This is a genomic window from Streptomyces sp. NPDC020597 (assembly GCF_044335095.1).
Taxonomy (GTDB): domain Bacteria; phylum Actinomycetota; class Actinomycetes; order Streptomycetales; family Streptomycetaceae; genus Streptomyces.
The window spans coordinates 1-42,996 of record NZ_JBIRUL010000044.1 but is presented as its reverse complement, the minus strand read 5'-3'; the positions used below and the strand labels follow the sequence as shown (position 1 = coordinate 42,996).

General features: G+C 70.1%; 37 protein-coding genes. 26 read left to right on the top strand and 11 right to left on the bottom strand.

The genetic code is table 11. The features are described from left to right. Positions 1 to 172: 172 nt before the first annotated feature. The 3 genes from ACH4ZA_RS37885 to eccE form a co-directional block, all read right to left on the bottom strand. Complete coding sequence (locus ACH4ZA_RS37885) at positions 173 to 3,793, bottom strand: SCO5717 family growth-regulating ATPase (protein ID WP_398433596.1); 3,621 nt, start codon at positions 3,791 to 3,793, stop codon at positions 173 to 175. 388 nt (positions 3,794 to 4,181) lie between these two features. Beyond that, positions 4,182 to 4,961: a hypothetical protein gene (locus tag ACH4ZA_RS37880; RefSeq protein WP_319280816.1), complete on the bottom strand. Its 780-nt coding sequence runs from the start codon at positions 4,959 to 4,961 to the stop codon at positions 4,182 to 4,184. Continuing rightward, positions 4,958 to 6,280 carry a type VII secretion protein EccE gene (eccE, locus tag ACH4ZA_RS37875; protein ID WP_398433595.1) on the bottom strand — a complete coding sequence of 441 codons (1,323 nt, stop codon included), beginning with the start codon at positions 6,278 to 6,280 and terminating at the stop codon, positions 4,958 to 4,960. Before eccE ends, ACH4ZA_RS37880 begins: the two co-directional genes overlap by 4 nt. A 207-nt stretch (positions 6,281 to 6,487) precedes the next feature. On the opposite strand from eccE, the gene eccB reads away from it, so the two are divergent. The 17 genes from eccB to ACH4ZA_RS37790 all read left to right on the top strand — a co-directional run bounded on the left by eccB (position 6,488) and on the right by ACH4ZA_RS37790 (position 20,978). After that, entirely contained in the window at positions 6,488 to 8,014 is a 1,527-nt protein-coding gene (eccB, locus tag ACH4ZA_RS37870) for a type VII secretion protein EccB (RefSeq protein WP_398433594.1), read from the top strand. Positions 8,015 to 8,028: 14 nt separating this feature from the next. Next, a complete protein-coding gene (gene mycP / locus ACH4ZA_RS37865; protein WP_398433593.1) occupies positions 8,029 to 9,372 on the top strand; it encodes a type VII secretion-associated serine protease mycosin in 1,344 nt (447 codons plus the stop codon). A 126-nt stretch (positions 9,373 to 9,498) separates the two neighbouring features. Continuing rightward, positions 9,499 to 9,921, top strand: a complete 423-nt coding sequence (locus ACH4ZA_RS37860; protein WP_398433592.1) for a WXG100 family type VII secretion target — start codon at positions 9,499 to 9,501, stop codon at positions 9,919 to 9,921. A gap of 52 nt (positions 9,922 to 9,973) precedes the next feature. Further along, positions 9,974 to 10,291 carry a WXG100 family type VII secretion target gene (locus tag ACH4ZA_RS37855; protein ID WP_398433591.1) on the top strand — a complete coding sequence of 106 codons (318 nt, stop codon included), beginning with the start codon at positions 9,974 to 9,976 and terminating at the stop codon, positions 10,289 to 10,291. A gap of 125 nt (positions 10,292 to 10,416) precedes the next feature. Further along, positions 10,417 to 12,042: an RNase A-like domain-containing protein gene (locus ACH4ZA_RS37850; protein ID WP_398433590.1), complete on the top strand. Its 1,626-nt coding sequence runs from the start codon at positions 10,417 to 10,419 to the stop codon at positions 12,040 to 12,042. A gap of 17 nt (positions 12,043 to 12,059) precedes the next feature. Next, on the top strand, positions 12,060 to 12,623 hold the full coding sequence (locus ACH4ZA_RS37845) for a hypothetical protein (RefSeq protein WP_398433589.1): 564 nt from the start codon (positions 12,060 to 12,062) through the stop codon (positions 12,621 to 12,623). 73 nt (positions 12,624 to 12,696) lie between these two features. After that, the gene (locus tag ACH4ZA_RS37840; RefSeq protein ID WP_398433588.1) at positions 12,697 to 12,996 is read left to right on the top strand and encodes an RNase A-like domain-containing protein; all 300 of its coding nucleotides are present in this window, start codon (positions 12,697 to 12,699) and stop codon (positions 12,994 to 12,996) included. Positions 12,997 to 13,032: 36 nt separating this feature from the next. Next, positions 13,033 to 13,728, top strand: a complete 696-nt coding sequence (locus ACH4ZA_RS37835) for a contact-dependent growth inhibition system immunity protein (RefSeq protein ID WP_398433587.1) — start codon at positions 13,033 to 13,035, stop codon at positions 13,726 to 13,728. A 186-nt stretch (positions 13,729 to 13,914) separates the two neighbouring features. After that, positions 13,915 to 14,445, top strand: coding sequence for a hypothetical protein (locus ACH4ZA_RS37830; RefSeq protein WP_398433586.1), 531 nt, complete (start codon positions 13,915 to 13,917; stop codon positions 14,443 to 14,445). Next, positions 14,445 to 14,747, top strand: coding sequence for a DUF6317 family protein (locus ACH4ZA_RS37825; RefSeq protein WP_319280836.1), 303 nt, complete (start codon positions 14,445 to 14,447; stop codon positions 14,745 to 14,747). Before ACH4ZA_RS37830 ends, ACH4ZA_RS37825 begins: the two co-directional genes overlap by 1 nt. After that, complete coding sequence (locus ACH4ZA_RS37820; RefSeq protein WP_398433585.1) at positions 14,747 to 16,021, top strand: WXG100 family type VII secretion target; 1,275 nt, start codon at positions 14,747 to 14,749, stop codon at positions 16,019 to 16,021. The genes ACH4ZA_RS37825 and ACH4ZA_RS37820 overlap by 1 nt, the downstream gene beginning before the upstream one ends. Then, positions 15,999 to 16,526, top strand: a complete 528-nt coding sequence (locus ACH4ZA_RS37815; RefSeq protein WP_398433584.1) for a hypothetical protein — start codon at positions 15,999 to 16,001, stop codon at positions 16,524 to 16,526. Before ACH4ZA_RS37820 ends, ACH4ZA_RS37815 begins: the two co-directional genes overlap by 23 nt. Positions 16,527 to 16,699: 173 nt before the next feature. Beyond that, positions 16,700 to 17,131, top strand: a complete 432-nt coding sequence (locus tag ACH4ZA_RS37810) for a hypothetical protein (protein WP_398433583.1) — start codon at positions 16,700 to 16,702, stop codon at positions 17,129 to 17,131. Beyond that, positions 17,131 to 18,846 carry a WXG100 family type VII secretion target gene (locus ACH4ZA_RS37805; protein ID WP_398433582.1) on the top strand — a complete coding sequence of 572 codons (1,716 nt, stop codon included), beginning with the start codon at positions 17,131 to 17,133 and terminating at the stop codon, positions 18,844 to 18,846. Before ACH4ZA_RS37810 ends, ACH4ZA_RS37805 begins: the two co-directional genes overlap by 1 nt. Before the next feature lie 64 nt (positions 18,847 to 18,910). Beyond that, positions 18,911 to 20,164: a S8 family serine peptidase gene (locus tag ACH4ZA_RS37800; protein ID WP_398433598.1), complete on the top strand. Its 1,254-nt coding sequence runs from the start codon at positions 18,911 to 18,913 to the stop codon at positions 20,162 to 20,164. An 87-nt stretch (positions 20,165 to 20,251) separates the two neighbouring features. Then, positions 20,252 to 20,590 carry a WXG100 family type VII secretion target gene (locus tag ACH4ZA_RS37795; RefSeq protein ID WP_266725994.1) on the top strand — a complete coding sequence of 113 codons (339 nt, stop codon included), beginning with the start codon at positions 20,252 to 20,254 and terminating at the stop codon, positions 20,588 to 20,590. An 85-nt stretch (positions 20,591 to 20,675) separates the two neighbouring features. Beyond that, complete coding sequence (locus ACH4ZA_RS37790) at positions 20,676 to 20,978, top strand: WXG100 family type VII secretion target (RefSeq protein WP_319280850.1); 303 nt, start codon at positions 20,676 to 20,678, stop codon at positions 20,976 to 20,978. Between the two features lie 93 nt (positions 20,979 to 21,071). Here ACH4ZA_RS37790 and ACH4ZA_RS37785 read toward each other — a convergent pair whose 3' ends face one another. From ACH4ZA_RS37785 to eccCa, 5 genes are all read right to left on the bottom strand, one after another. Continuing rightward, positions 21,072 to 21,350, bottom strand: coding sequence for a GntR family transcriptional regulator (locus tag ACH4ZA_RS37785; protein ID WP_057579475.1), 279 nt, complete (start codon positions 21,348 to 21,350; stop codon positions 21,072 to 21,074). Positions 21,351 to 22,153: 803 nt separating this feature from the next. Then, positions 22,154 to 22,816 (bottom strand): hypothetical protein, encoded by a 663-nt coding sequence (locus ACH4ZA_RS37780; RefSeq protein ID WP_398433581.1) that lies wholly within the window; start codon positions 22,814 to 22,816, stop codon positions 22,154 to 22,156. Further along, positions 22,816 to 24,984 carry a hypothetical protein gene (locus ACH4ZA_RS37775; RefSeq protein WP_398433580.1) on the bottom strand — a complete coding sequence of 723 codons (2,169 nt, stop codon included), beginning with the start codon at positions 24,982 to 24,984 and terminating at the stop codon, positions 22,816 to 22,818. Before ACH4ZA_RS37775 ends, ACH4ZA_RS37780 begins: the two co-directional genes overlap by 1 nt. A 4-nt stretch (positions 24,985 to 24,988) precedes the next feature. Continuing rightward, the gene (locus ACH4ZA_RS37770; RefSeq protein WP_398433579.1) at positions 24,989 to 25,231 is read right to left on the bottom strand and encodes a hypothetical protein; all 243 of its coding nucleotides are present in this window, start codon (positions 25,229 to 25,231) and stop codon (positions 24,989 to 24,991) included. A gap of 564 nt (positions 25,232 to 25,795) precedes the next feature. Then, the gene (eccCa, locus tag ACH4ZA_RS37765) at positions 25,796 to 29,773 is read right to left on the bottom strand and encodes a type VII secretion protein EccCa (RefSeq protein ID WP_398433578.1); all 3,978 of its coding nucleotides are present in this window, start codon (positions 29,771 to 29,773) and stop codon (positions 25,796 to 25,798) included. Positions 29,774 to 29,993: 220 nt separating this feature from the next. On the opposite strand from eccCa, the gene eccD reads away from it, so the two are divergent. Continuing rightward, the gene (gene eccD, locus ACH4ZA_RS37760) at positions 29,994 to 31,505 is read left to right on the top strand and encodes a type VII secretion integral membrane protein EccD (protein WP_398433577.1); all 1,512 of its coding nucleotides are present in this window, start codon (positions 29,994 to 29,996) and stop codon (positions 31,503 to 31,505) included. A 123-nt stretch (positions 31,506 to 31,628) separates the two neighbouring features. On the opposite strand, the gene ACH4ZA_RS37755 is transcribed toward eccD, so the two are convergent. Continuing rightward, the gene (locus ACH4ZA_RS37755; RefSeq protein WP_398433576.1) at positions 31,629 to 31,949 is read right to left on the bottom strand and encodes a DUF397 domain-containing protein; all 321 of its coding nucleotides are present in this window, start codon (positions 31,947 to 31,949) and stop codon (positions 31,629 to 31,631) included. 370 nt (positions 31,950 to 32,319) lie between these two features. Here ACH4ZA_RS37755 and rpsO point away from each other — a divergent pair, with 370 nt between their 5' ends. From rpsO to ACH4ZA_RS37730, 5 genes are all read left to right on the top strand, one after another. After that, a complete protein-coding gene (gene rpsO, locus ACH4ZA_RS37750; RefSeq protein ID WP_319280859.1) occupies positions 32,320 to 32,607 on the top strand; it encodes a 30S ribosomal protein S15 in 288 nt (95 codons plus the stop codon). Positions 32,608 to 33,017: 410 nt separating this feature from the next. Continuing rightward, the gene (locus ACH4ZA_RS37745; RefSeq protein ID WP_319280861.1) at positions 33,018 to 35,237 is read left to right on the top strand and encodes a polyribonucleotide nucleotidyltransferase; all 2,220 of its coding nucleotides are present in this window, start codon (positions 33,018 to 33,020) and stop codon (positions 35,235 to 35,237) included. After that, entirely contained in the window at positions 35,234 to 36,613 is a 1,380-nt protein-coding gene (locus ACH4ZA_RS37740) for a pitrilysin family protein (RefSeq protein WP_319280863.1), read from the top strand. The genes ACH4ZA_RS37745 and ACH4ZA_RS37740 overlap by 4 nt, the downstream gene beginning before the upstream one ends. 53 nt (positions 36,614 to 36,666) lie before the next feature. After that, positions 36,667 to 37,419, top strand: coding sequence for a 4-hydroxy-tetrahydrodipicolinate reductase (gene dapB, locus ACH4ZA_RS37735; RefSeq protein WP_319280865.1), 753 nt, complete (start codon positions 36,667 to 36,669; stop codon positions 37,417 to 37,419). 12 nt (positions 37,420 to 37,431) lie between these two features. Further along, complete coding sequence (locus ACH4ZA_RS37730) at positions 37,432 to 37,887, top strand: hypothetical protein (protein ID WP_319280866.1); 456 nt, start codon at positions 37,432 to 37,434, stop codon at positions 37,885 to 37,887. A gap of 94 nt (positions 37,888 to 37,981) precedes the next feature. Here ACH4ZA_RS37730 and ACH4ZA_RS37725 read toward each other — a convergent pair whose 3' ends face one another. Together ACH4ZA_RS37725 and ACH4ZA_RS37720 are read right to left on the bottom strand one after the other, a co-directional pair. Then, complete coding sequence (locus tag ACH4ZA_RS37725) at positions 37,982 to 38,533, bottom strand: hypothetical protein (RefSeq protein ID WP_319280868.1); 552 nt, start codon at positions 38,531 to 38,533, stop codon at positions 37,982 to 37,984. A gap of 117 nt (positions 38,534 to 38,650) precedes the next feature. Then, complete coding sequence (locus tag ACH4ZA_RS37720; RefSeq protein WP_398433597.1) at positions 38,651 to 38,884, bottom strand: hypothetical protein; 234 nt, start codon at positions 38,882 to 38,884, stop codon at positions 38,651 to 38,653. Positions 38,885 to 39,070: 186 nt separating this feature from the next. Between ACH4ZA_RS37720 and thyX the strand changes: the two genes are divergently transcribed. From thyX to ACH4ZA_RS37705, 3 genes are all read left to right on the top strand, one after another. Further along, on the top strand, positions 39,071 to 39,811 hold the full coding sequence (gene thyX / locus ACH4ZA_RS37715) for an FAD-dependent thymidylate synthase (protein WP_398433575.1): 741 nt from the start codon (positions 39,071 to 39,073) through the stop codon (positions 39,809 to 39,811). A gap of 205 nt (positions 39,812 to 40,016) precedes the next feature. Beyond that, positions 40,017 to 40,916: a 4-hydroxy-tetrahydrodipicolinate synthase gene (gene dapA, locus ACH4ZA_RS37710; protein ID WP_398433574.1), complete on the top strand. Its 900-nt coding sequence runs from the start codon at positions 40,017 to 40,019 to the stop codon at positions 40,914 to 40,916. Between the two features lie 128 nt (positions 40,917 to 41,044). After that, entirely contained in the window at positions 41,045 to 42,730 is a 1,686-nt protein-coding gene (locus tag ACH4ZA_RS37705; RefSeq protein WP_107441612.1) for a ribonuclease J, read from the top strand. Positions 42,731 to 42,996 lie beyond the last annotated feature (266 nt).

Below are 42,996 nucleotides of genomic sequence, written 5' to 3'. Positions count from 1 at the left end.
GGGCCCCCCTCGTTCCTGCCGCTGCCCCCCCTTTCCCCGGGCCTGTCCCGGGGCGCGGGGGGGGGGGGGGCCCGGCGGGGCCGGGGGGGGGGGGGGGGGGGTCCCCCGCCCCCCCCCCCCCCCCCCCCGCCGTTTCGGGCGCTGAGTACTTCTCCTGCTCCCGCTCCTCCTGCTACTGCTGCGGCGGCTGGGGCGCTTGCGGCGCTTCGGGAGCCTGGGGGTACTGCGGCTGCTCGGTCTGCTCCGGCTGCTGCGGGTAGCCGTAGCCGGCCGGGGGATAGCCGGGCTGCGGTTGCTGAGGGTGCGGCTGCGGCTGCGGCTGCTGGGGCTGGGGCTGGCCGTAGAACGCCTGGCCCGGGTGCGGTTGCTGCTGCGGCGGATACGGCTGGCCGGGTTGACCGGGCTGCTGAGGGTACGGCTGGGCCGGCGGCTGCCCCTGGGGCGGGCCCTGCTGCGGGTACGGCTGACCGGGCTGGGGCGCCTGCGGCGGGTACGCATAGCCCGCCTGGGACGGATACGGCTGACCCGGCACGGGTTGTCCGGGCATCGGCTGACCCGGCATCGGCTGACCCGGCATCGGCTGTCCGGGCATGGGCTGTCCGGGCATGGGCGGGGCGGCCACCGGGGGCGGGTTGCCGTCGTTGGTCCACAGCCCCTGACGCTGCTGGTGGCGGATGAAGTCCTCCGCGACCAACGCCGTGAGGTTGAAGTAGGCCTCGCGCACCTTCGGTCGCATCATGTCGAGGTCCACCTCCGCGCCCGCGGCGAGGTGCTCGTCGAACGGCACGACGACGACACCGCGGCAACGGGTCTCGAAGTGCGACACGATGTCGTCCACCTTGATCATCTTGCCGGTCTCGCGGACCCCGGAGATCACCGTGAGGGACCGCGAGACGAGCTCGGCGTACCCGTGCGCGGACAGCCAGTCCAGCGTCGTGCTGGCGCTGCTCGCGCCGTCCACGGACGGTGTGGAGATGATGATGAGCTGGTCGGCCAGGTCGAGCACACCGCGCATCGCGCTGTAGAGCAGACCGGTGCCGGAGTCGGTGAGGATGATCGGGTACTGGTTGCCCAGCACCTCGATCGCGCGCCGGTAGTCCTCGTCGTTGAAGGCCGTGGACACCGCCGGGTCGACGTCGTTGGCGATGATCTCCAGGCCGGACGGCGCCTGGGAGGTGAACCGCCTGATGTCCATGTACGAGTTGAGGTACGGGATCGCCTGGACGAGGTCCCGGATCGTCGCCCCCGTCTCCCGGCGCACCCGTCGGCCGAGCGTACCGGCGTCCGGGTTGGCGTCGATCGCCAGAATCTTGTCCTGGCGTTCGGTGGCCAGCGTGGCGCCGAGCGCGGTGGTGGTCGTGGTCTTGCCCACGCCGCCCTTGAGACTGATGACGGCGATCCGGTAGCACGACAGCACCGGCGTGCGGATCAGCTCCAGCTTGCGCTGCCGCTCCGCCTCCTCCTTCTTGCCGCCGAGCTTGAAGCGGGAGGACGAGGCGGTCGGCCGGCCGCTCTTGGCCTTCTGCTTCTTGTTGTTGAGCAGCCGGTCGGACGACAGCTCCACGGCGGCCGTGTAACCCAGCGGCGCGGCACCAGGGTTGACCGGCTGCCGCTGGTCGTGCTGGATCGGCTGTGGCCAGGCGGCCCCGGCCCGGGGGTCGACCGGCTGCTGAGGAGCCTGCGGGGCCTGCGGCTGTTCGGCCTGCGAGGCATGTGGGGCCTGCGGAGCCTGTGGCGCGGGCTGCTGCGGGAAGCCGTAGGCGCCGGGGGCACCCGGAGCGGCAGGCGGCGTCGGCTGAGGCGTCGGGTGCGGCTGCGGTCCGGCGAAGCCGGGAGCGCCGGGGGCCTGTGGCGCGGGCGGCTGCGGGAAGCCGTGCGGTCCCGTCGGCGGGAAGTCCTGACCGCCGGCCGCCGGGGGCTGTCCATCGCCCGGCTGCGGAGTCCCGGGCTGCGGGAACCCGGGCGGCGCCTGGGGGGCCTGGGCAACCTGCGGCTGTGGGGCCTGCGGCGCGGGCGGCTGGGGGAAGCCGTAACCGCCGGGAGCGGCAGGCGGCGTCGGGTACGGCTGCGGTGCGGCTGGAGGCATCGCCGGGTCGGCATGCTGCTGTGGGAAGCCGTAACCGCCGGGTACTCCGGGCGGGTTCGGGGCGGGGGCGACGCCGGGCTGCGGAAAGCCGTACCCCGGCTGCGGGGGCTGGGGCTGCGGGGCCGGAGCGTGCGGCGCGGCCGGGGCCTGCGGCGCGGGCGGCTGCGGGAAGCCGTAACCGGGCTGCGGTGCGACCGGCGCCGGCTGCTGGGCCGCCGGGTTCCAGCCGGCCGGGGTCTGAGCCGCGGCCTCGGCGGGCTGCGGCTGTGCCGGCCACTGGGCCGCCGCGGCAGGCGCCGCGGGCTCGTACGACGGCGGCAGCGGCGGCAGTTCGCCGTGCGGGGGCGGCGGAGGAGTCCACGCCGCCGGGGCGGCGGGAGCGGGGTCCTGGGGAGCGGGAGCGTCGTTCCGAGCGACGCTGCCCTGCGGCTCGGCGGCATCTTCCGGGGTGGTGGCGGCGACGCCGGCGGCGGGGCTTTCGGGCGTCGGCTCCGTCACGCCGTCGGCGTCCGGGCCCTCGGGCTGGGCCTGGGGGCCGGTTCCGGGGGCGACTGCGGGCTGGGCTCCGGCCGTAGCGTCCGCCTGTGCCGGTGCCTGGGGCTGGGGCTGTGACTCCGGCTCCGGCTCCGCCTTCGTCTCGGCTTCGGCCGGGGTTTCCGCATCGGCGGCGGTGTCACCGTCCGCGTCCGCCGCATCCGTGGAGGCGGTCGCCTCGGCGCCCTCGGACACCGGGGAGAGCTCTGGGGAGGGATTCGTCGACGGCTCGGGGGAGTCGGCCTGCTCGTCGGACCCGAGGGGCTCGACGGGCGCCTGGACGGCACCGGCGGGAGCCGTGGCGTCGGCAGGTGATCCCGTGTCCTCGGCAAAGGCGCCGTCGTCCGTGGCCGCGGGGTTCTCGTGTTCCGGCTGCGCGGTGGCGGCCTGTTCCGCGATGTCACGCCGGAGAGCGGCCGAGGAGAAGCGCATGGTGGCGCCGCTCTCCAGGTCGCCGTTGCCTGCGTCGCCCTCCGCTGGGGCCACTGCGTCGGCGCCCGCGCCCGGAGCCCCCCAAGGCGCACCCGGCTGTCCCAGGGGCTGCGGCTGAAAATGGGCCTGGGGCTGGGGCTGGGGCTGGGGTTGGGGCAGTGGTCGCGGCTGGGCGTGGGGATGCGGTTCGAAACCACCGCCCGGCGGAACGCCCGGCACGGGGGCCGGTTCTGCGGCGAAGGGCACGGCGGGAGCCACCGGACCTGCGGCGGGCACCGGAGTCGCAGGGGTCACCGGACCGCCGGGCGCGACCGGACCGGCGGGATTCACCGGCTCCGCGGCACCGGTGGGACCGGCCGGCGCGGGAGGGGCCGTGGGCGCGCCGGGCGGCGGAGGCGGGGCGGCCGCGAACGGCGCCATCGGAGCAGGCGGAGCGGCCGGAGCACCCGCACCGCCCGGAGCACCCGCACTGCCCTGGCCGCCCGGACCGCCAGGGGCTCCGGGCGCCGGCGCCGCAGGGGGAGCGGCAGGCGTCCCGGGTGCGGGCGTCGCACCCGGTGCCGAACCGCCGCCCGCGTTCTGCGTGTACCAAGCCGGCGGCGCGTAGTCGATGGTGAACTCGCCCGTCGCCTCCACGGAGGATTCCGCGTCGGGCTGGTCATCGCCGGGTGTGGCCCAGCCCCCGCGGATGCCGTCCCGATCGCTGCTCACAGTTCCTCCTGATTGGTCGAGCACCCTCATGCCGTGCCCAAGCGACCATGTCTGTCGTCCGATGTGGGTTCGCGGCCGTCTGACGTCGTCGGATGTGCGGGCCCTCCCCCGGGGACGCCGACGTCCACCCCACGGTTTCCGGCCCCGCGCCCCGTACCAGCCTAATCACCGAACGGCCCGTCCCGGCAGGCCCGCCCACCCCTCGGCACCGGTCCGTCACGTCACGGACCGTCAGAGGGGGCGCGCGGGCACGTCAGGCAGCCGGGTAAATCAGCCGTGATGACCGAAGTACCCGAACTGTCCCAAGTGGTGCCCGGACTGGCCCGGGTAGAGCCTGAACCGCCATGCGGTGCCCGAACCGCCATGCGGTGCCCGAACCGCCTCGGGTGCCGCGCGGTGGGGCAGAGCGGCGGCGGCCTCAGTCGATCCGTCTCGGTGTGCCCAGCAGGCCGATCTCCGCGTCGGTGGGCTGGGTCATCACGTACTGCCGGTCCCGGTCGCCGCACCACAGCGTGAAGCCGTCGGCGAGGGCGGGCAGGGCTTCCACGTCACGTGGGGGCAGTGCGAGGGCACGGCCGAGTTCCGTCGCCTCGTCCGGCGAGATCCGCTGGACGCCCACGAGCCGGGCCTGCCGGATCAGCCGGGGTGCGACCGGGCTCAGGTACGGCAGAAGGGTCAGCACGGACTGCCAGGGCCCGGAGGCGACCCGTCCGCGCGGCGGGCGCATGCCGCAGTCCCGCACCACCAGCGCGGGCGTGCCCGCCGATGCGCCCTGAGGGGGCACCCGGCCGACCTCGTACACCGCCAGCCCGTTCTGTCCGCCGCCCATCGCGTGCACCATCTGCACCCAGGCCTGCGGTCGCCCCGTCTCCACGGCCACCCGCGCCCCGGTGGCCGCCGCCCTCAGCGCCAGCACCTGCGCCGTCCACAGGCCGCCGATGAGGACGACGTCGTACGGCGTGGGCCGGTTGATCCCCAGCACGGCCGGCCGCCCCTCGGCGTCCACACCGATCACGACACCGTCGTCACCGATGGGCAGGGCGAGCGCCGACAATTGCTCCAGGGACGCCGAGTGGCGGCCGTGCCGTGGCCCGAGGAGGCCGAAGCCACTGCGCGGCGACCGGCGTCCGGACCGGCCCGCGGGCGGCTCCGGGTCGCCGGAGGCGGTGGGTCCGTGCGCTGTCGTCGTCGCCGTCATCGAGCACCTCCGAGGGGCAGCGTCGCGAGCATGCCGGGCACCTGCTCCCGGTCGAGGCGGGCGAGGCCCGCGCCGGTGTGCCGGGCCGCGCCCTGCACCGCGCGCCGGGCCGCCACGAGTTCGTCGTCACTGCGCCCGGTCACCCGGATGTGTCCGGAGAGGGAAACCTCCTGCCGGTCACCGCGCGCGAGCGTGACACTGAAGGTGGTGGCGAGCGCGGGAACGGCCGTCACCAGGGCGACGAACTGCGGCAGCGACGGGCCGGCGCCGCCCAGCGCGGGCCAGCGGCGCAACCAGTACGTGGTGTGGCGGCGGTTGTCGCACCGCCAGCTGCGGCCGGTCTCCTCGGTCCGCCGCTCCAGCTGCCCCGTCCGGCCGGCCTCGGCCGTGACCAGCGGGTTGGCGCAGGCCGACGTGGCGACCGCGGCGGTCAGCTCCTCCTCGTCGAGGACGGTCGCCCGGAACCCGGCGCCGGTCAGCCGGCTCGCGAGATGGTCCGCCGCCCGCACGACGCACTTCTGAGCACCGGTCAGGCCGCCCCCGCGGACCGCGACGGCCTCCGGACACAGCTCGGGATCCAGTTTCAGCGCGATCCAGGTGATCCGCACCGCCGGCGCTCCCGTCTGCTCCTGCAGCGGCGCGTAGTTGGCCACCGCCACCGACTGCCGGGGCAGGTGCAGGGCGGGCGCGGGCTGGGTGTGCAGCACGATCTGCGCCGACTCCAGGACGATGCCGTCCACTTCGAGGGCGTCCGCCACCAGTGCGAGGGGCAGTGGCTGCCGGTCCCGCTCGGCCCGCAACGCGGTCGCGTCCGCCTGCACCTGCAGGACGGCGGTGACGAAGGTGCCGTCCCCGACGAGTCCGACCGGCCGCCGGTCGCGTCCGCCGTACGTGTAGGTGCGCAGGCCCGGATCGCACTCCACGGCAGGACCGAACCCCGGTTCCGTGCCGGGCGGTATCCCGAGCCGGTCGGCCCGACGCCGGCGCGCCTTCAACGCCCGCGCGGTGGCCAGCCATTCGGGCAGCGAGCGGCCGCGGCGACGGGCGAAGGCGAGGACCACCAGCGCGACGGCGACGACCGCCGCCGCGATCAGCGCCACGGGCCCGGCCACCCAGCCGACGACCACCGCCGCCGCCGCGATCTCCAGCAGGACGAGGCGTTGCAACCGGAATGCCCCGCCTTGCGCGGTGCGCGCCCTGAGGTGCGGCGTCCCGGACGCCGACGAGCCGCCGCCCCGCTCGGGCGGCTGCGGACCGGTGGGCGCGGAGCCCCGGTTCCGCGACCGGCCGGCGGAGCGCACGCCCGTTCCCGAAGCCATCACTCCATCTCCCCGTTCCGTTCACGAATCGCCCGTGTTCCAGCACCGCACACGGCACTCGACGGCCCAGGAACCCTACCCGCTCCCCGAGTCCCCAGGGCTACCGGGCATAGTAGGTGGCCGCTCTGACATCGGAGACGGGGAACCGGGCCCGCCCGCGCGGCAGATCGCGCGGATCGGCCGGAAAACGGGGAGTGACGAGCACAGATGGCATCTCGGCGGGACCAGCTCAACGCCTACACCTTCGCGAAGCGCAGGATGCTCGCGGCCTTCCTCCAGTCGTCGCCCGACGGCTCGGAGGAGGGGGCGCCGCGACCGCTGCGCGGCATCCTGCCCGGCATCGTGGTCGGGGTGATCGTGATGGCCGTCTTCGGCGCGTGGGGCATGTTCAAGCCGACCGCCCCCAAGGGCTGGGACGAGCCCAACGCCAAGGTGATCGTCGCCAGCAAGTCGACCACCCGCTACGTCGTCCTGCGGACCGGCAAGGAGGTCCAGCTGCACCCGGTCCTTAACATGGCCTCCGCGAAACTCCTCCTCGAGGAGGGACAGGGCGACGTGGTGACCGTCTCGGAGTCCGTCCTCGACAGCGGCAAGGTTCCGCACGGCGTGACCGTCGGCATCCCGTACGCGCCCGACCGGCTGCCCTCCGCGTCCGAGGCGGGCACCGCCAAGCGCTGGGCGGTCTGCGAGCGGCCGGGGGCCGGAGGCGGCGCCTCGGTCCAGAAGGCCGCGCTGGTGCTGGCCTCCCGTGAGAAGGGGGCCACCGAGGGCTCGGAGCGCCTGCACGGCGGCCAACTGCTCTATGTGGCGGGCCCGGACGGCAAGCGCTTCGTCGTGGACGCGGCCGGCACGGCGTATCCGGTGGGCGGCGGCGACGAGTTGCTGCTGCGCGCGGTGGTCGGCTCCGGCCGGCAGCCGCAACGGGTCTCCGCGGAATGGCTGGCGACCCTGCACCAGGGCGATCCGATCGCCTTCCCGGACGTCCCCGGACAGCCGGGCTCCGCGGCCGCCGCGCCCGGCCAGCTGGGCGAGGACGAGAACAAGATCGGCATGGTGCTGAAGGCGTCCGACAACCACAAGGACCAGTACTACGTGGTGTTGCAGGGCCGGGTCGCTCCCGTGTCCGCGTTCGTCGCCCAGCTGCTGCTGTTCAGCAAGGAACTGGCCCCGCTCGGCCAGGCAGGCCACGCCCGCGAGATGAGCCCCGGCGCGATCGTGCCGGGCGGCCCCTTCGGCACCGAGCACCGCTGGCCGACGGGGAGTCCCGTGCCGGTCAACGAGGCGTCCTCGGCAGCCGGGAGCCGCAGCACGATCTGCACGGTCCTGAGGGGCGTGAACGCGGGGTCGGGCGCCACGACCCTGAGCACCTGGGCCGGCGACGACTTCCCGGCCAAGCTGCCCACGGGCTCCTCCAGCGCCTACGTCACGCCCGGCTCCGGCCAGCTCTACCGCCAGTTCCAGGGCGAGGAGACCAAGGCCGGCCCGGTCTTCCTCGTCACCGACACGGGACTGCGCTACGTCCTGCAGTCCAACGGCGACAGCGCGACCGACGACGCGGGCATCGGCACCACCCCCGAGCAGCGCGAGAAGCAGCAACAGGAGGCCAAGCAGGCCCAGACCCTGCTGGGTTACAAGGACGTCGACCCGGCGCCCATCCCGGCCGCCTGGTCGGAGTTCCTGCCCACCGGCCCCCGCCTGTCGACGGCGGCGGCCCGCCAGCCCCAGGGCTCGTGAGAAGGGAGACGGCCATGGCGCCTCGTACGACGAAGGGCGGGCCGGGCCCCCGTCCCGCCCCGCGCACGACGACGGCCGCGCGCAGGACGCCGCTTCCGTCCGCGACATGGGCGCTGCGCACGACGCTCGCGACCGCCGCCGCCCTCCTCACGACCGCCACCGTCCTCGCGCCCCCCGCGGCGGCCGCGCCGGCGGCGGGCAAGCTGCCCTACTCCGACCAGTGCGCCTTCCCCAACGGCGACTACCCGGGCCGCCCCTGGTCCCTGCAGCGGGTCCTGCTGGACGAGCTGTGGAGCCGCTCCAGGGGCAAGGGCGTCCGCGTGGCCGTCATCGACACGGGCGTGGACGTCAAGAACCCGCAGCTCGCCCGCGCGGTGGACGTGAAGGCCGGCCGCAACCTCCTGCCGAAGAACCTCAAGGAAGAGGACGGCGACCCGATCGAGCGCGGCAACGAGAACGGCACGACGGACACCGTCGGCCACGGCACCAAGGTCGCCGGCATCATCGCGGCCCGCCCCCGCGAAGGAACCGGCTTCGTGGGCCTGGCCCCCGAAGCGACGATCATCCCGATCCAGCAGAACGACGCCGAGGGCCACGGAGACACCAAGTCCCTCGCCCGGGCGATCCGGTACGCCGCACAGGCCGGGGCCGGGGTCATCAACATCTCGCAGGACACCTCCAACGCGCTGAAGCCGTCCCCCGACCTGGAGAAGGCGATCGACGAGGCGCTGGCCCGCAAGATCGTCGTCGTGGCGTCGGCGGGCAACGATGGCCTCGGCGGCAACGTCAAGGAGACGTACCCCGCCTCCTACGAGGGCGTCCTCGCGGTGGCCGCCTCCGACCGCAACAACGAGCGCGCCTCCTTCTCCCAGTCCGGCGACTTCGTCGGCGTCGCCGCCCCCGGCGTCGACATGATCTCCACGGTGCCCCAGGGCGGCCACTGCTCCGACAACGGGACGAGCTTCTCCGCGCCGTACGTGGCGGGCGTGGCCGCGCTGCTCAAGGCGCGGCACCCGGACTGGACCGCGCGCGAGATCGTCGCCCAGATCGAGCAGACCGCGGAGCGCACCATCGCGGGCCACGACCGCCTGGTCGGCTGGGGCGTCGTCGACCCGGTCCGCGCCCTGACGGAGGACGACCGTCCCATCGAGTCGCCGAGCCCCGCGGGCGGCCTGGGCAGGGCCGAGGCGCCGTCCCCCGCCAGATTCCAGATCGGCGAGACCCCCGACGAACGCAACACGCGCCTCGCCACCTACGTCACCGTCGCCGCGGCCGTCCTCGTCGCCGGCCTCACCGGCACGGCGGTGGCCATCCGAGACGCCCGCAGACGCTCCCGCCGACCGGCGGGAGCGGAGTAGCGGCGCAGAACAGCGGACGCACGTGACCACGGGGCAAGTTGAGGCATGCAGGCGGCACGGACTTATAAGATCATCGCAACAGCAAGCGACTTGTGATGCCGATGTGCAGGGGGACGGAGGTCGGCCATGGGCGTGCCCGGACCCGGCTCGGGGCAGGGGAGCGGCCCGAATCTGCGGGTCTCCGCGACGGATCTCACCAAACTCGCCGGTGACCTCGACGACATGCAGGATCACCTGGACAAACAGGTGCAGCGCATGGACGCGATCGTCGACCGCATCGAGGCGGGCTGGCGAGGCCCGGCGGCATCGGCGTACCGCGACTTCCACCGCGCGGCGGCCGAGGACGCCGTACGCATCCGTGAAGTGATGAAACTCCTGGAGGAGGCGGTACGGCTGAGCCGCGACGGCTTCTCCCAGGACGACCTCGAAGTGCTCGCCCACATGCGGCAGATCCAGGTGGACGTCGACAGCGAGGTCGCCCGCCTGTCGACCCCGAACACCGAGCCGCCGCCGGCCCCGTCGCCGCGCAGCAGCCTCGACGCCTTGTAAGCCGCCCCGAGCCCTCCGGAAAAGCAGTTGCTGAGACGATCAAAGGGGGATCATGTCGACCGGCGCCGCATCCGACGACGAGCACATATCTGTTTCCTTCGCCACCCTCGAAGAGGTGGCCGCCGATCTGGAGGACGTCCTCAAGAAGCTCAACGCCAAGCTGGACGACCTCTACGACCGGGTCGTGCCCGTCGTGCTGTCGTGGCAGGGCGAGACCAGGGAGGTCTTCGTCGACAAGCTCGACGAGTGGGACCGCTCCGCCCAGGACCTGCAAGCCGCCCAGAAGTGGCTGCACGAGTATGTGACCACGGGCCACACGAATTACGCAGCGGCCCACCTGGCGGTGCTGCGGGGTTGGGGAGCGGCCTGATGGCCGAGCGGCGACCCACGGACGAGGAGCGCGCTCAGGAGAGGGCGCAAGCCCGGACCCGCTCACCCAAGTCGAGCGGAGGTGGATTCGACGTTCAGCCTCAGCATCTGCACTACACAGCGCTAGTGGTGCGTGACGGGCAATTCGACTACGACAAAGGTGCCACGGCGCTCGTCGAGGCGCTGAACCAGTACAGCCAGTCGGCGGGAACCGGCTGGGGCGCGGACTCCTTCTCTTCGGTGTATAAGTCGGTGAACGAGAAGTTCCTGGAGCTCTGGGCGAAGAGCGTGGTCAGCGTGGGCGGGGTCGCCGTCGGTCTGACGGACACGGCCAACAAATACACCCAGGCCGACTGGCACGCCCGCAAGATGTATGGCCCGCCGCCGGTGGAGAAGCCTCCGCCTGCCGTCATCGACAAGCCGCCCCGGTACGGCCCGGTCAACGACATCAAGTGGTCCGGCACCGGTGAGGACGCGGACTCCTGGGACATCTCCGGGATGCTCGGAGAGATCCCCGACTTTCTGGCCGACGTCATCCGGCCTGCGATCGAGCACGGCCTCAACCTCGGCACGATGCACGAGATCACTCCGGGTGCCAGGGACGAAGAGCTCAAGGGCATGGCCACGGCCTGGCGTGCAGTCGAGAAGGACGCCAAGGCGGCGTCGGACGACTTCAACAGCGCCATCAAGTTCATCACCAACAACAAAGGCAACGACGAGTGGCAGGGCGCGATGAAGGCGTTCTGCCAGACCATCTGGGGCACCACCGAATGGGGCAGGACCTATGACGCCCAGGGCAACCGGGCTTCCATGGGCCGTAGTTGGAAGACCAATCGCAATGTAGTGCCTGCGAAGCAGCGGCCCATCATCGAGATTCTCCGCCAGACCGCCAACACGGTGCAGGAGACCCTCGACCACCTGGCCGACGTGCGCGTCAAGACCGCGGAGACGACGACCCGGCTCGGTCAGGAGGCCGCGAAGGCGACGGCCAAGGATCTCACCACAGGCCTCGACCTGGGGGAGATGACCCGGCTCGCGGCGACAATGGCCTTCGGCGAGATCGTACTGACTTTCCGCTCGCACATGGACAAGGCCGCCGCTGACGCTGCGGTCGCGAAATACCACCAGGAGTTCAGCGACGCCGCCACCAAGCTGCTGGCACTGGAGGTCGAGCTGGATGAGGCGCTCCTCAGCGTGCCCACGTTCCGAGCGGAGGCGGCGCGCGCGGCGGCGTACGGAGCCCGCTCCTTGAACGACTTCAAGAAGGAGCACAGCTGGCAGCGGACCGAGAACCAGATCCCGTACAAGTACTCCATAGACCTGGTCACCGAGGAGGAACTGTACGGGGGCCACAGTATCGACAAACACGTCGGTCTGACTGACCCCCAGCTGACCCGACGCTTGCGGGACGAGGCGAACGGAGCGGGCAAGGTCGATATTCCGGCGGCTTCGTCCTTCACCGACCTCGATTCGGCCCAACATTACACTCAGTATAATATTCGGACCAATACGGCAGAAATCGAAAAATGGCTGACGGGTCCCCCGCCTCCGACACCGGGAGAAAAACAAGAATTCTCGGTGAATTCGGTATCCTCGGGATTGCAGGGAATGTCGACGGTGACCGGACGTACGGCGCCGGTGGTGAACGATCGGGCGACGCCGCCACGGGACGCTTACGGCGTTCTGTCCGTGCTGAAGTACGAACCGAACCTGGACCCGCCGTTCGTGGTCTTGACATCCATGCCCCAATGACGAGTGAGGAGTCAGCGATGGCCGACCTCGATGAGCGTTCGTGGTCCGATGCGATTGACATGTATGAGCGGCGGGCGACCATCGCCAGGACGACGAGCCGGGAGCATGAGAACTGGGTGATCGACCTGTCCACCCTGATGCGCGGTGACACCCGCGACGCCCGCGGTTGGCGCACGGTGGACATGTGGGAGGGTGAACTCGAAAGGCTCGACGAACCGACCTATCCGTTCGTCATGCCCCCAGAGGCCGTTGCGACGGAGGACTCCTGGAAGCCCTATCTGCACGAGATTCCGCGCTCTCAGGCCTTGCGATTCCTTGTTGCCCTTTCCACCCCCTGGATCGATGTCACAAAGGAGCCGGATTTCGAGGAGCGCCGGGAGGAACTCGAAGCGAATGCTCATGTCATTCTGTCGCGCTTTCCTGAAGGATCGCACTTCTATGCCAACACCGGACATGGTAGCGATGCGCGTGACTACTACCAGCGGGTTTCTCGCTGGTACCCCTTTTCTGTGCGCACGTTCGACTTCGGTTTGGTCCTTGTTTCGGAGACGGAAGTGGGGATGGTCTGGTCATTCCGATGATGCGACGTGAGTCGTTCGTCCGAACAGGTTGGCGTTCTCTGTTCGTTCACCCCCGTCTGATGGAGCCCAGCACTTGCGCACCCGCACTGCCACCTACCCCGACCGCGAGACCGCCCAGTGGGCCACCCAGCAGGTCGTCACCGCCAACGAGCAGATCATCCACCGCTGGCTCGCCGGGTCCACGCGCCCGCGCCTGACCATCGAGGCGTCATGGCCCTCGCGGCCCGAACCGATCGGCCGAGTGCTGCTGCAGGCGATGATGCTGGCCGGCCGGGAGCCCGTGGACGTGCGCGCCGCCCGTGTAGTCCTGAAGCGGGACGCAAGCCGCCCGCACGGCTTCGCCGTGCACGCGACCTTCCCCGTGTACCTGTAGGAACCCAGTAACAGAAACCCGTAGAGGCTGCCCACCGTGCCCCTGAGCCCCCTCGAACACGACCGCCGATACGGCGAGTTGGACCAGGTGATCCGCGCCTACGCCGGCCAACCGGCGGACGACACCCCCGAAGAGCCGAGTCTCGCCCTGACCGCCTACCTACGTCAGACCTGGCACACCCGCCCCTGGGCCCTGGCCGTGGCGGAACGCCAACTTCGCGAGTACGCCGACAACCCGCCGGGCCGACTCCGGCTCCGCCTGGGCGAGTTCTACGCCGTCCCGGACGTCGGCCTGCCCGAAGCCGAGATCCAGCAGTGGCTGTACTGCCTGGCCGACCACCTCCGGCACAGCGTCGAGCAGGGCGAGGCCCCGCCGCCCGCCGTTCCCGCCACCCACTGGGAGTGGCACGCCCGCTTTCCGGAACTGGGCCAGTTCCTCGGCGGCTGGTTCTCGCAGGACATGCCGGACGAGTTCGACGACCACGACGCGGCCGTCGACGACTACCGTTCGCACACCGACCCGCACCTCACGGCCCGCCTGGTCGGCGAACTGCACGAACTTCTCGCCCTCGACCTGGACGAGCCCGACTACGCCCTGGCCGTCGCCGAGTTGGGCATGGAGGTCGACCCGCCCGCCCCCTACGCTCCCAGCGGTTGGCTCGCGCTCGTCGCGGGCCGACTGAGTACGCCGCGCGCCGACTACGGCCCCGGTGCGGCGACAGAAGCGCCCTGACGGACGACCAGGTCATTTCGCGGTAAAGCGCTGATCTGGCCACGGCCAAACACCTGTATGCGTTCCGCATGCTCCGACCCTGCCGACCTGAAATAGCCGGACTTGCCCGAAAGCAGGCTGGCTACGGTGGTGCCGCCACATCATCCGCAGGTTCACGGGGAACAGGAGACCGCGGTGGGCACACCCATGCCTTCACGCCTCCTCGACTACATCGAGGCAGAGCCGCCCGCAGCGCAGCCCACAGGGGCGGACCCGACGCCTCCGCGGACGCCGGAGCCTGAGCCGGGGCAGGGCAGATCGCGCCTTCTCGAATACGCCGAGGCCGCAGGGCCCGGAGCAACCCGGCCCGCGTCCCCGAGCCCCGAGCCCGGCGTCCCCGCCTACCACACCCCCGTGTTCGTCCCGGCCCACCCCCGGTACGCCGACGCTGCGGACGCGGACGGCCACCCGGTCCGCGTGCCCTTCATCGCGTACGAACTCTTCGACCACCCGACGGCAGGGATGGGGACCGGAACCGTGGCCTTCGCCTTCACCACCCGCGACCGGCTCGTCGCCGCGCTCGGCGAGGCCCAGCCCTGGGTGGCCACCTCGATCGGCCCCCTGGCCGAAGCCGTCGGCGCGTACGACGCGACGGTCCTCCTCGACCCACGGGTCGCCCCCGGAAGGCACAACTGGCAGCCGGACGACCTGGCCGCCTACGCACGGGAGGTGCGCTGATGCCGCCCGACTTCAAGGCCGTCCTCGGCGACCTCACCTCGATGTCCAGGACCTTCCACGACGAGGCCGTCAACTACCGCAAGCTGCACGCCGACGTCGCCCCGCCCCTCGTCGGCGGCGGCGACGCCGGCCTCGACCACGCGCTCAAAGAGGTCGCCGACCTCATCGTCGCCCTGCACATCGGCTTCGCCGACCGCCTCGACGACCACGGCGACAAGGTGACCTACGCCCGCGACTCCTTCCGACGACACGACATCGACGTGCACGGACTCTTCGAGGACCTGATGGCGGAGGACGGCTGATGACCGACAGCTGGGTCGGCGGCGACATCGGCGGACTGCGCACGATGGCGGAGACGTACAAGAACGCCAAGGACAAGCTCGACGACGTCATCACCCCCGTCAGCCGCGCCGTCGAGGCCCTGGTGGGCGACGCCGCCTGGAAGGGCGAGGCGGCCGAGACCTTCCGCGCCACCTGGAGCGAGGACGCTCTGACGGCAGGCGCTTTCGCCACCCTCGTGCACAGCGTGGGCGGCATCCTCGACACGCTCGTCGGCGCGCTCACGGCCTGCGAGACGGCGTTGCAGAACGCTGAGCACGTCGCGACGGGCAAGGGCGTACCCATGGGAGCGAAGGGTGTCCCGCTGGAGATCCTCACGGCGGATCCGCCCAGCTCCGACGATCAGAAGACGATCGCCGCCCTCGTCGAGTACGGCAAGGTCCGCAACGAGATTCTGCACACCGCCCAGCACGCCCGTCTCGTCGCTGCGGACGGCCTGCGCGGCCTCTACGCGCAGGTGACGGCACCGGTCTCGACCGGAGACAAGATCACCATCGCGGACGCCCTGCGCGGCCTCTACGCCTACGACGCCGAGGACGCCCGGGCCGGCGGCAAGAAGGCCCGCGCACTGATCGACGACGCCAGGGCCGAGGAACGGGCCGCGAAGAAGGGACTGCGTGCGGAGCGCAAGGTCTTCCAGAAAGCCGGCCGCGCGCTGCCGGACGATCTCCCCGCCAAGAGCGCCTACCGGGACGCGGTGACCCAGGTCGACTCCCTCGAGAACGCCATAGCCCGTGCCGACCACGGGAGCACGGCCCTGCCCTACGACCGCGCCCTCAACGTCAAGCTGGCGGACGCGGCGGACGCCCTGCGCCTCGGCAAAGGAGTCGCCGAACTCCCCGAGTTCCTCAGGGAGATCCCGGTGCTGGACGTCGCGGCGGCCGCCGCCTGCGGCCTGGTGGAGGCCAAGGACGACCACGACAAGGGCTGGTCCTGGCAGCGCTCCGTGGTCGTCGACGGCGGAGTGGCACTCGGCGGACTCGCCGTCGGAGCGGGCGTAGTGGCCGCCCTGCCGGTCGAGGGCGCGGCGGCGGTCGCCGTGGTCGGCGTGGGGACGACGATCCTCGCGACCGACGTGCTGGACCACACGTTCCACGAGCACTGGAGCGAGGACATCCACGACCACGGGGTGGTCGGCGGCGTGCTGCACGGTGCCGGAAACGTCGCCACGGAGACGGAAGGCGACGTCGTACGCCTCGGGAAGGACATCTGGAATGGCGTCACGGGCCTCTTCTAAGGCTTCTGTCCAGAAAACACCCGTTCCCATTCCGGCGCTGCCGAAGCTCGGCACTACCTGGTACGAGCGCGGGACGCTCTACTGGCTGTGCCGCGCCCGCACCACCTTCTTCCTGCTCATGGTGATGGCCGCGGTCTGCTTCTTCGCGGTCAGCCTCTACCGGGGCTTCACCAGCGAGTGGACGCCGACCGCGCGCACCGTCGCCGACTGGGTCCAGGCGGCGGCGTCGTGTGTGGCTCTGCCCTGGGGCTGGCTCAAGCAGCGCCGGGGTCACCGGGAAGCTCTGCTGAACCCGCCCACTCCCGAGCAGACCCGCCTGGCCAAGAGCGACCACGACGGGCGCACCCCCGGCCGGATCGCCGCCGGTCGAGGTCTCGTCCTCCTCGCTGCCCCCGTCTTGCCGGCGTTCGCCGCGTACATCGTCGGCTGGCTCATGGCGTGGCTCACCGTCCGCGAGTACCCCAGCGAAGTCGGTGCCCGCCGCTGGATGGCGCAGAGGATGTGACGTTCTGCGAAGAATAGGTGGTGTGCCCAAGGAGCGGTAGCAGGGTTGTTGCATATGGCAGTTGGGACTGTCAGAGGAGGTCGTTAGAGTGGTCGTGTTGCGGTCATGAACACGTGAGAGGCGCGGAGTGAGCTGCTCAGGACGGGCAGCGGAAAACGGGGAGATGGGCTGTCGTGATTCCTGCGGACATGGGTGGGGGCGCCGACGTACGGCGCGGCTACATGGCGCTCTCGACGTTCAAGAAGCGGGTCGACGACCTGCTCACGGCCTTCGAGAAATCTGCGGGCGGCTCGGCGAAAGTCGCCGGCCACAGCCTGTCGGCGGCCACGTTCGGAGCGGGTGAGTTCCCGGAGGCAAAGACCCTCCACCTGCAGTACGAGCGCGTCCACGAGCGCATCACCGCGCTCTCCAAGTCACTTGGGCTCCAGCTGGAGGCGATGCAGATCGCCGTGCACGGCGTGGACGTCACCTTCGACAACCTGGAAGACGAACTGCGGTACCGGTTCCATGCGATCCGGGCCGAGGTCAACCAGGATCGCGACGCGATGATGCACGAGCAGCTCAAGCGTGACAACAACGCCGACCACACGGACGCGGGGTACTGATGAGCGGCGACAAGAAGCCGGACCACTACCAGGCGGAACGCCAGGACGCGACCCAGCAGAACAGCGGCGTGGACGACGCTGTGAACAAGGCTGTGGTGATCAGCCCCGGAATGCTCAGCAGCCCCGGCGGCTTCGGCAACACCAGCTTCGAGGGCTACGAGCTCAACGCGATGATCGACATCGTCGAGGGGGCGAGCCCGGAGACGCTCGAGAGCGCCGCCACGGCCCTTGTGGACGCCCGGGACGCCATCAACGACGCCGCCGACGAGCTCAGCCGCAATCTGGGCAACGTCGACTGGGAGGGCGAGGCGCACACCGCCTTCTACACCTGGGGCATGAACCTCACCACCACGGCGAAGGAGTTGGCCACCTACACCGACGAGGTGGGCACCCAGGTCCTGGCGGCAAGCTCGGGCCTCGCCTCCGTACGCAAGTCGATGCCTCCGCGCGACAGTCGTATCGTCCCCAAGAAGGTCGACGACATCCCGACGCCCCAGCGCGTCGAGGGCAACGCCGAGTACACGGCGGCGGTCAAGGCCGAGAAGGACCGCCAGGAGGCCATCAACCAGATGTACCGACTGGCGTCGTTCTACACGGTGTCGAGCGGCATGATGGAGATGGCCAAGGAGCCGGTGTTCCCGGAGATGCCGAGCGTGGGCGTGCCGGAGCCGCCGCCGGGCTTTGATCCGAGGGAAGAGCAGCCACGCCATCCAGGCACCTTGCAGAGCGTGAGTGATACGGCAGCACCACGCCACCAATCTCTTGCATCTGAGGTCGAGCGACCGCGTTCGGAGGACTTGCCCTCAGCTCGTAAGAACGGGGACGAGGTCGTCAGGCTTCCCGAACAGCACGTGGGTACGGAGATCGACAGCGTCGGCACATTGCCGGCACAGGATCTGACGAAGCCGACGACCGTCGTGCCGCCTTCGACAGCAGGCCCTGGTGCAACTCCGGCGGGATCGGTTCCTTCCTTTGTGCCGACTGGTGTACCTCCAACGTTCCGGGGACCTGCAGGGCGTAGTTCAGGGTTCGGCGGCGTGCTGGCTAACAGGCTTCCTACGTCGGCACAGGGGCGCGCTGGTGGCATGCCGGGAGGCATCGGTGCCGGGCGCACGGGCACCGGCCCCATGGGGCAGGCTGGACGTGCCGCTACAGCAGGGAAATCAGGCAGCCGCATTCCTGGTCCCGTAGGGCGAGGTGTGGTCGGCGGAGCGCCGAAGCCCGTTGGGCAGTCCCCTGGTCGTGCTGCCAGTGCCCCACGCGGTCCTGTCACCGGCACGGGTGCCATGAACCCTGGGCGTCCGGGCGGTGCCGGGCGCTCCGGTGCCGGACGCGTCGGAGATGGCGTTGTCGGTGGGCGACCTGTCACCGCGGGTCCCGCGGGCTCCCGCAATTCCAAGTTGCCGCGCGGCACGGTCGTCGGCGGCGAGGGCGCATCCACATCGCGTGCCGCGGGCGAACGGCCCGGACAGCGCGGGGTGGTTGGGGCGCCCCGTTCAACGGTGGGCCCGGCCGCAGGACAGACGGCTCGCCGTCCCGTCGGTAGCCCTGACGGTGTGATGGGAACGCCACAGGGGCGAGCTTCCGGAAGCCGGAACGGCGGAAGCCCTTCCGGCGGTCGGGGCGCGGCGCGTGGTGCTGCAGGCAATCAGGGTTCGAGCGAGAAGCGTTCGCGCCGTGACGAGCGGCGCGATGACGCGTCGGCGACCAACTGATCGCACAAGAGCGAGGACAGACAGAGTCATGGTGGCAGGGATCAGCCGACGCGACGGGCGGGGCATGTCTTTCGCAAGACGAAACGGGGGACGGGTTTCCGCCGTCTGTTCAGCGCTCGGTGCCTTGGCCGTGCTCTCGGCAGGTTTGGCTCCGAGTGCGTCGGCCGCTGATGTTCAGTCCCAACAGTGGTACCTGTCTTCGATGAAGGCCGACGAAATGTGGAAGGTGAGCACCGGCAAAGGTGTCAAGGTGGCCGTTGTCGACACGGGGGTCAACCCCGACACTCCTTCACTCAAAGGCCAAGTGCTCGTTGCTGAGGTGCCGAAAGCCGTCGGCTACAAAGCAGGCGTGGACTACCTGGGGCACGGTACGAGCATGGCGGAGCTCATCGCTGGTACCGGTGCCGGTGGAGGTCTGAAGGGCCTTGCTCCAGGGGCAAAGATCGTCCCATTTCGGATCGGAATGAAGATTCTGAAAAACGAGGACGAGAAAAAGAAGGCCCCCGCGATGTCGGCCGTGATGAGGGCGATCGCTGACAGTGACGTAAAGATCATCAGCATGTCCTTCGGAGAGGACATCCAAAGGCCAGAGGACCTTGCGGCGATCAAGTACGCCCAATCCAAAGGAAAGTTGTTGATTGCCAGCGTCGGCAACGACCCGGCGAGCAAGACCATCGACTTCCCGGCCGCCTACCCATATGTAGTCGGGGTCGCAGCCTCGGACGAGAAGGGAACGGTCGGCAAGTTCTCGGAGCATGGTAACTACGTCGACCTGGCTTCCCCCGGCCTGAACGTGCCGACTTGGTGTGACAACACCTTCCGTTCCTACTGCACCGGCCAGGGCACCAGCCAGGCCACAGCCATCGCCTCCGCCTCCGCCGCCCTCATCTGGTCCGCCCACCCCAAGTGGACGGCCAACCAGGTCCTCGCCAGCCTGATCGACACCGCCGGGCGTGACTGGGCGAAGGACGATCCGAGCACGTACCTCGGATACGGCCTGATCCGCCCCCGCAAGGTGCTGGAGAACCCCGACTTCAACCCCGGTCCGGCCGGCACCGACCCCCTCGCCAAGGAAAACGTCACGGGCGTGACGGACGCGGCGGGCAACGCGCCCTCCGCCAACGCTTCCGCGCCAGCCTCGCCGCAGCCCTCCAAGGGCACTGCGGACGATCAGGCACCCGCAGCAGCAACCGCCGACGCTTCCGACAACACCACGATGTGGATCGCGCTCGGAGCAGCCGCGGCCGTACTGGTGATCGGAGGCGGCGCCTTCGCCGTGGTCCGCTCCCGGCGAGGCGCTGGATCCACCCACGCATGACGAAGAACCGTCACCCACAACGGTTCTGACCTACAGACCACCGCGCAGTCAGCAGCGAATCGAAGCTCACGAAGAAGGAGTGTCGCAATGGTCGACCGCAAGCTCAATGACGGCGATGTACAGAAGCTCCAGAAGGAAGTCATCGACCGGTACGACAACATCCGGAGCTCCCTCGCGAAGCTGCAGGGCACGATCGACATGATCGAGAAGGCGTGGACGGGCCAGGGCGCCAACGCGTTCAACGCCAAGCAGACGGAGATCAACACCCACATGGTGGGGATCGGCAAGATGCTCGAGGACTTCCTCGAGGGCATCCACATGACCAAGAACGACAAGCAGAACCTCGAAGACCAGATCACGGCGGACCTGACCAAGATCTCGGTCGACGATCTCGGTGGAAAGACCTCGGCGCTCAGCAGCTACTGACGAGCCCGAGCCACGGATCGCACTGAACCACACTGTTGCCCGGACTGATGATTCCGGCTGACATCCGCAAAGAAACGAGGGAAACATGTCCGGAGCCCATTACGAGGAACTTGCCGTCACCTACGGCACCATGGACGCGCTCGCCACCGAGCTCGGCGATCAGGCCAAGAAGCTCGAGGAGGACCTCGAGGCGCTTCGGCAGGCCGTGCTCAACGTGTCGGCAGGCTGGGGCGGCGAGGCGTTCCAGGCGTTCCAGGGCAAGAGCGAAGAGTGGAACAAGCACGCACGGGGCATCCACACGGCCCTGATGCAGATCTCGCACAAGGTCCACGGCGCCGGCGGTGACTACCGCGGCGGCGACCTGAAGGGCGCCAGCTACTTCATGTAAGTGCAGGCAGGCCGTATTTCGCAGCACAGGGTGGGCACGCACGGGAGGTGCCCACCCTGTGCTGCGTCTCAGTTGGGCGTCGTTGCCCGACCGTCAGCCGTTGCTCTCGCCGTTCTCGGACGCGCCAGTGGGCACGGCGATGACGAACACGCCCTTGCCCTGGACTCCCTGAACGGTTCCCTCGGCCTGTAGTACCTCGATGGCGGACTTGATGGTCCGGCGGCTCACTGCTCCGCCCGTCTCCTGCTCCAGCTCGTGGTGCGAAGGGATGCGCCGACCAACCGGAATCTCGCCGCGTCGAATGCGCTCACGCAGGGCGGAAGCAAGCTGCACATACATCGGGACGATGCTCTCCCGGTCGATTTCTATCACGCCTTAGAGCGTAAAAGGCCAGCTCAAGACAGCATAGGGCGGCCTAGCACGTGAAAGGACGTACCAAGACGTACCAAGTTGGATGCGCCCTGGCACACCGGCCCGGCTACGCGGACGTCCACCCCGCGTGCCGCCGCCTGCGAGACACTCCACTCCCACACGGCGGGGGCCTGCTGCTGGTACGCCACTGCCCCTGCCCCTGCCACCACCCGTCGCCGGAGGAAGCCCGGACGGCTGCCGTCACCCCACCACGGCGAAAAGCCTGACGTCCGAAGTTGAGCGCCTACTGGGCGGCCCACACCGGGCGGATGGTCTGGGTCGGGTCAGCACATCGACCCGACCCAGACCTGATCCGAAGGCGGTGGCCCCGGCGCGGGGCCTGCGGTATTCGCGCGGCGCGAATGCGCCGTCCTCAATGCTTCAGCTGCTCGCGGCGGCAGGCGGAGGGGGCGGCGGCATGGGCGGATACGGTGGCCGAGAAGGGATCCTGGGCATGGGTGGTGCTGCTGACGGAATTGCCGGGGGCGGTGACGGCGGCGGAGGCGGCACCTCCGCGAACTCCGGCAGGACCGGGCCGCCTGCGCGTAGCCGCGCGATGGTCCGCTCGGCCCGGCGGCGGGCCAGCGGGGCGTCGTCACGGAGGAAGTGAAGCCGGACGCGCCCCCGTCTGAGGTCGTCGGTGGCGATCAGTCGGTAGCCGAGGGCATGGGTGATCTTCTCTATGCGGGCCTTCTGCGATGCCCTGGTGAGGAATTCGAAGCGGCCACGCCCGTCGAAGTGCCTGATGATCTCCTCATCCCTCATCAGTCGTCCTCATAGCGGGGCAACGCCTCAGGGAAGCTACGAGGTTCCTTGCACTCGGCCAACTTGTAGGCGTGCCGCGCGAGCCGGTAGGCGAAGTCGGTCAGCGTCTGTCCCAGCGGCCTGCCCATGACCTTCGCGCTCCCGTCGACTCGAGCCTCACCGACGACTGCGTAGGGCGCAGAGGCGTTGTACTCCGGGACAGCGGGCGGCTCACAAGGCACGTACACGGAGGAAGTGCCTGTTCCGGAGTCAATCTGGAACAAGGCTTCGATATCACCTACTGATACGCGAACAAGTCTGCTCCGCTCGCTCGACGCTTGATAGCGCTTAAGCCAATTGACGTGGGCAAGAGGCTTGACCCGTGCTTCTCCGGAGAGAGATGAATCATTGCTCGTGGTGACGTAGCAGGAGAAGGAAAGGCTGTCCCCGACGCCTCGGGCACGGGAACCGTGGTCTGCTGACCGCGCGTTCGGTAGCACCTGGGTGACTGTACCTCGGGTGAGCGTGTCGTCGCACATTTTACTGGGCAGCACGTACAGGCCTTTGATGAAGAAAAGCCAAGCGGTACCGCCCAGAAGACTCAAGACCAAAATGCAGAGCAGCAGGCCCTTCCCGCTCTCCCAGGTCGCCTGTTTTTCCCGGCTCCACGCCGACGTTTTCACTAGGGACGCTCCTTCGTACGGGTCAGTAGCTCGCTGGCGTCGTCCCAACCCTGGTTGACGGCGTTGCGGATCGAATCGGCCGTGCCGTCCTTGGGTAGCTTCACGTCGTGCCGACTGAGCGCGTCCAGCGTCGATTGCTGCGTCTGCTGATTGACGGATTCCCGCATGTCGTAGAGGTCTTTGGCGCTCTCGTACAGGGCCTGATCCTTGGCCCCATGGAGTTCCTGTCCTTCGAGTAGGCGATCAACGGCCGATCCGGCAACGGCTCCGAGCATCCCGCCGCCCACTGCACCCATCGCCGCACCCCCGTAGGCGACGGGTACCGAGATGTTCGCCAGGCCGATCGAGACCCATGTCTTGGCGAAATCTCCTTTCGCCTTCAACGCGTCGTTGTACTCTTTTTCTCCCTTGAGTGCGCCGCTGACTTCAGTATCTGCTGCGGAATGTCCAACGATTCCCTCAATGATTCCCGCATTCCTGCCAATATCTTCGAGGACCTGACTCCTGGGACCGTCGAACAGGGAGGGATCGGACAAGTGTGCCTCAAGGAGATTTCCGGTGTAGATGCTTTCCCCGAAAATTATCCCGGCTCTGCCGGCGGGATCTGAAGACACGGCAGAAAGGAATCGCGCCACGTCGCGAACATCCCCGAGGCCGCCAGGATTCTCGCTGTTGGAGAGGAATACTGCCCCTGACTCGCCTCCTAGTTTCTGGCTGATTTCCGGCATATAGGAAGCCGCCATGTTTCCGAAGCTGTCTCCCAGCCCCCTGGTCACGAGTCTTGCGCCGTCATCCGGCTGGGCCACCGCGTTCATGACGTTGGCCATGATCTCGACTTGCGCGGCGCTGTGGGGCGGTGCCGGTGATGTCGAGTCCCCAGCGGCGACCCCTGTCACCGCCGCTTCCAAGGCATGCCCGAGGGACGCCCCTCGATCCGTGTACACCGTGGTGCCCAGCATGTGGTCCAGGTCCGATTTCGACTCGAACGCATGCGTCGCCGCCTCCGGGTTGTGTGACAGGCCCTCGAACAAGCCCTCCAGCGGGTCGCGCCCGTTACCGTCACCGAAGACAAGGTCAAGGGCGTCATAGCCCTTGACCCAAAGGGCGTCCGTATTGCTTTCGCCGGCGCCCTTGTCCGCCTTGAAAAGCGTCTTGCTGTAGTCGTCCAGGAACTCGGTGTCGTACTGCCCCTCGCGCATCAGGCTGCTGATGACCTGGGAGCCGAGCGCGCCGACGGGGCTGAAGGAGTCCGCGGCGCGGAAGTTGGTGTTGCCCTCCGCGACGACGCCCTTCTTCCAGTCCTGCATGGCCTCCGAGTCCGAGAATGACGCCGTGGCCAGGGTGAGGCTCAGGTTGCTCTGGAGGCTCTTCATCGTGTCCAGTTCCGAACCCCTGGCGCCGGCGTGTACCGAGGTCATTTCGGTCCAGAACTGGAGCGTCCCCTTGGGCCCGAGACGCGTGGCGAACTGCTCCGCGAAGAGGGGGTCGTCGTGGAACGTGTCCATCGTGCGGTTGAAGTTCTTGATGTCGTCGAGGCTCATGTCGGCCGGGTTCCTGGCCATCTTCGCCAGCTTCTCCGCTGCCGCGACGGCCTTGGCGGCAGAGTCCCGGTCGGCGTACGAGGCGTCGGTGAAGCCGTACTTCGCCTGGTCGACGAGGAGCCGGAGAACCGTTGCGGCGCTGTTGTCGCTCTGCGTCGCCTTCGCCAGGATCGCCTGGATCTCATCGCGGAGGGCGTCCGCCGCCTTCTGATCAGTCGCCCCGGTCTTTCCGCTGGGATCCGAAGCCCAGTCGGGCCGGGTGTTCCCTGTGACGGTGAACGTGCCCTCGCCGGTGTCGATCACCGACAGGTTCTGCTGCGCGCCCCGCGCGATGGCGGCCGTCAACTGTGTTCGAAAACTGACGAGTTCCCCATGGGTGTCGCTGAGGATCTTGGCGATGGAGTCCGCCTGAGTGTGCGCGTCGGCGAACTCAGCGGCCGTTTTCGTGATGAACTCGCGGCTGACGGTGGCGTTCACCCCGGCCCATCTGGCGGTGTCCGCCTTCGCCTTGAGGTTGCTCTCCGCGTCCTTCTGCAGTTCTGCGAGTTTCTTCGTCATCTGCTGCCAGTCGGTGACAGCCTCACCGAGTTTTGAAAGGTCCCCGTGGCGCAGGGCGTCGAGATCCATCGGGTCAGTGGCCCTTCCGGTCGTCGAAGCCCTCGCCCAGCAGAGCGATGCTGCTGACCGCCCGGCGATGTAGGAGTCGTCGGGCTGCGTGCTGGTTCTTCGTGAACCGCAGATGGTTGGAGATATGGGCGCAGGTGTCCAGCAACGTCTTGCTCTGTTCGCCCCAGCGCTCCGTCACATGGTCGAGGGCCGCGCCCAGGGCGAAGCCCTCACCCTTGAGTCCACCTGCGGCGGCCTCCGACGCCACGCGTGCGTGCCCGCTGTACGTGGTGAAGTCCTGAACAGGTCATGAGCCCCGCCTTGCCGACAGCCTCCAGATCCTGGTGGCCGGCCACCAGGTCTCCCTGGGTGCTGCTCTCGCCCGGGTCGTTCGGCACATGGTTGAGCTGCATCCCGATGGGATGCCGTTCGGCCGCCCCGGCCTTCAGCTGTTCCCACTCCTCCCACGCCATGCGTGGTCCCCCTCCGCCGATGTGTGCGTTCTGCCGGTGTCACCGTCGGCCTGCAGGCCTGCGGTCCGTGGCCCGCGCGACGACGACGCCGTGCCAGTGACAGGAACGATCCAGTGGATCACCCCGAGTGATCTCCCGGACTCACCATACTTTCCGCGATGCTTTGCCCACGGTTCGACCGTGGCCAAAATCGAGAGGCGAGGACCGGCCACCGCCGGACGTCCCGGAACCCTCGGTCGGAGAGTCGCGAACCCGGGTTCGCGACTCACCCCCACGACACGGCGCGGTGGTCCGGCCAGAGCGCGTGCTGCCCTGCTTGCACTCATCCCCCGCTCACGCACCCCGCCTCCGCCCCCAGCTCACTCCGCCCCCTCGACGTCCTCCTCCACCAACCCCACCTGCACCAGCGGCTTCCCCCGCCGTCGGGAGACGAAGATGCCCCGGCCCGCGGGCATCGGGCGGGGGCGGACGCCGCCCAGGAGGTCGCCCTCGCCGGGGTCGCCCGCAAGGACCACGCCCTGCGCCCCGAGTTCCTTGATGCGCTGCATGAACGCCTCGTAGGAGGCACGCCCCGCGCCCGCCGTCGAGCGCGCGATGATGAACCGCACCCCCACGTCCCGGGCGAACGGCAGCAGTTCGGTCAGTCCCGCCAGCGGGTTGCCGCTCGACGTGGCGACGAGGTCGTAGTCGTCGACGACGACGAACACCGTCGGGCCCCGCCACCAGCTGCGGTCCCGGAGCTGCTGCGCCGTCACGTCGGCCGTCGGCGTCCGGCGCTTCATGAGGTCGGCGAGCGCGGCCATGTGATGGTCCATCGCGTTGGACATCGGGATGTACTCGGCGAGATGCGACGCCGGCGTCACGTCCAGCAGGGAACGCCGGTTGTCGACCACGAACAGCTTGCACTCGTCGCCCGAATACCGCCGGGTGAGCTGCTTGATCAGCAGCCGCAGCAGGTTCGACTTGCCGGACTCGCTCTCGCCGAGGACGAGGAAGAACGGATCCTGCTCGAAGTCGACGAAGACCGGCTCGAGACGGTCCTCGTCGAGGCCGAAGGCGACCCCGCGGCGCGGGAAGCGGTCGCCCGGCGGCAGCGACGCGGCCGGGAACTCCCGCGGCAGCAACCGTACTTCCGGCGCGGGCGCGGCCTGCCAGTGCCGGGAGACCTCCGCGGCCAGCGCCTGCGTCGCGTCGGAGAGCTCGGTGTCCGAGGCGAGGCCGTCGATGCGCGGCACCGCGGCCATGAAGTGCAGCTTCTGGGGCGACTGCCCCCGGCCGGGAACGCCCGACGGGACGTTCGCGGCGAGTTTGCGGTCGATCTCGGAGTCCATGGTGTCGCCGAGCCGGAGCTCCAGCCGGTTCATCAGGTGGTCCTTGAGGGCGGCCCTGACCTCCATCGACCGCGACGCCGTCAGCACCAGGTGGATGCCGTAGCCGAGGCCGCGCGCCGCGATCTCGTGGACGATCTGGTCCAGCACCTCGTAGTCCGCGCGGAAGTTGCCCCATCCGTCGATGACGAGGAAGACGTCGCCCCACGGCTGGTCCGTGACCGAGATCTCGCCCCGCGCCCGCCGGGCCCGGAAGTCGGCGATCGAGGCGATCCCGGCCGCGCGGAAGTACTCCTCGCGGCGGGTCAGGACGCCGTACACCTCCGCCACCGTCCGCCGCACCCGCTCGGGGTCCAGCCGGGAGGCGACCCCGCCCACGTGCGGCAGTCCGGCCACCGCGGCCATCCCGCCGCCGCCGAAGTCGAGGCCGTAGAACTGCACTTCATGCGGGGTGTGCGTGAGGGCGAACGCCGCGATCAGCGTGCGCAGCAGTGTCGACTTGCCGGACTGCGGGCCACCCACGATCTGCATGTGGCCGGCCGCGCCCGAGAAGTCGACCCAGAGCGAGTCACGGCGCTGCTCGAACGGCTTGTCCACCAGGCCGACCGGCACGACCAGCCGTCCCGCGCCCTCGTAGCCGGGCTGGGTGAGCCCGCGGCCCTCCACCGCCGTGAGCCCCGGCAGCAGGGAGTCCAGCGACGGCGGGCTGTCCAGCGGCGGCAGCCACACCTGGTGCGCCGCCGGGCCCTGCGCCTCCAGCCGGCGCACGATCACGTCGAGCACGGTGTCCGCCAGCGCGTCGTCGACCTCCGCGTCGCCGGCCGGGCGGGCCTGCGGCACGGCCGCGTACCGCACCGGCACCTCGGACGAGGTGAAGAGCACCGGCCGTCGGTCCAGGGGCAGCGGGCCGCCTCCCGGCGCCGTCCGCTGACCGCCCGAGCGGTAGACCCCGGACACGTACGCCGCCTTGAACCGCACCATTTCGTCTGTCCCGAACTTCAGGAACCCCGAACCCGGCACGTTGGGCAGCGAGTACGCGTCGGGCACGCCCAGCGCCGCCCGCGACTCGGCGGCGGAGAAGGTGCGCAGACCGACGCGGTACGACAGATACGTCTCCAGTCCTCGCAGCCGCCCTTCCTCCAGGCGCTGCGAGGCCAGCAGCAGATGCACGCCGAGCGAGCGCCCGATGCGGCCGATCTGCACGAACATCTCGATGAAGTCGGGCTTGGCGGTGAGCAGTTCGCTGAACTCGTCGATCACCAGCACCAGCGAGGGGATCGGCTGCAGGGCGGCGCCCGCGGCCCGCGCCTTCTCGTAGTCGTGGATGTTGGCGTAGTTGCCCGCGTTGCGCAGCAGCTCCTGACGGCGGTTGAGCTCGCCCCTGATGGAGTCGCCCATCCGGTCGACCAGCGTCAGATCGTCCGCCAGGTTGGTGATCACGGCCGCGACGTGCGGCATCTGCGCCATCCCCGCGAACGTGGCGCCGCCCTTGAAGTCGGCGAGGACGAAGTTCAGCGTCTCCGACGAGTGCGTCACCGCCAGCCCCAGCACCAGCGTGCGCAGCAGCTCGGACTTGCCGGAACCGGTCGCGCCGACGCACAGACCGTGCGGGCCCATGCCCTCCTGCGCCGCCTCCTTCAGGTCCAGCATCACCGGACGGCCGTCCTCGCCCACCCCGATCGGCACCCGCAGCCGCTCGGCCAGCGAACGGGGCCGCCAGGTGCGCTGGGTGTCCACCGACGCGGCGTCGCCGAGGTTCAGCAGTTCGGTGAACTCCAGGTTGGCCAGCAGCGGCTCGTCGTCGTCGCCACCCGAGGCCATGCGCAGCGGCGCGAGCTGGCGGGCGAGCGCCTCCGCGGACTCCGGCGACAGGACGTCGGGCGTCCCCTCGTAGACGGCCCCGTGCCCCGACTCCAGCCGCAGCGCCCCGGGCTGTACGACGATGTCGAGCTCGCCGCCCGCTCCCGTCAGCTCACCGGGGATGATCTCGAGGACCGTCACGCCCTGCAGTCCCTCGGAGTTGGCCAGGACCGAGTCGTGGGGGAGGGACACCCCGTCCAGGACCACGACCACGTGCGGCTCGTCGACCAGCGGCGTCGCGTTGGGGTGGAACCTCGGCCGCCCGGTCAGCCGGGAGCCGAGCAGGCCCTCCAGCTCACGGGTGTCCGAGCCGATCAGCCGGCGGCTGCCCGCCCCGTCCACCGCGCCGGCCGCCTGGACGTGCGGCAGCCACTTCGCCCAATCCCAGTGCGGCAGTTCGTCCCGGCCCGCCGCGACCACGAGCACCAGGTCCTCGGACGAGTGCAGCGCGGCCAGCGAACCGGCCAGGGCCCGGGCACAGGAACGGACCGAGTCCGCCTCGCCGCTGATCGTCACGTGGTAGAAGGCACGCAGGGAGACCGCCATCGGCAGGTCGTCCAGGCTGTCGTGCACGGCGAGGAAACGCTGCAGCGCGCCCGCCGTCAACGGCTCCAGCTGCTCCACCGGACCGGTCTCCGGGGCGACCAGCGGGGTGGCGAGCGCCTGGACGCCGAGGCCCACCCGGACCTGCCCGAAGTCCTCGTCGCCGGGCCGCCGTTCCCACACCCGGCTGCCCTCGGCGACCAGGGCCCACAGCTGCTCGGGGGAGGGGTGCAGGTAGTACTGCGCGTCACGCTGGGCGCGCGCGGTGTCGAGCGCGGCGCGCCGGGTCTGCGCCAGGTAGCCGAGGTAGTCCCGGCGCAGATCCGCCAACTGACCCTGGGAACCGCGCCGGAAGCGCACCACCATCGCGATCGACATGGCCACCGTCGAGGCGATCATGACCATGCCCATGATGCGCATGAACGGCTGCCCGCTCGTGAAGAAGAAGACCACCGAGCCGCCCATGCCGAGCGTCGGCAGCAGTTGCATCAGCACGCTCTCCTGATGCCCCCGAGGCAGCTCGGGCGGAGGCTGCAGGACGACCTCGCCCATGGGCACCTCGGACGGCAGCGCCCTTGGCGGACGCTTCACGACGATGTGGCTCACTGCTCACCAATCCCCTTGCGAGGCCCCCGGGAAGTACCGTCCGCCACCCCGTGTCAGGCGGACGCAGGCCGCCGCGTGATCCTACTGACTGCTGGTACCACCACGGGGCGGTAGGGTGCCGGATGTTCGCGTGAGCACACCGCGGGCCGCGCGTCCGCACCAACCTGCGCGGGACCTTCACACAGCCGACGCGAGACCATCACTGAGGGGGAGCAGCAGGGTGAGCATCACGACCTCCGCGGCAGCCACCGGAGAGGGACGCGGCGCCGCAGCCGTGCCCGCGGCGGGGGCGGGGCTCGGTTTCTGCCGGGTCACCATCGTCGCCCCCGACAGCCGGATCGACGTGGCGCTGCCCGACGACATCCCGGTCGCCGACCTCTACCCGGAGATCCTCCGGCTCGCCCGGCAGAGCCCCGCCGAGGGCGCACCGGTCGGCTACACCCTCGTCCGCAGGGACGGCTCCGTCCTCGACAGCTCGCGCTCGTTCGCCGCCCAGCACATCCTCGACGGCGAACTCCTCACGCTGCGCCCGTTCTCCGAGTCGCTGCCGCCCGCCGTCTTCGACGACGTGTCCGAGGCGGTCGCCTCCGCCGTCACGCGCGAGCACACCCTGTGGAGCGGCGAACTGACCCGCGCCGCGGGCCTCGTGGGCGGAAGCGTGCTGCCGGCCCTGCTCGCCTTCGTGGCCTGGAGCGGCGACCCCCGGCACGACATGCAGGGCCTGCCCGGCGTCCTCGCCGCGGTCGTCGGCGTGCTGCTGGTCGCCCTCGCCGGCGTCCGGGCCCGCGTCTACGACGACCGCGGCTCGGCGATCGCCCTGGGCCTCGGCGCCCTGCCCAACGTGGCCGTGGCGGGCTCCGGGCTCCTCCCGCTCGCCGACGGCCAGGGCATCGGCAAGCTGCAGTTCCTGCTCGCCTGCGCGGCGGTGCTGCTGGCGTCGGTGCTGCTCACCCTGTGCTCCCCGCGCGGCGACGGCCCCTTCGTCGCGTTCGTCGTCGCCTCGGGCGCCGGACTGGCGGCGGTGTTCGCGGCGATGCTCGCGCACTGGAGCCCGGCCGAGACCGCCGCCCTGTGCGCCCCCGTCGGGGTGGGCGCCCTGGCGTTCCTGCCCGGCCTGTCCATGCGCTTCGCCCGCCTCCCGATCGGCTTCGACGCCCCGGACTCCGCCTCGCGCCGCGCCTACGGCGCCGATCCCGCCCCCCGGGAACCGGTCGACGCCGAGCGGATCGCCGCGCAGGCCCGCCGCGGCCACGAACTCCTCGTCGGGCTGGTCGGCGGCTGCGCGGTGATCGCGGTCGGCGCCTGCGCGGTCCTCGGATTCTCGGACGACGTCTGGGCCCAGCTGCTCGCGCTGGCCACGGGCACCGCGCTGCTGATGCGCGCCCACCTCTTCCGCTACACCGCGCAGGTCGCCCCGGTGCTGGCCGCGGGCCTCGGCTCGCTCGTCCTGCTCGGACTGGGCCTGGCGCTCAACCCGCCCCACCCGGCGATCCGCGCCGCCCTCGCCGGCGACAGCGCCGACCTGGACCTTCGCACGGTCTGGCTGGTCGCCGCCGTCGCGGCGGCCGCCGCGATCGTCACCTCGATCGGCCTGATCACCTCGCGCGGCGGCCTCACCCCGTTCTGGGGCCGCTTCATGGAGATCGCCGAGGGCTTCGTCCTGCTGACGCTGGTGCCGCTGGCCCTGGCCGTGTTCGACGTGTACGCGGCAGTCCGCTCGATGACCGGCTGACCCCACGAGTCGAGAAGGCCTCGGGGCGGACGCACACGGCGCCTGCCCCGAGGCCCCGTCGCCACGTGCCTGCCGGTCGCGGCGGGCCCGTGGCGACGGGCGGCGACCGCCGTTGCGCGGCGGCTAGTCCGCCTCCGCCGCCTCCGCCGCCTCCGTCGCCGTCCCGCCGCCGTGCGGCGCGGGCTCCAGGTCGAACTCGCCGTCCCGGGCGCCCAGCACGAAGGCACGCCACTCCGCCTCGGTGTAGCGCAGCACCGTCCCAGGGTCGAGCGAGGACCGCATCGCCACGGCCCCCTCGGGCAGGCAGGCGATCTCGACACGCTCCTCGTGCCCCTCCGTGCCGGGCGCGCTCTTCCACTCGACACCCGAGATGTCGAGCGCGTACAGCTCGTCCCGCTCCCGCTCCTTGCGCGCTTTGACTGCCTCGTCCTCGGCATCGGCCATGTCGGCTCCGACCCTTCCCTCTGAGTTCCCGCTGTCCCAACGAGCTGCAGCGCCACCCTACTTGCCGGCGTTCCCCCAGCTCAGAGGTTCTCCCGTTACGTTCCGGTCGGCCGGCGTCGCCCGTACACTGCCCCCGCTCGCCCGAGCGCCGCAAGGGCCGTCGGCCGCGATATCCGGGCAGGTCGGACGCACCGGCCTGATACCCTGGCTCTCGGCCGTTTGTGTACGCACCCCCGGAAGCCCCTCAGGCAGCCCCTGAAGCTTCTGGAGGTCGCGCCCAGCGGATCCCCGCCTCCCGAGTAACGGAAGCTCCCCCGAGACCAAGACCGGGGGCACTCGGTGGCCACTGAAAAGACTACGAGGAGTACGCGTGCCGCTCGACGCCGCTACGAAGAAGCAGATCATCAGCGAGTTCGGTCAGAAGGAGGGCGACACCGGCTCCCCCGAGGTCCAGGTCGCCATGCTGTCCCGCCGGATCTCGGACCTGACCGAGCACCTCAAGACGCACAAGCACGACCACCACTCCCGTCGTGGTCTGCTGATCCTGGTCGGCCAGCGTCGCCGCCTGCTGCAGTACCTCGCCAAGAAGGACATCCAGCGCTTCCGTGCGCTGGTGGAGCGCCTCGGCATCCGCCGCGGTGCGGCGGGCGCCAAGTAGGACGCCGTGAGGGGGGCGGTTCCCGGACGATCGGGGCCGCTCCCTTTTGCTGTACACCTCGGTGCGCACCGCTCGGCGGTACGCACCGGCACGCACCACGGACAGGGCCCGTCGTACGGCCGCCCGTGGAGCGGAAACGTGCGGAGTGTCACCGACGCTTTGTAGTGTGGTAGCACAACGCCATACGTACGACACAGCGTGATGACATGTACTCGCTGCGGGTAAACGTCATCACGCACACCGAACGAGGAGAAGCGCGCCTAGCCGCCGCCGGTCCTCGGTAGTGGCCCCCGGGAAAGAGATCCCCGGGTGCTTCGATCGAAGACCGGCCCGCACCGCACGGAGCGCTTCTCCGCCACCGTCCCCCTGCCACACGGGCAGTGAGGGACGAAGACGAGGAGAAAACACTAGTGGAGAACGAGACCCACTACGCCGAAGCCGTCATCGACAATGGCGCCTTCGGCACCCGCACCATCCGTTTCGAGACGGGCCGCCTGGCCAAGCAGGCCGCCGGCTCCGCCGTGGCGTACCTGGACGACGACACCATGGTGCTGTCGGCCACCACCGCCTCCAAGAACCCCAAGGACCAGCTCGACTTCTTCCCCCTCACGGTGGACGTCGAGGAGCGGATGTACGCCGCCGGCAAGATCCCCGGCAGCTTCTTCCGCCGTGAGGGCCGTCCCTCCGAGGACGCCATCCTCACCTGCCGCCTGATCGACCGCCCGCTGCGCCCGTCCTTCAGGAAGGGCCTGCGCAACGAGATCCAGGTCGTCGCCACCATCATGGCGCTCAACCCCGACCACCTGTACGACGTCGTGGCGATCAACGCCGCCTCCGCGTCCACCCAGCTGGCCGGCCTGCCCTTCTCCGGCCCGATCGGCGGCGTCCGCGTCGCGCTGATCAACGGCCAGTGGGTCGCGTTCCCGACGCACACCGAGCTCGAGGACGCCGTCTTCGACATGGTGGTCGCCGGCCGCGTCCTGGAGGACGGCGACGTCGCCATCATGATGGTCGAGGCCGAGGCCACCGAGAAGACCATCCAGCTCGTCGCGGGCGGCGCCGAGGCGCCGACCGAGGAGGTCGTCGCCGCCGGTCTGGACGCCGCCAAGCCCTTCATCAAGGTGCTCTGCAAGGCCCAGGCCGACCTCGCCGCCAAGGCCGCGAAGCCGACCGGCGACTTCCCGGTCTTCCTCGACTACCAGGACGACATCCTGGAGGCCCTGTCCGCCGCCGTCCGCCCGGAGCTCGCCTCCGCGCTGACCATCGCCGGCAAGCAGGACCGCGAGGCCGAGCTCGACCGCGTCAAGGCGCTCGCCGCCGAGAAGCTCCTCCCGGAGTTCGAAGGCCGCGAGAAGGAGATCTCCGCCGCGTACCGCTCGCTCACCAAGCAGCTGGTCCGCGAGCGCGTGATCAAGGAGAAGACCCGCATCGACGGCCGCGGCGTCACGGACATCCGTACGCTCGCCGCCGAGGTCGAGGCCATCCCGCGCGTGCACGGCTCGGCGCTGTTCGAGCGTGGCGAGACCCAGATCCTGGGCGTCACCACCCTCAACATGCTCCGTATGGAGCAGCAGCTGGACACCCTCTCCCCGGTGACCCGCAAGCGCTACATGCACAACTACAACTTCCCGCCGTACTCCGTCGGCGAGACCGGCCGCGTGGGCTCCCCCAAGCGCCGCGAGATCGGCCACGGCGCCCTCGCCGAGCGCGCCATCGTGCCGGTCCTGCCGACGCGCGAGGAGTTCCCCTACGCGATCCGTCAGGTGTCCGAGGCCCTCGGCTCCAACGGCTCGACGTCCATGGGCTCGGTCTGCGCCTCCACCATGTCGCTGCTGAACGCCGGTGTGCCGCTCAAGGCCCCCGTCGCCGGCATCGCCATGGGCCTGATCTCCCAGGAGATCAACGGCGAGACGCACTACGTCGCCCTCACCGACATCCTCGGTGCGGAGGACGCCTTCGGCGACATGGACTTCAAGGTCGCCGGCACCAAGGAGTTCGTCACCGCCCTCCAGCTCGACACCAAGCTGGACGGCATCCCGGCCTCCGTCCTGGCCGCGGCCCTCAAGCAGGCCCGCGACGCCCGCCTCCACATCCTCGACGTGATGATGGAAGCGATCGACACGCCGGACGAGATGTCCCCCAACGCCCCGCGGATCATCACCGTCAAGATCCCCGTGGACAAGATCGGCGAGGTCATCGGCCCGAAGGGCAAGATGATCAACCAGATCCAGGAGGACACCGGCGCCGAGATCACGATCGAGGACGACGGCACCATCTACATCGGTGCCCAGGTCGGCTCGCAGGCCGAGGCCGCCCGCGCCACGATCAACGGCATCGCCAACCCGACCATGCCGGAGGTCGGCGAGCGCTACCTGGGCACGGTCGTCAAGACCACGACCTTCGGTGCGTTCGTGTCGCTGCTCCCGGGCAAGGACGGACTGCTGCACATCTCGCAGATCCGCAAGCTCGCCGGCGGCAAGCGCGTGGAGAACGTCGAGGACGTGCTCGGTGTGGGCTCCAAGGTCCAGGTCGAGATCGCCGAGATCGACTCCCGCGGCAAGCTCTCCCTGATCCCCGTGATCGAGGGCGAGGAAGCCGCCGAGGATGCGAAGGACGACTCCGACAAGTGACGTCGAGTAGCTCCCAGGCGACGGCCCGCACCTCTTCGGAGGCGCGGGCCGTCGCCCGTACCCAAACCCTGATCAAAGGCACGGCCGGCATCGGCGTCGTCCGCAAGACCACCCTGCCGGGCGGCCTGCGCATCGTCACCGAGACCCTCCCCTCGGTCCGCTCCGCCACCTTCGGCATCTGGGCGCACGTCGGCTCCCGCGACGAGACGCCCTCCCTGAACGGCGCCACGCACTACCTGGAGCACCTCCTCTTCAAGGGGACGAACCGCAGGTCCGCGCTCGACATCTCCTCCGCGATAGACGCGGTGGGCGGCGAGATGAACGCGTTCACGGCGAAGGAGTACACGTGCTACTACGCACGCGTGCTCGACGCCGACCTGCCGCTCGCCATCGACGTCGTCTGCGACATGCTGACCGGCTCCCTCATCCGCGAGGAGGACGTCGACGTCGAGCGCGGTGCGATCCTCGAAGAGATCGCCATGACCGAGGACGACCCCGGCGACTGCGTGCACGACCTGTTCGCGCAGACGATGTTCGGGGACAACCCCCTCGGCCGGCCGGTCCTCGGCACCGTCGACACGGTCAACGCCCTCACCGCCGACCGCATCCGCCGCTTCTACAAGAAGCACTACGACCCGACCCACCTCGTGGTCGCCGCGGCCGGCAACATCGACCACAACAAGCTCGTGCGCCAGGTCCGCGCGGCCTTCGAGAAGGCGGGCGCCCTCCAGAACACGGACGCGACGCCCATCGCCCCGCGTGACGGCCGGCGCGCGCTCCGCGCCTCGGGCCGGGTCGAGCTGATCGGCCGCAAGACCGAACAGGCGCACGTCGTGCTCGGCATGCCCGGTCTCGCCCGCACGGACGACCGGCGCTGGGCGCTCGGCGTGCTGAACACGGCCCTCGGCGGCGGCATGTCCTCCCGTCTCTTCCAGGAGGTCCGCGAGAAGCGCGGCCTGGCCTACAGCGTGTACTCGTACACCTCGGGCTTCGCCGACTGCGGCCTCTTCGGCGTGTACGCGGGCTGCCGCCCGAGCCAGGTGCACGACGTGCTGAAGATCTGCCGGGACGAACTCGACCAGGTCGCCGAGCACGGTCTGTCCGACGAGGAGATCGTCCGCGCCATCGGCCAGCTCCGCGGCTCGACGGTCCTCGGCCTGGAGGACACCGGCGCGCTCATGAACCGCATCGGCAAGAGCGAGCTGTGCTGGGGCGACCAGATGTCCGTCGACGACATGCTGGCCCGGATAGCGGCCGTGACCCCGGACGAGGTCCGGGCCGTGGCCCGCGACATCCTGGGACGGCGTCCGTCGCTGTCGGTCATCGGCCCGCTCAAGGACAAGCAGGCGGCCCGGCTGCACGACGCGGTCGCCTGACCCCCTCCGACAGCCGTCAGGCCTTCGGCAACTTCGGTAAGGAAGCACACAAGATGAGCAAGCTGCGCGTGGCGGTCCTCGGCGCCAACGGCCGGATCGGCTCCGAGGCGGTACGGGCGGTCGAGGCCGCCGAGGACATGGAGCTGGTGGCCGCCCTCGGCCGCGGCGACGACCTTCAGACGCTGGCGAAGGCCGGCGCCCAGGTCGCCGTCGAACTGACCACCCCCGCCTCGGTCATGGACAACCTCGACCACTGCGTACGGCACGGCATCCACGCCGTGGTCGGCACCACCGGCTGGACCGACGAACGCCTCGCGCAGCTGAACGGCTGGCTGGCCGCCTCCCCCGAAACGGGCGTGCTCATCGCACCCAACTTCTCCATCGGGGCCGTCCTCACCATGAGGTTCGCGCAGATCGCCGCGCCGTACTTCGAGTCCGTCGAGGTCGTCGAGCTCCACCACCCCAACAAGGTGGACGCACCCTCCGGCACCGCCACCCGCACCGCCCAGCTCATCGCCGAGGCCCGCCGCACCGCCGGCGTCGCCCCGGCGCCGGACGCCACCGAGACGGGCCTGGACGGGGCGCGCGGCGCGAACGTGGACGGGATCCCCGTCCACGCCGTCCGGCTGCGCGGCCTGCTCGCCCACCAGGAGGTCCTGCTGGGCGGCGAGGGGGAGACCCTGACCGTCCGCCACGACTCGCTCCACCACAGCAGCTTCATGCCGGGCATCCTGCTGGGGGCCCGCCGCGTGGTGTCGACGCCCGGCCTCACCTTCGGCCTGGAACACTTCCTCGACCTGAACTGAGCCTCTGACGTCATGCGCGCGAAGATCTCCTACGCCCTCACGGCCGCCGTCCTGGTCTTCTACTTCGTCCTGGTCGGCAGCCGCGGCGTCATGCTCATCCAGTCCGGCACGCTGCTGACCGTCACCTTCGGTGTGGCGGTTCTGATCCTCCCGGTCATCGGCGTGTGGTTCCTGTGGAAGAACACCCAGTTCGTCCGCCGGGCCAACGCGCTCGCCGCCGAACTCGACGCCGAGGGCGGTCTGCCCGTCGACGAGCTGAAGCGGACCCCGAGCGGCCGCGTCGACCGCGACTCGGCGGACGAGGTGTTCGCCGTGCGCAGGGCCGAGACCGAGGCGGCGCCCCAGGACTGGCGCACCTGGTTCCGTCTCGCCGTCGCCTACCACGACGCCCGGGACACCCCACGGGCCCGCAAGGCCATGCAGAGGGCGATCAGCCTGCACGACGGCAAGCCCGTCGAGGCCGCCTGACCTCACGCATCCCCGAGCGTCCCGCCCGCACGCGGCCACGCGAGAGGGGCCGGCCCACCCTCGCGGCGGACCGGCCCCTTCGTGCGTTCGGCGATCAGACGTGCCGGTTCTCCGCGGCCCACGCCTCGACCGCGTCCGCCGCGCGGTCGAAGGCCTCGCCGCGCGCCAGGAAGTCCGCCCCGTGCGTGGTCAGCAGCGGCGTGCTCTCGGCGGGCCGGTCCCGTCGCGCGACCGTCAGGGCCTGTCCCTGGACCGTCCGCGGCAGCCCCAGCCAGCGCACCGGCTGCTGCACGGTGTGCACCGCCCCGACCCGCTCCCAGGGCAGCGTGCGCGTGACGAGGAAGCCGACGTGGCGCAGCCCGCGCGCGCTCACCCACACGCCCATGCGCAGCAGCCGCAGGGCGGCGACGATCACCAGCAGGGAGCCGCCGAAGACCACGGCGGCCTCGGACAGCGAACCGGTCAGGGCGATGATGACGGCCGCGAACAGCACGAACGAGGCCAGCAGCAGGGCCAGCGCCGCGATTCCCACCCGCCAGGGTCCGGGCCGGTAGGGACGCCGCCAGCGCTCACGGTCCTCGAAGGGCAGGGCGACGTCGTCCGCCGCGTCGAACGGTCGGTCGGCCGTCAGAAAGGGCAGGGGCACGACTGGTCCTCACTCGTCCATGCGTGGGCTGTGCCCGGTGAGGCTATCCGGCTGTGTCCCCGCTCACCACCATCGGGGGGCCGTGGCGGCGACGCCCGCTCCGCGTCAGCGGCCCTGTCAGCGGCCCTGGGACGCCTGTGACTGCTGAGGCTGCGAGGAGTCGACGCGCAGCGCCGGCATCCCGATGACCAGCGACCCCACCAGCCCGGCCACGATGGTGAGCCCCAGCAGCCAGCGCCCGGCTATCCGGCTCACGGAGGACCGATCGGGGGGTGGGGGAGTGACATTGCTCCGGAACCTGTCGGCCTCGGCGATGAAGGCGAAGGGGACGGGCTCGCGCCGACGGAACATGGTGGGTACTTCCTCCTGGAGCGTGTGGGACATCGTCTACCGGTACAGACGAGCGAGTGCCCGAAAACGTGCCCCATATCGGCAGACGTCCCGGAGAAATCCCGCGGCATGCCCGTGTCCGTCCGGCCCAACGGCCCCCGTAGAGTTGGCGCCGCTCCGAAGACGCGATGGAAGGACCTCCGCACCGTGACCGACAGCTCCGCCGACGACCTCAAGCCCGGCTTCCGCAGCGACGTGACCGTCGAGCTGGTCAAGCACACCGCGTCCGACGCCGACGTGCTCTTCGCCGCCCGGGTCTCGACCGTCGGCGAGCAGTCCCTCGACGAGCTGGGCAAGGACCCCGAGCGCTCGAAGGGCCTGATCAACTATCTGATGCGGGACCGGCACGGCAGCCCCTTCGAGCACAACTCGATGACCTTCTTCATCAGCGCCCCGATCTTCGTCTTCCGCGAGTTCATGCGGCACCGCGTGGGCTGGTCCTACAACGAGGAGAGCGGCCGCTACCGGGAGCTCCAGCCGGTCTTCTACGTCCCCGGCGAGTCCCGCAAGCTGGTGCAGGAGGGCCGTCCCGGCAAGTACGTCTTCGTCGAGGGCACCCGGGCCCAGCAGGAGCTCGTGGGCCGCACCATGGAGGACTCCTACCGACGGTCGTACGAGGCCTACCAGGAGATGCTCGCCGCCGGCGTCGCCCGTGAGGTCGCCCGCGCGGTCCTCCCGGTCGGCTTGTTCTCCTCGATGTACGCCACCTGCAACGCCCGCTCGCTGATGCACTTCCTCGGTCTGCGCACCCAGCACGAGCTGGCCAGGGTCCCGTCGTTCCCGCAGCGGGAGATCGAGATGGTGGGCGAGAAGATGGAGGCCGAGTGGGCCAGGCTCATGCCCCTCACCTACGCGGCCTTCAACGCCAACGGGCGTGTCGCGCCGTGACGAGGACGGGCCACGGAGACGTATGTACGGATCATCCGCCCGAAGTGTCCGTATTGCGGCATTTGGAGAAGTTCATCTAGCCTGATCAAACGGACCCGGCACTGCTTGAACCCCCGAGCAGGCAGTGCCGGGTTCCATCTTTGTCATGACTTTTCGCACCCCCCTAGGGCAGACCCCGCCGTGAGCAACGAGTAGCGTGTCACCCATGGCTCCGACCTCCACTCCGCAGACCCCCTTCGGGCGGGTCCTCACCGCCATGGTCACGCCCTTCGCGGCGGACGGCGCGATCGACCTCGACGGCGCGCAGCGGCTCGCCACCCACCTGGTGGACGCAGGCAACGACGGCCTGATCGTCAACGGCACCACCGGTGAGTCGCCCACCACCAGCGACGCGGAGAAATCGGATCTGGTACGCGCCGTCGTGGAGGCCGTCGGAGACCGCGCCCACGTGGTCGCCGGAGTCGGCACCAACGACACCCACCACAGCGTCGGGCTCGCCAAGGCGGCCGAGACGAGGGGCGCACACGGCCTCCTGGTCGTCACCCCGTACTACAACAAGCCCCCGCAGGAGGGCCTGTACCGCCACTTCACGGCCGTCGCCGACGCCACCGGGCTGCCGGTCATGCTCTACGACATCCCCGGCCGCAGCGGAGTCCCGATCAGCACCGAGACGCTGGTCCGCCTCGCCGCGCACCCGCGGATCGTCGCCAACAAGGACGCCAAGGGCGACCTCGGCCGCGCGAGCTGGGCCATCGCGCGCTCCGGCCTCGCCTGGTACTCCGGCGACGACATGCTGAACCTTCCCCTGCTCTCCGTGGGCGCGGTCGGCTTCGTCTCGGTGGTGGGCCACGTGGTCACCCCGGAGCTGCGCGCCCTGGTCGAGGCGTTCACCGCCGGTGACGTCCAGAAGGCCACGGAGATCCACCAGAAGCTGCTCCCCGTCTACACGGGCATGTTCCGCACCCAGGGCGTGATGACGACGAAGGCGGCGCTCGCCCTGCAGGGGCTGCCCGCGGGGCCGCTGCGCCCGCCCATGGTCGAGTGCTCGCCCGAAGAGATCGAACAGCTCAAGATCGATCTTGCCGCGGGCGGGGTACAGCTCTGACAACAGACTTCACAACTGAATAGGCAGGCCACCGGTGCCTGCAATCCACAACCACAACTGCTTCTGCACGAACGTCATGCGCGCCACGTGCCCACCGGTACGTGGCGCGGGTGTTTGAGGAGAGTCTTTTGAGTCATCCGCATCCGCAACTCGCTCCGCCCCCGAAGCTCCCCGCGGGTGGCCTCCGGGTCACCCCGCTCGGCGGGCTCGGTGAAATCGGCCGCAACATGACGGTCTTCGAGTACGGCGGCCGTCTGCTGATCGTCGACTGCGGGGTGCTCTTCCCCGAGGAGGAGCAGCCCGGCATCGACCTGATCCTGCCGGACTTCTCGTCCATCCGGGACCGCCTCGACGACATCGAGGGCATCGTCCTCACCCATGGTCACGAGGACCACATCGGGGCCGTCCCCTACCTCCTGCGCGAGAAGCCGGACATCCCGCTCATCGGCTCCAAGCTGACCCTCGCGCTGATCGAGGCCAAGCTCCAGGAGCACCGGATCCGCCCGTACACCCTCGAGGTGGCGGAGGGGCACCGTGAGCGCATCGGCCCGTTCGACTGCGAGTTCATCGCCGTCAACCACTCGATCCCGGACGCCCTCGCGGTCGCGATCCGCACGCCCGCCGGCATGGTGGTCCACACGGGCGACTTCAAGATGGACCAGCTCCCGCTGGACGGCCGGCTCACCGACCTGCACGCGTTCGCACGCCTGAGCGAGGAGGGCATCGACCTTCTTCTCTCCGACTCGACGAACGCCGAGGTACCCGGCTTCGTGCCGCCCGAACGGGACATCTCCAACGTCCTGCGCACGGTCTTCGCCGGAGCCCGCAAGCGGATCATCGTGGCCAGCTTCGCCAGTCACGTCCACCGCATCCAGCAGATCCTCGACGCGGCGCACGAGTACGGACGCCGCGTCGCCTTCGTGGGCCGCTCCATGGTCCGCAACATGGGCATCGCCCGGGACCTCGGCTATCTGAAGGTCCCGCCGGGCCTGGTGGTGGACGTCAAGACGCTCGACGACCTCCCCGACCACGAGGTGGTCCTGGTCTGCACGGGATCGCAGGGCGAGCCGATGGCGGCCCTGTCCCGCATGGCCAACCGCGACCACCAGATCCGCATCGTCCCCGGCGACACGGTGATCCTGGCGTCGTCGCTCATCCCGGGCAACGAGAACGCGGTCTACCGGGTGATCAACGGTCTGACCCGCTGGGGTGCGAACGTCATCCACAAGGGCAACGCCAAGGTGCACGTCTCGGGCCACGCGTCCGCAGGCGAGCTCCTGTACTTCTACAACATCTGCCGCCCGAAGAACCTGATGCCGGTCCACGGCGAATGGCGGCACCTGCGCGCCAACGCCGAGCTGGGGGCCCTGACGGGCGTCCCGCACGACCGCATCGTGATCGCGGAGGACGGCGTGGTCGTCGACCTCGTCGAAGGCAAGGCCAAGATCGCCGGAAAGGTCCAGGCGGGCTATGTGTACGTCGACGGCCTCTCGGTCGGCGACGTGGGCGAGCCTGCCCTGAAGGACCGGAAGATCCTGGGAGACGAGGGCATCATCTCGGTCTTCGTCGTCGTGGACTCGTCCACCGGCAAGATCACCGGAGGCCCGCACATCCAGGCCCGTGGTTCGGGCATCGAGGACTCCGCCTTCTCGGCCGTCACCCCGAAGATCGCCGAGGTCCTGGAACGCTCGGCCCAGGACGGCGTCGTCGAGCCTCACCAGCTGCAGCAGTTGATCCGCCGCACGCTGGGCAAGTGGGTCTCGGACACCTATCGCCGCAGGCCGATGATCCTCCCGGTCGTAGTGGAGGTCTGAGCGCCGTACGCCTTCCCGTACGCGTGAACCCGGAGCGGGGCTCCCCGATTTGCATCGGGGAGCCCCGCTCCAGTACGTTTACGGCTCCGCCTGACCGGGAACCCCCAACGCTTCGTGCGCAGGGACCAGTCCCCCGAAGGGCCGGGAAAACCGACTCAGAACTTCTGATAAAGTCGGAACCGCCGGAAAGGGAAACCGCGAGATAAGCGGGGAACCTGGAAAGCACCGAGGAAATCGGATCGGGAAACGGTCTGATAGAGTCGGAA

Coding starts and splice junctions, on each gene's coding strand:
- ACH4ZA_RS37885 (WP_398433596.1), bottom strand. CDS start 3,793: ATGAGGGTGCTCGACCAATCAGGAGGAACTGTGAGCAGCGATCGGGAC.
- ACH4ZA_RS37880 (WP_319280816.1), bottom strand. CDS start 4,961: ATGACGGCGACGACGACAGCGCACGGACCCACCGCCTCCGGCGACCCG.
- eccE (WP_398433595.1), bottom strand. CDS start 6,280: ATGGCTTCGGGAACGGGCGTGCGCTCCGCCGGCCGGTCGCGGAACCGG.
- eccB (WP_398433594.1), top strand. CDS start 6,488: ATGGCATCTCGGCGGGACCAGCTCAACGCCTACACCTTCGCGAAGCGC.
- mycP (WP_398433593.1), top strand. CDS start 8,029: ATGGCGCCTCGTACGACGAAGGGCGGGCCGGGCCCCCGTCCCGCCCCG.
- ACH4ZA_RS37860 (WP_398433592.1), top strand. CDS start 9,499: ATGGGCGTGCCCGGACCCGGCTCGGGGCAGGGGAGCGGCCCGAATCTG.
- ACH4ZA_RS37855 (WP_398433591.1), top strand. CDS start 9,974: ATGTCGACCGGCGCCGCATCCGACGACGAGCACATATCTGTTTCCTTC.
- ACH4ZA_RS37845 (WP_398433589.1), top strand. CDS start 12,060: ATGGCCGACCTCGATGAGCGTTCGTGGTCCGATGCGATTGACATGTAT.
- ACH4ZA_RS37830 (WP_398433586.1), top strand. CDS start 13,915: ATGCCTTCACGCCTCCTCGACTACATCGAGGCAGAGCCGCCCGCAGCG.
- ACH4ZA_RS37825 (WP_319280836.1), top strand. CDS start 14,445: ATGCCGCCCGACTTCAAGGCCGTCCTCGGCGACCTCACCTCGATGTCC.
- ACH4ZA_RS37820 (WP_398433585.1), top strand. CDS start 14,747: ATGACCGACAGCTGGGTCGGCGGCGACATCGGCGGACTGCGCACGATG.
- ACH4ZA_RS37815 (WP_398433584.1), top strand. CDS start 15,999: ATGGCGTCACGGGCCTCTTCTAAGGCTTCTGTCCAGAAAACACCCGTT.
- ACH4ZA_RS37805 (WP_398433582.1), top strand. CDS start 17,131: ATGAGCGGCGACAAGAAGCCGGACCACTACCAGGCGGAACGCCAGGAC.
- ACH4ZA_RS37800 (WP_398433598.1), top strand. CDS start 18,911: ATGTCTTTCGCAAGACGAAACGGGGGACGGGTTTCCGCCGTCTGTTCA.
- ACH4ZA_RS37795 (WP_266725994.1), top strand. CDS start 20,252: ATGGTCGACCGCAAGCTCAATGACGGCGATGTACAGAAGCTCCAGAAG.
- ACH4ZA_RS37790 (WP_319280850.1), top strand. CDS start 20,676: ATGTCCGGAGCCCATTACGAGGAACTTGCCGTCACCTACGGCACCATG.
- ACH4ZA_RS37775 (WP_398433580.1), bottom strand. CDS start 24,984: ATGGATCTCGACGCCCTGCGCCACGGGGACCTTTCAAAACTCGGTGAG.
- ACH4ZA_RS37755 (WP_398433576.1), bottom strand. CDS start 31,949: ATGGCCGATGCCGAGGACGAGGCAGTCAAAGCGCGCAAGGAGCGGGAG.
- dapB (WP_319280865.1), top strand. CDS start 36,667: ATGAGCAAGCTGCGCGTGGCGGTCCTCGGCGCCAACGGCCGGATCGGC.
- ACH4ZA_RS37730 (WP_319280866.1), top strand. CDS start 37,432: ATGCGCGCGAAGATCTCCTACGCCCTCACGGCCGCCGTCCTGGTCTTC.
- ACH4ZA_RS37720 (WP_398433597.1), bottom strand. CDS start 38,884: ATGTTCCGTCGGCGCGAGCCCGTCCCCTTCGCCTTCATCGCCGAGGCC.
- dapA (WP_398433574.1), top strand. CDS start 40,017: ATGGCTCCGACCTCCACTCCGCAGACCCCCTTCGGGCGGGTCCTCACC.